The organism is Corallincola holothuriorum (assembly GCF_003336225.1).
GTDB lineage: Bacteria > Pseudomonadota > Gammaproteobacteria > Enterobacterales > Neiellaceae > Corallincola > Corallincola holothuriorum.
Window position 1 is genome coordinate 1 of record NZ_QPID01000008.1, and the last position, 56,730, is coordinate 56,730.

A 56,730-nucleotide genomic window follows, 5' to 3' on the forward strand; every position below is an offset into this window, starting at 1 on the left:
ATTAAGGATACGTTCGTATAGTGTTCGCTGATCCATGCACAACTTTAAGCTAAGAGATGAGGCCTTAAATGATGCACAGGTTCAAAGAGTTAAGAAAGGGTGACCCACCAAAAAACGCGAAGGGCCACAAATTTACAATGCTGTCTGAGATCTCAGGTGATCGATTTAACAAAATGTTATGCCCCTTATTTCAGAGGATTTTGTGACCTGACTGATAAAAGCAACAGGAACAGTGGGTTAAGATGTTAACTCTAAATTATTGAAAAGTAGGATAGGGGACAGGTAGGGATAGGTATACATGTACCCCTTATCCAGATAGGTTCCCCGTGTATATCTGCTTAGCGTTAGAATTTCAATCAAATATGAGTGTTTACCTATGACAAAAGCTGGCAAATTATTTGAACTATCAATCAAAGATGCAGAGGGATTACTGTCTCGTTTTGATAGTGAAAAAAACTCTGAAATAGAGCAGAACCCTGAAGCCTTGAAAAGAGCAGGGATAGTAATGGCATTAGCAGCTTGGGAAACATACGTAAAAGATCGATTCAAAGAAGAAATTAAAGTTTGGCTAATAAATATTAATGGCAGCCCTTTAGGAAACTTTGTGCAAAGACGAGTCGATGAAGATTTAAAGCGTTTCTTTAATCCTAATAGTGCAAGAATCAAACTGTTATTTAGGAGTTATTTTGAAGTTGATATTACGAGTTCTTGGAAATGGGATAATTACCATCCTCCACAAGCGAGACAAGCGCTTAATGAGCTAATATCAAAGCGTGGTGATGCTGCTCATCAAGCAAATACAGACCCAGAAAAGCCACACCTTATAAAAAGAGATGAATTAGAAAAAGCCATTCGTTTTATTAAAGGGCTTGTTCTGGCAACTGAAAAATTTAGCATCACTAAGTAAATTCTAACAAGAACTTCAAACGGAACAAAAACAGTTGGTTAGGTTCCGCTTCGCTACACATTTTAACCAACTGTTTTTGTCCGCTTAAGTGGGTGTTAGCCTAGGAGGATAAATTGAGAACAATTGAATTAGGGATTGTATATAAACCTTTTCCAGAAGAGCTTGATGAAATTACTTTAGCAGTCTCTAAGTTAACTGGTTTAACGCCTTCGGAAGAAAAGTTATTTGGCTTTGCTGGGCCAAATGATGTAGTTCAGATTATTCTTGATGCAGCTTCGTGGGCCTTAGTTTTGAAAGGCACTGTAGCATTCCTCGGAGGAAAGTTTTTATCTAGTTATATTTCAGAGCTAGGGAAACATGCAGCTTTAAAAACTATCGAAGTCTTTCAAGAAAAAGAATCAAACTCAGAGTCTAATATTGACGCCGATTCCTTTATGGAACTGGTTGTTGCAATTAAAAAATTACGAGAGAAAGGGCAGACTGTAACCATAGCTGTTAAGTTGCCAGATACTCCTAGAAACGCTGGATTTATTATAGAAACAGATAATCCTCGAGATATAGCAAGACAAATTTCGTTTATAGCTATCCATACCGAAGAAATTCAGAATAGCTATCAGGCTATTATAAACAAAGGCGGTAAAGTACCTCGTACCGGTAACAATCCAGACATGAGCCTTAAGATAGAGTTATTAGAGAATGGCGATGTGACGTTTTTAGGAGAAAAATTAAAATTAGACCGAGAGGCCTAGTATCAAGTTTGAAGTGCAACAGTAGCGGTTAGTGTTCATTGAATACCTCTTCAGGTGTTTTGTAGCCTAATCGTTTTCTCGGACGGTTGTTCAATCGCTTGGCGATAGATTCACAGTCTGCTTGCGTTACTGATGCCATCGATGTGCCTTTAGGCAGGTATTGCCGTATCAGGCCGTTGGTATTTTCATTAGTGTAAAAGATAAAAGGACACCCACTCTTGTAAAAGATCAAGAGACCAAGGACATCCACTCGACGTTGACAGTTCTAGGTTCGTTTTCTACGCTTTTTGAGTGATAAATAAGCAAGGAAGCTGTTATGACTCGCCCCCGCTCAGAGCTGGTATCGCCAGCCGATACGCCTTACTACCACTGTGTTTGCCGCTGCGTTCGCCGTGCTTTCTTGTGTGGCGAAGATAGATTTACCAACACGGACTACAGCCACCGTAAGGCTTGGGTGTTAGAGCGCTTAGCCCTGTTAGATGAAGTCTTTACCATCGAATTGTGTGCTTATGCGGTGATGTCTAATCACTACCATCTGGTGGTGCATCTCAACCCTAAAAAAGCCGAACAGCTTACTGACAGTGAAGTCTCTGAGCGCTGGGCCAAGTTGTTTACCTGGCCAATCATGGTCGGGCGTTACTTGGCGGGAAAACTCACTACGGATGCTGAAAAGCAGGTTGCCATCGACACCATTCAACAATGGCGTGAACGCCTTTCAGATATCTCTTGGTACATGCGTTGCCTGAACGAACATATCGCCCGAAAAGCCAATGAAGAAGACCAATGCAAGGGACGAAATAAAAGGACACCCACTTTTGTTTGACGAGTTTTTAATCCGCTTCTACGCTTTTGGCTAAGATATCTGAAAGCAAGGAAGCTGATATGACTCGTCCCCGCTCAGAGCTGGTTTCACCCGCTGATACGCCTTACTACCATTGTGTTTGTCGCTGCGTTCGCCGTGCTTTCTTGTGCGGTGAAGATAGATTTACCAACACCGACTACAGCCATCGTAAACAATGGGTATTAGAGCGTTTAGCCCTGTTAGGTGAAGTTTTTACCATTGAGCTTTGCGCTTATGCGGTGATGTCCAATCACTACCACCTGGTGGTACATCTCAACCCCAAGAGGGCTGAAAGCCTGAGTGATACTGAAGTAGCTGAGCGCTGGGCCAAGCTGTTTACCTGGCCAATAATGGTTGGGCGCTATTTAGCAGGAAAGCTCACTACGGATGCTGAAAAGCAGGTTGCCATCGACATCATCCAACAATGGCGTGAACGCTTGTCTGATATCTCTTGGTATATGCGTTGCTTAAACGAACACATTGCCCGTAAAGCCAATGAAGAAGACAAATGTAAGGGCAGATTCTGGGAAGGAAGATTTAAGTCCCAAGCCATTCTGGATGAAGCTGGGCTGTTGGCTTGTATGACTTATGTAGATTTGAATCCACTGAGAGCAGGAGTTGTCGATACACCGGAACAGTCCGTCGATGTGTCAATTCATTAGCGCTTAAAGCAATATCAACAAAGTAGTGAGAAACAGACGCAACAACATTCAAGCGAGAAAACTAGCAGCGACACACCTAAAACCCCTTTACTGCAAGATTTCTCAGGCAATCACCACCAAGATAGGACTGACGGTATTCCGTTTAGCTTCGCTGATTACCTTGAACTGGTTGATTGGACGGGTAGGGCACAACGAAAAGACAAACGCGGCAGTATCCCCAAAGACACACCACCTATTCTGGAACGCTTAGGTTTAGACGCAGAAACCTTCATTGCTGCCATTCAAAAGCAAAATCTGTCACGCGGCACCGTGATTGGTAATCCCACGAGTAGAAAACGCTATGCGCAAGCCAACGCGAGAAGCCGAGTATATGGCCCAGCGTTAACGCCACCGACCGGCTAAACCGAAACGCACCTCTTTCGTCAATGCATCATGCTTCATTCTCCCTGGGGAAGAGGCTGGTGTGTCTTGCTTTTTGTGGTTCAGCTTCAAATCGTAAAACACCCCTAAAAAATAGTCAGTTAACAAGTCTCAAGTCATATTTTTAGCTCAATGACTATTGAATTCTGATTGCTTAAAGGTGATTCTTCATACGTAGTAAGAAATGGCTGTCCTTTCTAGCTTTTTTTTGGGCGCGTTATAGGTCCTGTTATCAAAGGCGTTAACTCTACGGATAATTAATGCACCTGAATGAAGAAAATCACAAAGAAGCTGAGAATGCTTTAAAAGACGTACTATATATGTTCGTTGATGCAATAGTGCAGAGTGGTGATTTTTCAGAGCTGGAATTAGGTAAGTTCGACCCGTTTAGCTTCCTTGAAGTTGAAGGAAGTTCTGGTAAAACTATTTTCCTTACGGGCGGCGAATGCGACTTGCTAATGAAAGGTGCTGCTGTGGCCCTTCTCTCTTTGATAGCAGATGTGTATTTCGATGATGAGTGCCACGCCGTAAGTGAAAAAGACAAAGCTGAAAATGGAATTATGCCTAGCTTCATCACGAGCAAAGGGCAGCTAAAGCTTCCAGAACACTACGGCTATTTGATAGAAATTTACGACGTATATAAAAGCAAGAAGTTCATAATGGACCCTTATATTGAAAAAGCGTTTGATGCCGCGTTTTCAAATGAGATTGAATTTTACAGTGCCATGAGAGAAGTTTTGGAAAATGTCATTAAAACTTGTTTTACAACCCTCTCACGGTTCAAGAGTTAACAAGCGCAATCACGCGGACCAATTTTCCGCTGCGCTCCAAATTGTCCGGTGTTGCGGGCGTTAGAGCAAATATGCATCCATACACATTCATAATCTCTCTTCGAGCTAAGCATCCTAAGGATGATCTGGCATTTATGAGTGAATTGATTGAAAAGCAGCCTAGTGTTAGCTGGGTTGCTGGTGAAGAAAGAAAAACTCCTAAAGGCACCTCAATCGGCGGTACTCGACCAAATAGCTATTGGGTTACTCGGTTAACTGAAGAGGAAACGGACTCAGAAACGTGGCAGTTAGAAGATTATCTTGAAAAAATATACAAAGAACTCACGCCAAAATTTGCATCTTTCGCATCGTTCCATGAATCTGGTGGCAGACTAGAGTTATATGTCTCCCTTTACGGTGCGAGGAATTTCGGGCTTATCTTTAGTCCTGATTTGCTTTCTCGTTTTGGTGCGGCAAATATAGAGCTGCAATTAGATATTTATCCAGAGCAATGAAAAGCCCTAACAAAAAGTTCAACAACGCTCGTTCCTCGCTCGGACGCGCTAAAAATAAAAGACACCCATTCCACTATATTTTTAGCTCAATGACTATTGAACTCTGAGTGCTCAAAGGTAATTCTTCATACGTAGTAAAAGATGGCTGTCCTAGATGGCTGCTGATTGCAGTACCAAGCAAAAAGAATAAATACCATGGAAGATAAAATCGATCCAAAAGAGCATAGTGTTACGCCATCACTGTTTAAAGAGTGGCGCTCCCCGCGCTTTGGGAATTCAAATCCCCAGAAAATTGAGTCTACTGTGTGGGAGTGGTTAGTGCGTTCAAAATTGTGTGGTTATTCATCGACACAGAAGATGGATGGCCCTTCTCCTTTCGACGAGGGCCCGACATGGAGTTTTGACCGTTTTGGACAAACAAAAACTGAACTTCCCGATGGCCGCATCATTTACATAGGGGGAGAGCATGAAGATCATTATGATCCTGACTTCTATATCTATAACGATGTAATCGTCGAGCATCCAAATGGAGAGTTCGACTTCTATTGCTATCCAAAAACCGACTTTCCGCCGACAGATTTTCATACTGCAACATTAGTTAGCAACAAAATAGTGCTGATCGGTAGCCTTGGATATCCACAAGAAAGAGTAGAGGCTTCTACTCAGCTTTATCTACTTGATCTGGATGATTTTAAAATTAGTCCGATTAACAGTAGCGGTAAATCGCCCCGTTGGATTCACTGCCATGAAGCTACTCTCGATCCAAACCAAACTTTCATCACCATAACAAAGGGGTTGGTTGAAACTGGATTGGACTCGCCTCTGAGAGAAAACATCGATGACTGGAAGCTGGATATAGAAAGTTGGACTTGGCAAAGGCTGACTGATCGAAAATGGCCCCGCTGGGAGCTAACTAGAAAAGATAAAGCCAGAAACCATATTTATGATATTCGGCAAGCGCTATGGAGCCACGAAGTTAACTGGAAGGAACACCACGAAGAGGACATGGCGAGATTGGAGAAAGCCATGGGGTTCAGCGTTGACTTCAACCTGGTTAAGGCGCTTTACGATTTTGATTTTACTCATGAAAGCCTTGTTGAGGATGAAGAAGAACACAATGTTTATTGGATATACGTTGATGGTGTTCGAGTTCGATTTGTCGAAGAAAGATACTGTTTGAACGTCACAGTTGAAGGCTCGCTTAGTAACCAGACTCTAACCTCCATGAGAGAACAACTCATCTCGAGTCTTAATGAATTAGAAAGAGCAACATGGGTACTTAAAGAGTTAAAGGAAACCTAACCTATGGATCCAAAAACAACGGACTGATTAAAGCGATGCTTATTACGTTGTCCATTCTGTTCATCTACATCGTGCTGTTGGATCGCAACGTAGCTGAGGATTTTTTCACTCAGGTGAGCAACACTCATTAGAGGATGAGAACAGATTTATACGTCAGCAGCAGGATCTGCAAAGCGCTGAGTATCAGACTTACAACCTGAGATTTGACCAGTACCAAGATGAATTGGCGTATCAGGCATTCGCCAAAGATGGCAGGCAGTGACTAATCCTCTCTGCTCGTTTTGACACCGAATGGTCAACCTCTGTTGGAGTTCAGAGTTCTTTGTCAGCATTTGGGTTCTATGTGGCTCCATTAACGCCTTGTAACACGATCGCTTAAGGTGTTTGCTTAGCTCCTTTCGCTATGAAGTCTAAGCTTGCAAGCACTGGTCGCTAGCCGCTTCAGGGACGTTCTCGCCTCGCTGTGGTCTCGCTTAAAACCGCGCTAGCCCCGTTCGCACGGCACCACTACCCCTGACAACCTCTCCGCAAACCCATATGATGATTGGCTTACCGCATTATTGAGTATCATCATGTTTTCCTGGCTTTGGCAGTTTGTTAAGTTCTATAAAACCCGTTTGGCGATCGCCATTGTCGCCTTGGTTTTTACCTCGGCGTTGACTCTGTCTTTAGGGCAGGGCATTCGTTTGATGATTGATAATGGCTTTGGTGCTGAATCCTATGACGGTCTGGCTTCAGCGTTACAAGTCACTTTGCTGATTATTGTGGGCCTGGCCATTGGCGCTTATTTCCGATTTTTTATGGTGTCCTGGATCGGTGAACGGGTGGTCGCGGATATTCGTCGCCAGTTGTATGGCCGTTTACTGAAACTGCCACCGAGCTTTTTTGAAGATAATCTGGCGGGTGAAATTCAAAGCCGTGTCACCACGGATACCACCCTGCTGCAAACCGTGATTGGTTCCTCTTTCTCGTTTGCGCTGAGAAACACGCTCACTTTCTTGGGCGGCATCACCCTGATGTTTATCAGTAACGTTAAGCTCAGTCTGGTGGTGTTGGCGGTGGTGCCGTTTATTGTGTTCCCACTGATTGTGATTGGTCGCAAGGTAAAGCGTTTATCTAAAGACAGCCAAGACAAGGTAGCCACGGTAGGCGCTTGGGCCGGTGAAAGCTTGCAGCATATTAAGGTGGTGCAGGCATTTACCCGCGAAGCGTTAGTTAGCCAGCAATTTGCTGATGGTGCAGAAGGTGCCTTTCAAACGGCGTTACATCGTATTCGTTATCGCGCGTTTTTGATTGCCTTGGTAATGATTATGGTGATGGGGGCTGTCACCGTGATGTTGTATATCGGAGGGACCGATGTGCTGGCGGGAAACCTGTCTGCCGGTGATCTTTCGGCCTTTGTGTTTTACGCCATTATGGTGGCCGGTTCGCTTGCCGCCGTGACCGAAGTTTATGGTGATGTGCAGCGTGCCGCCGGTGCTGCCGAACGCATACGTGAATTGATCGCGACCGAGCCGGATATTCAAACCCCTGCACAGACTCAGCAAGTGGACTTCGCCAAATCTGGACCGTTGATTTCCATTCACGATTTGGCCTTTAGCTACCCATCGCGCCCAGATCAAAAAGCGTTGGATGCTTTTAATTTAGATATTCAGCAGGGTGAGCGTATCGCTTTGGTGGGGCCGTCAGGCTCGGGTAAATCGACACTGTTTGATTTGCTGCTGCGGTTTCGTGATCCGCAAGTCGGCGGTATCAAGATTCAGGATACAGACATCAGAGATATGGATCTGGAAAGTCTAAGGGATCTGTATGCATTGGTGCCTCAGCAGCCGGTGCTGTTTAGCGCCAATGTGGTGGATAATATTCGGTTTGGGAAACCGGATGCCTCACAACAAGAAGTAGAAGCGGCAGCGAAAGCCGCCCATGCCCACGATTTTATTTTGGAGCTGCCTGACGGCTATCACAGCTTTTTGGGTGAGCAGGGCGTGAAACTGTCCGGTGGGCAAAAGCAGCGTTTGGCCATTGCCCGCGCTATTTTGGCCGATCCTAAGATCTTGTTGTTGGATGAAGCCACCAGTGCGTTAGATGCCCAGTCAGAGCATCTGGTTCAGCAAGCGTTGAATGAGTTAATGAAAGAGCGTACTACGCTGATTATTGCCCATCGCTTGGCGACTGTGGCCCATGTCGACCGCATTGCGGTGTTGGAACATGGCAAACTGGTAGATGTGGGCAGTCATGACCGCTTGTTGCAGAGCTCGCCTTTGTATAAACGTTTGGCGGAGTTGCAGTTTAGATCTCATGAAACGGTGAAAAGCGCGATTTGACCCCACAACATGATGTTTGAGTGTCGTGGCGGTCATCTCTCTCTGTTTCATGCTTTTCGTTTCACGTTTTAGCATGTGAATGATTTAAAAAATTAAAACCATATAATCAGTTGGATTATTTTCTTTTTGCGCATATTGATATTAAGGGTTTTTAAATGGAGTTAATAGATACATACATATCTAAGTTTGAAGAATGCTTGAAAATTGTTGACTATGGTTCATCCGAAAAGAAGAGAGACACAGCATTCTTAATGACATTAACTATGGTTAATGCGAGTGGGCTAACTCGGGAGAAAAGAAATGCGATATTATTTGATTTGGCATATTACGCTGTAATAAAAGAAGAAATAATAACAAACCTCAAAGATGAGGTGTCGGAAAACACATCTTTATCAATAAACTACTCACCTTTTGAAGGTGTGATGGTCTTTCTAAGCTCTGAATCATACCTAAATATAGATACCATCAGCTATATATGTAATGAATTGAGTTCGGAATATAAGAAATATAGTGGTGGATCCTGCATGAACGATTGCGTACACAATGTTGCGTTCTATGGATTTAATTGCGCAACATTAGACAATTGCCTTAGTGCAGCGAAAAAAGCCAGAAAAAAGTAGTTTTGATGGCCAATCTTATCTGTTTAATTCATTGGTCTTTTTAGTGTACAGTCATAAAAATACCAGCGACTAACTCTTCACTTTTCTCCTCGCGGGTACAGGTGCCACGGTAAGGCGAGCCGCAGGATATTATCTGTGGTTTAGGTGTTAAATTTTAGGGAATATCATGCGTGTAGTTTTTATTCTGTTATTTGTATTGCATTTAAGTGGTTGCGTAGGGTTAGCGGTTGGCAGTTATGGAACTTTCGAAAATAAGAAAGAAGACTTTACGGTCTCCTCTGAACGTAACAAATTTGATTTTGGTGCACGTAAACAAGCGTACACCCAAGAGCAACTCATTGAGTTGTGGGGTAATCCTGATGATAGCTACACCGAAGGAAAATGCACTGTCCTGTCATACCATGATGGATATAACTGGTCTGGTGTGGGTGCTTTTGTATTTATTATCCCTATCCCGTTAGCGGTACCGAGCGGAAATAATGAAACCAAACTCTATTTCATTAACAATCAAAGTGTTGCAGCAACCACTGAGTATGGTGAAGTCATTGGAATGTTTGGCTACATGTGTGGCAGTAACGAGTGCGGTTTCAACGCTGGCCCCGTTGATTCTGATAAGGCGCGTAAAGTCTCCGTTGATTGGTGCAGTTAAGATCGAACATGCACAGGCGTTATTAGGTAAGGCGATGTTGAAATTACGTCATTTCGAAAATCAGGATCTAGAACTGCTTGTCGAGTACCTAAACTGCGATGACGTAGTGAGATACCTTAGCACTGTCATTCCTCAGCCATACACAGATGCTGATGCGAAGTGGTGGATTTGCGAAGGCAGCAAAGCTGACTTTGTTCGGGCTATTGAAGTTAATGGTGTTCTGGCTGGCTGTATTGGCGCACATCGAAAACAAGCTGAGTTCAGTAAGTCAGCTGAAGTTGGTTATTGGCTGGCTAAGCCCTTTTGGGGGCAAGGCTTTGCTACTGAGGCACTGAATCTGTTGGCTCGCGAAGTCAGCGAAACTACTGATATCGTTCGTTTACAGGCAATGGTGTTTGAGGGGAATGCCGCGTCACTGGCAGTACTTAAGAAATCAGGGTTTACTGCAGAGGGCTATCTTCAAAAAGCTGTCTACAAGAACCGTCGTTTTTACAATGCGCACCTGCTTGGCAAAGTTGTCTCATAACGAGCTAAGTCATCAATCTATCTATTTAAAAGCCAGGCGCGTAGGAATAGCAGATGAACGCGGTCTGAATGTTATTTTTGCCGTTTATCTTACTTAGTTGCCTCGCTGTTTTGTATAGATGTTTGGCTATTGGGCGTAAGTGCTCGGTATGACGTTCGCCCCTGAAAATTAGGCTAGTCTAATTAAGCGACTCGAAAGATAGCGCAAGCTTGTTGGCGTTTGGTCGTTGAGTGATTAGGCCAACGTGCTATCAGCGACCGCTGCTGGGAGAGAATGATGAAAGGCCATTTATACCGTTTCACCATTGAGCACATAGAAGACAAGCAAGGCAACTCGCTTGCGTTAAGCCCGTTAACCTTTGAGGCAAGAAATCACGACGATATTTTGAATATCGTTGAAGTGATGAAGGGCAAAATGGCCCTTGATGAAACAGATGCCACGGCGTTTGCCGTCGGATTAAAGCTATTTGGCGAGGTGATGCTAAAAAATAGTAAAAATGAACTGTTCAAACAGTTCCGGCCTCACCTTAATAACTTTATGAAAGAGCTGAAAAAAACATAACAGCGCTGTTTGCCAATTGAGCCGCTTAGCTATGCTGTTGCGCTAAAATAGCTTGCTGATTATTACCGCAGCAAAGGCGAACGATCTGGTGACCAAAAGCAGGTAGAGGCCATGCCAGCTTACACTGATGGAACACTGCTTTTTTGTGCTCTCTGACTTATGTTGTTATCAACATTCCACACTAAAACCGAGCTGAATTAGGGGGGCGTTCGACTAAAGTCTAATCCTCTATTCCTGCCTACTACGACCAAAGTCCAATACCGCAATCCTTGCTGCACGCCTAACTTTTGTTGCTATCAACGCGATAACTCCGAATTAACACAGGGAGCCGGGTATGGCAGATAAGCAGAATATGGCGCTGGTACACCCCAGCCAAGAGATCCTCGACAACGCGCTCGTTAAGAACTACGACGAGCTGTATCAGTACTCGATTGAAAACCGCGAAGCCTTCTGGGCTGAGCAGGCTGAAACATTGCGTTGGATCAAGCCGTGGGACAAGGTGTTAGATAATAGTAACAAACCTTTTTACAAATGGTTTACAGGTGGCGAAATCAACATTGTTGATAACGCCATCGACCGTCACTTGACGGGTGAAACGCGGAATAAACTGGCGATTATTTGGGAGAGCGAAGCGGGGCAAGTTCGTTCTTTTTCTTACTATGCGTTGAACCGTGAAGTGAGCCAGTTTGCCAACGTGCTGAAAAGCATGGGGGTGCAGAAGGGCGATATCGTCACTATCTACATGCCGCAGATCCCTGAACTGGTTTTTGCCATGCTGGCTTGCGCCAAGATAGGTGCGGCGCATTCAGTGGTGTATGGCGGCTTTAGTTATGAAGCGCTGGCGGCGCGGATCGAAGACGCAGAGAGCCGGGTGCTGATCACGGCTGATGGTGGTTTCCGTCGAGGTAAACCGATTGATCTAAAAGCGATCGCCAATGAAGCGATGAAGCGTTCGCCGACAATCGAAGTGTGTATCACGGTACGTAATAACGGTATTGACGCCGAGATGGAGTCGGAGCGGGATTTTTGGTACCACGATTTGCAAAGTTTGCCGATTGCGTCGCCCAAGTGTCCGACTGAGCCGATGGATGCCGAAGATCCGCTGTTTATTCTCTATACCTCTGGCACCACGGGCAAACCAAAAGGGATGTTACATACCCATGGTGGGTATGCCGTTTATACGGCGACAACACACCGGATGATGTTTGATATCAAGCCTGGTGATCGCTACTGGTGTGCGGCTGATCCCGGGTGGATCACCGGCCATAGCTATATCGTGTATGCGCCACTAATTAATGGCGCCACGGTGATGATGTATGAGGGGGCACCGAACTATCCCTACCCGAATCGCTGGTGGCAGATGGTGGAGAAATACGGCATCAATATTCTCTACACATCACCAACGGCACTGCGTGGACTGATGCGCTTTGGTGACCGCTGGCCGCAGCGTCATGACTTGTCCAGTTTGCGTTTATTGGGCTCGGTGGGTGAGCCGATTAACCCGGAAGCGTGGCGTTGGTATCACGAGGTAATTGGTGGCGGTCGTTGCCCGATCATTGATACCTGGTGGCAGACCGAAACCGGTGGCGCGATGATCTGCCCGCTGCCGATCACGCCACTGAAACCCGGATCGGCCACTAAGCCTTTCTTCGGCAATGAGATTGGGATTGTTGATGATGAGGGTAACGAGGTACCTGCTGGGGAAGAGGGCAAATTAGTTATTAAGAACCCATGGCCGGGGATGGCGCGCACCATCTATAAGGATGATGCCCGCTATGCCGAGCTGTATTGGGGCGATTACGGCGATAAGGATTACTACAAAGCAGGGGATTCCGCCAAGGTCGATGAGGATGGCTATCTATGGATCATCGGCCGCATGGATGAGGTGATTAAGGTATCAGGCTATCGCTTGGGTACGGCGGAAATCGAGAGTGCGTTGGTCAGTCATCACAGTGTTTCTGAGGCCGCAGCTATCGGTTTACCCCATGAGATCAAAGGTAATGTGATCCATACCTATGTGATCTTGAAAGAGGGCGTGACGGCAGACAAGCCGCTTGCGCAAGAGTTAAAGGAGCATGTCGCTTCTGAGATTGGCCGAATAGCCATGCCGGAAGAGGTGAGCTTTGTTGAGGCGCTACCCAAAACCCGTTCAGGCAAGATCATGCGTCGTGTTTTAAGGGCGCGGGCGCTGGGCCAGGATGAGGGTGACTTGAGCACCTTAGAAGAGTGAGTTTCAGCCGTGGGCGATGACCACGGCTTTTTATTATAAGAAAAGAAGCACTTACATGCTGGTTGAACAGGTGGTCCAGCCAGCAATATGACGAAATAGAAAGGAGCATATAATGAAAAATTCGTCTCTAGCCACAGCGGTGGCAATTGCCTTGTTAAGTGGCTCTGCCAGCGCGGCAGTCAAGCTGCAAACGCTCGGTGATGCGCTGGACCAAACTGAGTTTTCATTTGGTGGTTACATCAAACTGGATTCGTTCTGGAGTGATTATAGCGACGGCAAGTTGTCGTCAAACAATATTGGTCGTCAGTTTTATGTGGCGTCGACTATTCCTGTTTGTACTGATCCAAATGGTTGTGATGACGGTGACACCACCATGGACGCACATGCCAGAACCACCCGCTTTAATTTCAGTACTGCGACTAAAGTAGATGAGCACACCATTAAGACCTTCCTGGAGATGGACTTCATGGCGACGCCTGGCGGTAACGAGCGGGTTTCCAGCAGCTATGAGCCGCGTATACGTCACGCATTTTTCACCTATGATAATTGGTTATTTGGTCAGACTTGGACCACCTTCCAAAATACGGCGGTACTGCCGGAAGCAGTAGATTTCTTAGGGGTGTCAGAGAGTACCGTGTTCGCCCGTCAAGCGATGGTGCGTTACACCATGGATAACTGGCAGTTCTCGTTGGAAAACCCAGAAACCACCTATACACCTTATGCTGGTGGCTCAGATCAACCAGGTGGCGGTCGAATTGATAGCGACGATAGCATGCTGCCTGACGCTATCGTGCGTTATAACATGAGCACCGATTATGGCAGTTACTCGCTGTCTGGTTTAGTTCGCCAATTGAAATACGATACTGACGGGCAAGACGATACTGATGTCAGCTATGGGCTCTCGTTTGCCGGTAAAGTGCCATTGGGTAAGGATGATATTCGTTTCATGCTGACCGGCGGCGCTGGGTTAGGACGCTATGTGGGTTTGAACTTTATCAACGGTGGTTCGATTGATGACAGTGGTAATCTGGAGGCGATTGACAGTGTTGCAGGTTTTGTCTCCTACCGTCATTGGTGGAACGATCAGTGGCGCTCCAATTTCTACGGTGGTGCCATCTCGGCAGACAACGATGAGGACAATACCGGCATGTACGCGAATAAGTCGTCATACAGCGCCCATGCTAACTTGATGTACTCACCTGTGCCAAAACTCACCTTTGGCCTAGAGCTGATGTACGCCGAGCGTGAACTGGAATCCGGTGATAAGGGTGACATGACCCGCCTGCAATTTGGCGCTAAGTACGCGCTCTAAATGAGCTAACTATCTCTTAGTTGTATCAAAGCGATACCAAGCCCTGTGCTTCGTATCGCTTTTTCTTAGGCCAATTTTTGAGCCGTATTCACGTTTTCTTATATTGTTTAATTTACACTATGTGTCATGAAGTACAGAACTACCCAGAGCGCTGTTATAGCAAGGCAACCAGCTAAAGGCTTTACCTTGATAGAGTTGGTCGTGGTGATCATTATCCTCGGCGTACTCGCTGTGGTGGCACTGCCTAAATTTATCAATTTCTCTACCGACGCACGTATCGAAGTGCTGCGTCAGGTGAAAGTGGCAACCGAAACTGCCAACGATTTCGTGAATTTTAAGTCCAAAATGCCTAGCTTTGGTTCGGTGGATTCATCTTCTGATGGGCGCATTACGGATGTCGATGTTAATGGCGACGGTAGTTACGATCTGCGCTTGATCTGGCGCTACCTGGATAATGAAGACCTCGCCGAGATGGTCGATTTTTCTGATGAATTGTTATTGATGTGTCAGGGCACTTGTAAGAACGGCTCCGGAGTCAATTTGCCTGGCTCCGCAAACTCTTATCTCGGCTTTGATCTGGATAGCAACAATGACGTACGTGATGACAACTGTTACTTCCAATACACTCAGGCTGCATCAGATGGTGCACTGCCGCAATACCAATTAATTACGGCAGGCTGTTAGCGGCGACTCGTTGCGAGAGTTCATTGTAGCGGCTCTCTGCAACCGATTTTCGAGTTGAATATAGCCTGTTAAACACCATCGATGGTGTCTGTTGGCATAGCCTCTATTACGAGTTTTTTATCTAGTTTTAGCCACTCTTTAACCTCCTGTTCTAAGCGCTCTTCTAACAACGGATGTTCCGTTAACCAAAGGCCATCAAAGCTTAGATACAAAGTGTCATCCTTGGCGTGGATCTGCGGTGTGGATAGATCGTCGCTACGATGCAGATGAAGCAGCGTGGATAGCCGCAAAATGAGCACCAGCTTAAGCACATCGTCCTGTTCAAATAGGGTAAACATTGGCAGCTCATCCGAGAGCTTTTTCCTGTGTTTTAACACTAGGTTCGCGAGTAGCTGCTGCTCTTCGGCGTTAAAACCGGGTAGCTCGGTGTGCTCCAAAATATAAGCACCGTGACGGTGGAAGCCTTTAAAGTGAATAGAGATGCCAATCTCATGCAGCAGAGCCGCCCAGTTAAGCAGCGGCTTGAGCTTTTTCCCATTCAGTTGCCAATCGCTCTTTAGTGCTTGATAGAGGGTGACAGCGGTTGTTTGCACGCGCACGGCTTGTACTTGGTCTACTTGATAGCGCTCTATTAGACTCATTGCCGTACGCTCACGAATGTCGTGATGGCGCATTCGCTCTTCCATCTCATAGACTAAGCCTTCGCGCAGGGCTGCTTCAGAAAACTGCATGGCGTCAATGCTAAGCTCGTGAAACAGTGCGATCAGGATCGCCAGGCCACTGGGCAGTACATTGGCTCGTTCGCTGGCTATTTCTGTAAACGTCTTTAGATCCACCTTGCCATCGTCACAAAACTTTTGTTTCAGTTTCTGCAGGCTTGCATCAGAGATGTTTGCGCTGTCTAACGTCATGACTTCCAGACAATAGGCGATCGCTTTAATCGTGCCGGAACAACCCAAAGCCTGCTTCCAGGATACTTTCTTGTAGCTGCTGGCGATGGGGGCGATGAGTCTGCCTGCGGCGAATTCTGCTTGTTTGAACTGTTTGTTGGTGATTTTGCTGGCATCGAAAAATCGCTCGCTAAAGGTGACACAGCCGACATCCAGACTATTTAGCTTTAATGGAGTAAAACCTTGACCAATAATGCATTCGGTACTGCCTCCGCCTATGTCAACGACTAGCCGGTGCTCTTTACCCGGTTGGGTATGTGCCACGCCTTGATAGATCAGGCGCGCTTCTTCTGAGCCTGAGATAACTTCTATGGGGCAGGGCAGCAGAGCGCGTGCCTGGCGGAGAAACTCTCGTCGATTGCGTGCTTTGCGCAGCGTATAGGTGGCGACGATACGAATATCATCCGCAGCGATATCTTTGAGCCGCTCGCTAAACTGTTTGAGCGTATCTAGCCCTCGAACGATCGCCTCATCACTTAACTGGTCATTATCATCCAAGCCTTGTGCAAGCTGCACGCGTACCTTCTCTTTGCCAAGGATCTGAAAGTGGCCGCTAATAAAACGCCCGATCAATAGGTGAAAACTGTTGGAGCCTAAGTCAATGGCGGCGATCGGCGCTGGCTCTGTTTCATCATTCATTATCTGCTTTTCGCTCTGCTTTTAAATTCGCTTCTATGGATGGAGATCTCACCCTCATATTGGAAAGACAATAGTCGATCACTGTGGTTATCGCCTTGGCTATTCGCCTATTAATTGCTGGTGCTGTTGGTCATCAGCCGTGGTGCCCAGTGCTATTTTCCGTTATCAAAGAGAAATAAGTATTTGGCATATGCTAGATACTACGCTATAAATAGCATATGCCATTTAGGAGGCGATATGCCTAGACCCAGAATTCCTCGTGCCGTATGCGGTTACCCCGCTAACAGCTGCTTTAAGCCAAACGGTGTGCCTATGGCACAGCTCGAACAGATCACCCTCGCGTCTGATGAATATGAAGCGCTACGTTTAGTGGATCTGGAAGGGATGCAGCAACAGCAAGCTGCGGTACAGATGGAAGTATCGCGCCAAACTCTGGCCAATATTCTTAAATCTGCTCGTTTCAAAGTGGTGGATTGTCTGACTCAGGGTAAAGCGCTAATGATGCAAGCTAGTGATGATTAGGAGTACTTATGATTACCGCAATACCTATGGATAGTGACACCGTTGCTTCTCATTTTAGTAAGGCCACCAGTTTTGTCTTTTTCAACGAAGAGGGCAAAGCGATCGGCAGCAAACAAAATCCAGCCCTGAGAGCTAACTGCCAGGGCAAAGCTAAGCTGCTGCAGATGCTGGCTGAATATCGTGTTGAGCGACTCGTGGTGCGCAATATCGGTGAGAAGATGTTGCAACGTTTGTTGTCGTTATCTTTCTCCGTATTTCATTTAAGCAGTGGGCGCGTTGATCTATCTGAAGTGGTTAAACGGAATAGCCCATTAACGCCACTAACTCATTTTTCCCAAGGGCGTCCTTCGATAAATGTCCATGGCAAAAATAAAGAGGGGCATCAGTGCTGCGGCCATAAGCACGATGAACAGGACGTAACAACAGAATCCTGTTGTCAGGAAAACGCCGAGGCCGAGCAGTGCGGTTGTGGTAGCCACGGGCATCACCAAGGCAAAGGGAAGGGTAAAGGATGTGGTCATGGCCACAGTCATGAGCACCGTCACGATCATAGCCACGGGCATGGTGATGGCAAAGGCTGCAAAGGCGGGCGGAACAAAGGGGCTGGCAAATGCTGCCATTCTTGATCCGTTGGCTACCTCAGATGTTACTGAGTCTGGCTATCGTCGGTGCCAGCATGGCGCTACTTTGGTGGCGTTTGGCGAGCATCAAGCAACGCCCGTTAGCTGCTGCTGAGCAAAGTGATATCGCGTCAGTTGGGCGTGGTGCTGTATCGAGTAACGCCCTCTGTGGCTGCCAGCAGCGCTGCAGTGATCATCTTTATCAGATAAGTGAGCCGACGGATGTCTGAGTTAGTGCCAGCGGTTGCGGCGGCCAACCATCAGTCGTTAGCCGCTTCTCACCAGCAGTGTATTGCTTGCGGTGATCCACAAATGAACCCGCTGACGCTCGGTTTGGGGTTCTCTACCACGTCAGCATCGAGCGTTGCTGCAGATTGTCGGATCACTGCAGCGTGGCAAGGCTATTCGGGGATCATGCATGGTGGCGTGATCTCCACGCTGTTGGATGCAGCAATGACCCACTGTCTGTTTCATCACGGGGTAAAAGCACTGACGGCAGAGCTGAACGTGAAGTTTGTGCGGCCTGTGGCTGTCGGTTTACAACTGCATGTTTCAGCGGCGCTGGTTAAACAGCGCAGAGCCGTGTTCTGGCTTAATGCTGAGCTGGCTGACTCATCTGCTATCTACGCAACCGCTGCTGCGAAATTTGTGCGTGCGGAGTGCTAGCTGCATCAGCCTGCAAGCTCAAAGTTGTTGCGCTTAGGCTTATAATCACTCAATCGTTAGCCCAGCATCTTGTAATAGGGCTTTAAGTGGCTCGCATTGTGTTTTGTAGCGATGCCAGCGGCCGATTGAGTTGCTGTTCATCGGTTGGCGTACTTGTACTGCACTAGCTGTCGCGACGGGGGCGCTATTGAGGTGGAAATCGATACAGCCTTTTTCAAATGACAAACCACAAAATGTAAGTATGCGTTTGATCTCTTGCTCGGGTTCGGCGACTAACATTTCATAGTCAACACAGAGTAACTTATCACTCAGTTTTTTCTCCCAAAACTTCATTAGCTGGTCAAACATCAGGTAATAACGCCCAGTGTCTAGTAGATCATATGAGTAGTTGTAGTAGCTGAAGTTGAGGGCAAATAGCTGACGAAAGTTACTGAGGCAGGTATCCATTGGATTGCGCCGCAGGTAGATTAATTTGGCGTTGGGTAAGGCGCTATGGATAAAACCGAGGTAGAAAAAATTCAGCGGCATCTTGTCAGTGAAGTGACGATGCCCCTCTGTTTGCGGTCTCGTGCTATTGATGTAGGTTTGACCAAGCTCAGCGAAGTCAATATTCATTGCCTGAGCAATCGTTTCTGTGTCCAAGACCTGTTTTGAGGTTGTATTTGCGCTGCGCTTCATCGCTACGCCAAAATTTTGTAGCTCGCCAGCGGTGAATACCTTGCTGTGGCTTGAAATTATGCGATCAACCAAGGTGGTACCTGAGCGGGGCATACCAGTAATAAATATTGGCTGGTCATCGCTACACCCTTTTGCTGCATCAAACTGATAGTCAGCGAAAGCCCGCTCCATAGCGTCAAATAGCTGCTGGTCATGTTGAATGAGATAGTTGAGTTGTTTTTTTTTCGCTTGGTTGCCGCGGCTGAGGGCTTTGAAGGCTTTCTCATAGTCAGCCAACGCTTCGTACTCTTTTAGCAGGGCATGCCCTAGGTGTACCTGGCCATCAATACTCTTGCTTTGCTGCATCAATCGCTCAAGGCGTTGAATATGATTGTTGCTGGCATCGATACCCCCAAGATCGGCAAGCGATGAGTGGGCAGCATACAACTGCGGATTAATAGATATTACCTTTTCGTAGGCGTCGCGGGCTTGTTCGAAGTCGCCAGTGAAGCGTAACGAGGCCGCGAGGTTGTACCAGTAGCCTGCGTTTTTTGGTTTGAGTGCTGTGCAGCGTTGAAAATATTTCGCAGCTTGTTGATGCATGCCAATACGGCTGTAAACCACACCTATGGTGTCTAATGTCAAGGCGTCTGTTGGCTGAAGTGCAATCGCTTTTTCCAGAGTAGCTGATGCAGCTGTTGAGTTGTTGAGCATCGCCTGAACACGGGCCAGTTGTGCATAGTATTCAGCATTTGCGGGGGCAAGTTTGCTTGCGTGCTCTATTAAGCCTAACGCTTTGCTCATCTGTTGCATGGAGAAAGCGATCATACCTAGTAGAAAGTGGGCATCGGCATGATCTGGTTTTAATTTGAGCATAGCTAAGCAGTATTGATGTGCTTCGCGAAACGCCTGTTTGTTCAGAGCCTGTTGTGCAGCGAGATGAAGCTGTTGTAGCGAAGGATTCGGCAAAATATGACCTGTTTAAATCACAAAGTTTGAGCGCCTTGTTGTCATCGCTTCGACGAGGCGGTTAGGCGGTTGTAACATGAAAAGCGGCAGCGGGTAAACGCTGCCGCTTTACGAGTTGCTGAGCTAATCAGTCACCAAAGAAGTAGGTAACATTGAGACCTACAGTGCGTGGTTCATTGACGTAATGACCATAACGACGAAGGTCGAAGTCACCGACTTGACGGATCTTGCTATAGTCTTCACGTACTGATGTGAGTGCATATTTGTCAGTGAAGTTATCGGCATATAAGGTGACAACCCAATCATCGAAACTGAGTTTGGCTGATAGGTTATGGATGGCGTAACCGGCAAGGGATTCGCCAAAATCTCTTTCGCCAGTTTTTGTTAGTATGTCGCTTTGCGCCGTCATGGTGTAACCAATTTCAAGCTGTTTGCCATTCCACACTTCGGTTTTGTAGGTGGCACCAGCAGAGAATTGATGTTCTGGTGAGCCGGGTAAGCGATCACCGTCTTCGCCGATACCTGCAGCATCTTCGGTCAATTCAGCATTGGTGTAAGCGTAGGTACCGTAAACGATTACTTCATCGGTAAGCAGGTAACGGGCAGAGGTTTCCACACCACGGCTCATCGCTTCTGCGCCATTAATCGTAATCGGTAAGCCGCCATTCTCTGTACGTCCATCTACTTGAAGATCGTCCCACTCGATATAGTAGAGCGCTGCATTTAGCTCGAGCGTGTTATCCAATAGCGCACTGTGCAAGCCAATTTCGTAGTTATTGGTTTCATCAGGTAAGATCAGTACTTCATTAGGCAGAGCACAGAGGTTCTGCCCCTGATTTTGATCCGGTTGACATTCGGCGACCGCATTCACACCACCGATACGATAACCTTCGCTATACGTGGCATAGATAAGAACATCTTCATCGTATTGATAGGCCAAATTACCTTTCAGCAGGGTGCCGTCGTCCGTTGCATTGGCTGACACTAGATCTGGGTTTATATCATCTGGGCCAGCACCGTAGATGGTGTTAAGCAGCGGCAGGTCGAAGCCCTGAGTGACATCATCTTCGTAATCGTAATAGCGCCCACCCAAGGTCAGGCTTAATTGATCTGTCAGACCAAAAGTAACCTCACCAAATAGGGCCTTTTCGGTCAGCTCTTGATCTAGAACTGAGTAGTATTCGAGATTGTCTGGACGGTTCACATCCCAGAACTCTGGTAAACCGGGGACAAACTCTTCCGAGGTTGCATCGTTTTCGAACTTATTATAATAAGCGCCGACAATCCATGAGAATGGACCCTCGTCGGTAGAAACTAAGCGTAATTCCTGGGTTAAAGTCTTCTCTTCGCCGATCTCTCGGGTAAATGCGGCAAACGAAGGGAAATCTTCGTAACCGTATTCAAAGTCGAGTAGCAGATCTGTCTGGTCACGCTGTCCCTCTTCGTCATACTTGGAATAACCTGTTGCAGACACCAGTTCAGCAAAACCAAGGTCATAGCTTAGCTCTAAGCTAATAAGTTGGTTTTTAACTTCGTTAGGCTCTTCAAAGCGGTAGGCATTTTCATATTTTCCGGTATTAAATGCCGCGGTGTGAACTAATGAGCGCCCTTCCGGTTTCTCTTTCTGGTAGTAGTAATTAAGCGTGCTATCGAGTTCTGATATGGGACTCCAACGCAGAGAGGCGCGACCGTAAACGGTTTCGTTGCCATTGTTGTCCGCTTGCTTACGCAGATTCGTGCTGACATCTGTAGGGTTGCTGAAGTCTGGCTGTGGGTTAGATACGCCGGGCTCACGAACGATATAGTTGTAGTCTATAAAGCCAGACTCTTCGACGTAGCCCATTGAACCGCGGAAGGCGAAGTCCTCACCGAGGGGGAAATTAAATACGAAATGACTTTCGTAATTCATATCATCAGCGTGGCTGGTTTGTGAGACACCACCGGTGATGTTGGCTTCATACGCGTCAAATTGTGGTTTGACAGGTATATAACGGATCGCTCCAGCCAGTGTTCCTGCTCCGTAGAGCGTACCTTGTGGCCCAATCAATACTTCGACTCGTTCCATGTCATTGAGAAAAAGATCAACATAAACAGGGATCTCGCCGACGTAGGTACCGACTGTGCCGCCACCACTATTAGAGGTAGTTGGCCCTAGTGAACTGGTATTTAAGCCACGGACAATAATCTGATCGGGACCACGCCCACCTTGGTCAACCACATTCAGACCTGGCACCCATTTCGCGACGTCGACTAAGTCTGTGATCCGGTTGTCGGCCAGCTGATCGCCACCCAAAGCGGTGATATTTAGTGGTATCTCCTGCACGGTATTAACGCGACGAGAGGCGGTTACAGAGATCCGTTCCAACCCTTCGGTATCATCTAGATTAGGCTCGTCTTCAGCGTATACAGGGGTGTGTAGCACCCCAGCGATAGCGACGCAAACAGCGCTCCGTTTAAACTTGGCAATCGGCATATTGATCTTCCAATTATGTTTTTATTAGGTGTTTCTCTGGAGAGTGAGCTTCACTGGCGATATGTTAGTTAGGCATCTCGCGCTACGTTGGTGAGGCTCACTTAGGTAATGCTTCAAAAAAGTGCGAATTGATCTCTATTTGAATCAAAGAGCAACAAATTCGATACATTTACGTAACATTTATAGGGCTAGCATTAATCGTGCCTATTACTTTGGGAATAGGTTGTGCTATTTGGCTTGGCTATTTAGTGCGAGCTTTTGAGCGCCATTATTTTGAGCGCTACCGCAGCAGATCCAAAAGACGGGGCTTCTTTATTAGAATGGTGGAGCGTTCTTGTTGAAGCTCTGAGTGTTGGGTTTGCTGTGTGTTTAATGGGTGTAGAGATGGGAGATTGAGTGCAACTACGTGACTACCAACAGGCTGCCGTTGATGCGGTGTTGACGCACTTCCGCAGAACCGATGACGCGGCGGTCATTGTGTTGCCTACCGGTGCGGGGAAAAGTATCGTTATCGCCGAGTTGGCGAGACTGGCACGGTTTCCGATTTTGGTGCTGGCCCACGTGAAAGAACTGGTAGAGCAAAACCACGCAAAATTTCAGGCCTATGGCTTTGATGGTGGTATCTATTCTGCCGGTTTAGGGCGCAAAGAAAGCCAACATGCTGTGACCTTCGCCAGTGTGCAGTCGCTGAGTCGTAATCTGCAGCAGTTCAGCGGTTACTATTCACTGTTAATCGTTGATGAGTGCCATCGCATCAGCGAAGAGAGTGAAAGCCAATATCAGCAGGTGATTAGTCATCTGCGTCAGCAAAATCCGCAGCTAAAAGTGCTGGGCCTAACCGCCACCCCCTACCGTTTAGACAAAGGCTGGATCTATCAGCAACACCACCACGGTTATGTGCGTACAGACCAATCTGTGCCTTTTAAGAAATGTGTCTATGAACTGCCATTGCGCCACTTGATCTCACGGGGTTACCTGACACCGCCAACCGTGATTGATGCGCCTGCTGCGCGCTACCAGTTTGATGAGTTGCCCAAAGAGTACACGGAAGCCGAATTGGATCAGTTTCTGGCTCGTTGCCCGCGAGTTACCAAGGCGATCTGTGAGCAGTTGTTGGTGTTGGCTGAGCAGCGCCGAGGTGTGATGGTATTTGCCGCCAGTGTTAATCATGCCGCAGAGATTGCCCGTTATCTTCCTAATGCTGAAACAGCAGTGATTACTGGTGCCACACCGGGTAAACAGCGCGACCTGCTGATTGAACAGTTTAAACAGCAGCAGCTGAAATTTTTGATCAATGTTGCGGTACTGACGACCGGTTTTGATGCGCCCCATGTGGATTTGATTGCCATTTTGCGCCGTACCGCGTCGGTGAGTTTGTATCAGCAGATCGTTGGTCGTGGCCTACGTCTTTATGACGGCAAAGATGATTGTTTGGTGATTGACTATGCAGGTAATAATTATGACCTGCATCAGCCGGAAATCGGCATTGTGCGGCCAAACCCAAACAGTGAACTGGTGCAGGTGCTGTGCCCTGAGTGTGGTTATGGCAATCTGTTTTGGGGACTAAAGGATGCTGATGGTGATGTGATTGAGCATCATGGCCGTCGTTGTCAGGGCTTGGTGAATGATCCTGCCGATGCAGAGCAACAGATCCAGTGTGGTTTTCGTTATCAATATAAAGAGTGCCCGCAGTGCAATGCACAAAATGATATTGCGGCGCGACAGTGCCATGATTGCGGCGCGCAGCTGATTGATGCGGATAATTTGCTACGGCAGGCATTGCAGTTGAAAGATCGCAAAGTGCTGCGTTGTGCGGGAATATCCGCTCAGGCGGATGGCGAGTTGCTGACACTGATTTATCACGATGAGGATGGCGTAGAATTAAAAGAGCGCTTTGATTTTGCTAGCGCTGGGCAGCGGAAAAAGTTCAATGAGCTGTTTTGTCGTCGGGTGACGGCCAAGCCGCAGCCTTTGGCCGCGGCGGTAGAGGTGGTCGATCAAATTGCTGATCTGGTCGCGCCAGATTTTGTGATCGCCCGTCAGCAGAAAAAATTCTGGAAAATCGAGCACCGTATTTTTGATTATCAAGGGCCTTATCGCAAAGCTCATCAAGCTTAGTGATAAGGGCCACAGCTATTTGGGGGTGGCTGACTTAGATAGGCTGTTCAGGCTCATTGTTATCTGTATCAAGCATTAGCGATAGCGCCTCTTGTGATTCAATGTCATCACCACGAATTAGCCAAACTGAGCCTAGCGCTAAGACATAGAACAGAGCCATCAAACCTGCCAACGAGGCATGAATGCCGCTGACTTTATTGAGTGCTTCCGCTCGATCAATTTCGGCCACAATAGCCCAGCGAAAAGTGTCAAAGTCGATATAGTCATAGGCAGATAAAACCGGTATGCCGCGATAGTCTGGTATATGCATAACCCCGGCATTACCCGCCAAAGCATTCTCAATGGCCGGTGTTTTTACCTGTTTTTGGAGAACGGTAGAGGAGCTTTCAAAGCGAGAGTCGCTGCGCATGAGATAGTCTTGACCAACTAAATAGGTTTCACCTGACTCGCCCATTCCCGCTTTAAAATGCATGATCTGGCGTAATTCATCTGTGGGTAGCTGAAATACCAGTACTCCTAAAACCTGATCGTTTTTGTTACTCATCGTACGTGCGATAAATATCGTAGGCGCATCGCCACTCGGTTGGTAGTGGGCAATGTCACTGATAACTACTTTGCCAGGTGTTGCCATCGCTCGCTGAAAAGTGGTGGACAGTAAGGTATCTCGCCATGAATCATCCAGCAACGCCGCACCAAAATCGGCCTCTTTTTCGACGCTGTAAAGCGTATTTCCATTTGGGGTGATCAATAACGCATCGTAATAACCGCGTTCAGTCACAAAGCGGCGAGCCATAGGATGAAGCTCTACATGTATCTCGTTGTAACGGGAGTTTTTAATGCCGGTATCAACCAGCTCTCGGTATTGACCTTTCGGGTGCGGATTTTTTTCGACATACACTTCGCGCAACCTAGCGCCTGGGTCTCCCTGTGTCGCCGCATAATTATCCCACAGGGCGTTGAGTTCAGCTTGCTTACTGACCAATTTGGGGTTCAAACTCCAGAAGGTTAGCTCGGTACTGGCGGTTTCGAAATAGGTCAGCAGAGCCTGCTTGCGCAGGCTGTTAATCAGTTGCAGTCGTTGCGCTGATTCATCTAATTGGCGATTGGTGAGGAGGTGGGTAATAAAGATGCCACTGCTGATAAACAGCAGCGCCAGAATGAGAGCGGTGATTAGCCAAGATCGTAGTGATAAGTTCCGTACCATGTTGCTACTCCATCCCATTCGCGAAGGCTAAACGATCTCGAACCAGCGTGTTCACCGCCTGCCAGGTAAAGCTGAAATGTTCAAACTCCTCTTGGGTCACCTTATCTTTCGAGAGATCAGTGACTACGGTGTTGAGGATTTTGACCAGTTCATCTTTAAGCTCATGGAGCTGAGCATTTTCTTGTGTTTGTTGCGCTTGTTCCGCGATATTCATCAGCTGCAGTGTGTATTCACTAACCCGTACTTTTCGTCGGCGCATTACCCGTGAGCGGAGCGCTAGTCCCAATGATGAAACAAAAGCGCCTACGTAAATAAACGACGCCAGCATGCGAGTGTTCTTTTGTAGGAATCCTGGTTTTTCGCGATCGTAATAGCCTTGAGCACCGGGATGTAGCGGGATAGGAATATCAGAGTCATCAGTAATAGGTCTAATAAACCCGGCTAATTTACTGTGCGCTGCTAACTCAGAATGATGTTCAAATAACAGCGCTGTGAGTTCATTGACCACCTCATAGTCGAGGTCTTTGTGAGCCAGTAAAACTCGATCCAACACGGCTGTTGGTAGATCTCGTTCCGGTACGGGAGGCGATCCCCGATACGCGCCGGCAGGCACAACACCAGCGCTTAAAGAGGAGTGTCGTAGAGACAGCGCTTCAGCATGCTCGATTGGTACAATATGCATTTGCTGATTTCTCACCAGCGCACGGATAGCGCGGTTGCCTGGCGCCCGTACTCGATAAGCGGCGTCAACCTGTCCCATTACCATGGCGAAATTAGCGGCTTCTTCTGACATAGGCAAAGCCGTTAAATCATCTTGCGTGAGGCCATAATGGTCGGCCACAAACCAGAACGAATCGTGTTGGCCACTGATTAGTGGTGCCGTCACCACAAACTTGCCCTGTAATTCGTTGAAGCTATTTATGTTAGATGCATCGTTGACGATGAGCTGGTAGGCATCAACAAATAGCGAGGCCACTGCGGTACTCTTTTCATTGACCTGTGCATCCGCTTGTGTGGTTGCGAAGTCAACGTGACCGGCTTGCAATAAGCGGATGTTGTCTGATGAACCGCCAGTCTCAAAAACATCTATTTGGGAGAGCTCATTCTGCTGGTTATAGACTTTAGCAATGGCAGAGGCCAGCTCAAACGATTCGCTGTGACGTGGCCCTGCAGCGATTGTCAGCCGTGTTTCTTGCGTTGATATGAACCAGAGCACTGTGGCGCTTATTAGTGCCAGCCAAATTAGGCCCAAAATAAACAGACGTGTGCGAATGGCTCTATCTCCTAGGTCGTGCGGTTAATATTGGCGACTATTTAGCCGTGGTTATTGGTGCTTATTTCAGCATGATAGCACGATACAAAGCGACTGCTTTGGCTTGTTAAATATCGCTTATCAACGGCTGCTGGATTACTCGTAACGGTTAATCTAAGTCGCGTAGAGGATGATCTATTGAGACATAGCGCTTAAAACGATTATGAAACTTATAGCAGCCGTGAATAAACCTTGTCCTCCTGTTTAGGCGTTGGTGTAGACTGCGGAAAACTATTCATTATTGACATGCTTTCATGGCTATTTCAGCTATTGTCCGGGACAAAATACTGCAAGTAACGGGAGCCGAACGACTGGCAGAGGTTACCCCTATTCAAAGTTTATGGGGTGGATTAGGGGAGCTATTTAGGGTCTCATTGGTGCATGTTGACAGCATGAGCGACAATACCAACATTCCCCAACTTAGCTCCGTTGTTGTTAAGCATATCCTCTTTCGTGCGCCGGTAGACCATCCCAGAGGTTGGAATAGCGATCTCTCGTTTCAACGCAAAATGCACTCTTACGATGTGGAACAGCATTGGTATCAGATTTATGCTGATTCATGTTTGCCAACATGCAGAGTACCCCGCTGTTTATTTGTCGAACGCCATGCAGACGAAATGCTGTTGGTACTAGAAGATCTCGCTATCGATTTTCCTGAGTTGATTGAGCAGCCTAATGTCCTGCAGATAGAGGCCTGCATCTATTGGCTGGCCAATTTTCATGCCCGTTTTCTTGACCAAGCGGCGGATGAATTATGGCCGGTAGGCGGTTATTGGCATTTAGACACTCGGCCTGATGAATTAGCGGCGATGACAGATTTACGCTTACAGCAAGCGGCACCAGCGCTTGATGGCGCGATCAAACAATGCCGCTATCAGACGCTGATCCATGGTGATGCCAAGCTGGCGAATTTCTGCTTCTCGGCAGATGGTAAACGAGCCGCAGCGGTTGACTTTCAATATGTCGGCCAAGGCCCAGGTATCAAGGATCTGATGCTATTCATTAGTAGTGCGGTGCCGCCAGCGTTATGTGAAGAATGGCAAGAACCGTTGTTGGATACCTATTTCCGTTTTTTATTCGAAGCGTTGCAGCGACAGAGCAAGACAGCCGTTGTTGATTGGCCAGCGCTGGAGCAGGAGTGGCGCTTTATGTTTGCGATCACCTGGGCTGATTTTCAGCGCTTTGTTCAGGGCTGGTGCCCAGACCATTGGAAGATAAATGACTACAGCCGAAGCCTCACCGAGCAAGCATTGCTAGCGTTAGATCAAGTCGCAGCAGAGCCGGCTAGTGTGAACCCCATCGTGGCGTCGGATAATAAGGTCGATCATGACTGAGCAAGCTAACGCTGAATTGTCGATACAGGAGCTAAAACTATTGCTGGTTTATGCCAGTAAAGCCGCCACCGCTGCCGCCCGCTATATTCAGAGTTTTGACCGCTCAGCGCTGCAAGTACAGGACAAGGTTGGCGGTGACAGCTTGGCTTCACAAGTGGTGACGCAGGTGGATATTGCGTGTGAACAGCTGATTAAGCTGCACTTACAGCCGAGCTGCGAGCAATGGCAGATTGCTTTGCTTGGCGAAGAAAGTGCCGATGAGTATGGTCACGCTCAGCACCCCAGATTAACCAGGGATTACTTCTGGTGTATTGATCCGCTGGATGGCACTTTGCCTTTTATTGAAGGTGGCGCTGGTTACGCCGTTTCTATTGCTTTGGTATCTAAGCTAGGCCAGCCGTTACTGGGGGTGGTGGCGCATCCGTCCAGTAATAATTTATATCAAGGGGTTGTGTGCGGCAGTGAGCATCTGCTCTATAAGAATGGCTTGCCTTGGCAACCCAAGGGCATCGGAGGCAGCCAGGTTCACAACCTGTTTCCGGCGACTGAGCAAGATCATAGCCAACCCATATTGAGCTGTTTTTTTGACCGTAGTTTTGTTCAGCAAGCCAATTTCAAAATACTAATGTCTCGGCTTGAGCAACAGGTTCAGTTATTAGGATACTCGGCGATAGACATAGCCCATGATGCCGGTGCTGTGATGAACGCGATACAGGTGCTGGAACATCCGTCCGCCTGCTACTTTAAATTACCGAAGACCCATCCTGGCGGCGGTAGTTTGTGGGATTTTGCCGCCACCGCCGCTATTACAAGCGCCGCAGATGGCTGGGTTAGTGATATTTATGGTGCGCCGCTGGATCTTAATCGTTGTGATTCTACTTTCATGAATCATCGTGGTGTGTTGTATGCGACTGATAGCCGTATCGCCGAGATGATCATGGCGATAGCCAATAGAGGTCAGCTTTAATACTGCGATTGAGGTGAGATTGTAGAGGTGCAATCAATGACTCCATGAACGAACTGCGGGGGCGACCCAGATCACCTGAGCCGTCCCGTGTTGCATTGTGATCCACTCCTTAGATGCACAGCTAAGCGTCAGAACCTGCCATTTTTAGCCCAGAATACAGAATGTTGCTGTCAGTGCTGGCATACGTTTCTGCTACGTCATTGCCATAAAGGTTCATCTGCTGTTGCTCGCCTGGATTGCCAAAGAATGCATCTTTCCCAATAGCTTGCGGCAGCTCGACAGATCCGATGTTGTTTTCTTTAAATGCCTTATCGCCTAGCGTTGTTACGCTTTCAGGTATTGATAAACCACTTCATGAGGAAACTTTCTGTTCTATAAAGGGAGTGCGCTTGCGGCAAGTGCTAAGGTCACACTGGCACCGTTCGCACTGGCTAGCATAGTGCGTAGTTCTTGCGCGGAGATCAGGTGCTTGCGGATCTGCTCGCCTTCTTCCACCAGTCCGCCAATTTTATTGACATCTACTTGGCTGAGGTCTGCTTCGACAAGGAAAATGGTGGTTGTTTCGGTACTGATGCCGGGGCTTAGGTAAAAACGGCCGAGCTTGGTTAAGGCCGATCCGTCTAACGCGAGTTCAACTTCTTCTATCGTTTCTCTGAGTGCTGCTTGTTCCGCGGTTTCACCTTCATCAATCATGCCTGCCACCATTTCGATCAGGCTTGGTCCTTGGTCTATTGCGCCAGGGCGAAACTGAGAGACCACTAACACTGAGTCGGTGTTGCGATCATAAGGCAGCACTGCGACTGATTGACCGCGCTGAACACATTCAACGGTTTTTGTTTGGCCGTTTTGTGATACTTGCCATTGCTCTACTTTGGCGTAGCCGTTGTACATTTTCTTTTTCGAGATAATTTCGATATCCATATGTTTTCCTGTTTAGTCCTTTTTATGACCCTGCATCACGCGCTCGAAGGTCGTAATGCCTGTTTGTTGAATATGATAAAGCACGGTGGGTGAACCCCGCCCCTGGATCCGTTTTCCAGTATCTACCAGCAAATTGGTTGCCAATAATCTGTCTCTAAAGGCCTTCTTATGTAGCTTGTTTTGCAGTAGTTCTTCATAAATCCGCTGTAATTCGGGAAGTGAGCAGGTTGGCTCAGCGAGATACAGTGGTTGACTGGTATACAGTGCTTTACTGGAGAGGCGCTCGACGGCGAGTGTAACTAATTGGTTATGATCAAAAGGGAGCGCGTGATCATTATTTTGTTGATTTTTGTCCCCTTTGTTCTGCTCCTGCGCAGTACTGTTTGCATAGTGTCGCGCTGGTACCCAGCATTGTTCATCAGATACCAAGGCCGAACGAGAGAAGGGCACCAGTGCTAAGTGCAGCACTGTCATCGACCAACCTCTGGGGTCGCGTTTGGCATTACCGACAGTGCAAACCTGCTCGATATGCGCGGGTTCAACGCCGACCTTGTTGATGATCAGGCGGCTAACTGTATCTTGCAGTTGCTCGTCTGTGTTTTCAAAAACATATCCGCCAGGTAAGGCAAAGCAGTTTGGAAAGGTATCGCTGTCTGCCTTACGTCGCCAGAGCAGTAGTTCAAGTTGTCCTGTGCCAACGTCAGGGTTGATCCGAAACAGCGCGACATCAACGGTTGCAAACATCGTACTACCCTCCTTGGTAAAGCTGATGCTGGTGGATCACATCGCGTACGGCAGGAGTGACCCACTGGCTAATGTCCTCATCATTGGCGATTCGTGCTCTGACCAATGTGCTTCTGATTGGCGCGCGTTCGTTCACAACAACCAATGGCCAATTCGCTAAAAGCTCGTCGGAACGGTGGAAGCTAGAGAAATTATTTGCATTGTCAGGGCCTACTGCCAGAGCGAAAGATGCCGCAGGGTAGGCACGTTGCAGATGCTCCATTAGCGTCATACTGTAGATCGGTTTATCTGCTTGCTGTAACTGATCTTCAATGGCCATGAGTTGAACTGCGGGATTGTCCAAGTCACCTATAAATGCAGCCACCATCTCGCAGCGTACCTCATAGCTGGCCATCTCTTTTCCCCATGCATGCTTAAAGCTAGGTACAAGCCATACTTCGAAACCTTGTTCCGTTAGCTGGGAAATAGCATCTTGATGTCCGCGAGTAGGGGGGTTAAATGCGGATCCGAATACCGCAATTTTTTGTGTCGTCCTATCTGACATGTTGATCACAACCTGTTGCTGCTGTTGAAGAGACACAGAAAAGCGGATTAGCTAGCTTGTGTGTCATGGCTCAGAGTTATTGAGGCTCATCATAGTTGACAGAAAGGTATTTTTGCAATACCTTTCTGCTTAAAGGTGTTTTAGAGATACCAATAAGCGTGGCGATAAGGCTATGTATGGAGAACGGAATTATGAATAAACGGAACTTGATTGCATCGATAGATGTTGATCCGCAAAAGACATTCACGCCCTTGTGCCCCAATGAACTGCCTGTGCCTGGGGGCGATGAAATTGGTCCTGCACTTAATGCGATGGCGAGTTTTGCCGATCTCCGTGTCGTGACTAAGGACGCTCATAGCCCCAGCGCGCCTTGGGTGGTGAAAAGCCACGACGAAATGCTCCAGCCACTGGCTATGCCAAACGCGGATCTGACATGGGTGGCTCATGCGGTACCCGGTACAGTTGGTTTTGAACTGTTAGATGAATTGCCAGCGTTAGAAGCGTACGACTTTCATGTCTATAAGGGCATGGAGCCTGAGATGCACCCCTACGGAGCTTGCTACCACGATTTGAATGATCGTATGTCGACGGGACTGATCGAGTGGTTGCGCTGCAAGCAGGTCACCACAACGCTAGTGGCCGGTTTAGCACTCGACTACTGTGTTAAAACGACGGCTATTCAGCTCAAAAATGCAGGCTTTAATGTCATCGTGGTGATTGAAGCCTGCAGAGGTATTGCAGATGAAAGCATTCATGCGGCACGCCTTGAGCTTGAACAAGCAGGTGTGAAAATCTGTGAAAACGTGGTTGAGTTGCCCAGCTTCCTGGGTGATGCTGTCGCCCCTGCCAATGGTTAAAGGAGAAACCAATATGTTTGGCCGTACCAGTGTTCAGAGTATGTTAGACACCGATTTTTATAAGTTGACGATGGGGCAAGCTTATTTGCACCAAATCCCCGGTGCTGAAGCGGAATGGGAATTCAAATGTCGCACCGATGAAGATTTAACTCCTTATGTCAGCCTGCTGCGGGCGGAATTAGAAGGATTATCTGAGCTCTATCTGACGGATGATCAGTACAACTACCTTGCTAGCAACTTTTCTTTCTTGTCACCAGACTATCTGCGTTGGTTGCAGCTGTTCCGTTATGATCCCTCTTTGCTCTCCTTGAACGCCGTCAATGGCCAGTTACAAGTGACCGCAAGAGGCCCGCAATTGCATGTGTCGCCTTTTGAAATCCCTTTAATGGCGTGCCTTTCTGAGATCCGTAATCGGCAACGGTATCCTGAGGTCGACAGTGATCTGATTAGAAAGTCGACCTATACCAAGATAAAGCAGCTGGAAGCCCTTGGGGATAAGTGTGATTTATCCGATTTCCGATTTGCCGATTTCGGTACTCGTCGTCGTTTTTCTTTTTCGGCACAAAAACAGGTAGTGGATATGCTAACGCAACAGCTACCTCAGAATTTTGTGGGTACGTCTAACCCGTTGCTTGCAAGGGAGTTTGGCGTTAGCTGTATTGGTACGATGGCTCACGAATGGTTTCAAACCCACCAGCAGCTAAATTATCGTTTAGTCGACTCTCAACGTGCGGCATTGGATAATTGGGTGACGGAGTATCGCGGAGATTTGGGTGTTGCTTTGACGGATATTATTGGCGTCGATTCCTTCTGCAACGACTTGGACCTATATTTCGCTAAGTTATACGATGGCTATCGTCATGATTCCGGTGATCCCATTCTTTGGGGTGACAAGATCATCGCCCGTTTAGAAGCTTTGAAAGTCGACCCAAGCCAGAAGACGCTGGTATTTAGCGATGGGCTTAATTTTGAAAAGGCAGTGGCGATATATAGTCATTTTCAAGGCAGGATTAAAACCAGTTTTGGTATTGGGACCTGGCTGATGGGCGACTTTGGCGTGAACAAGCCGATGAACATGGTGATGAAGATGGTGCGTCTAAATGGTCATCCAGTGGCGAAGATCTCCGATAGCCCTGGAAAAACAATGTGTCGAGACCGCAGTTTTCTGGAATATTTAATGAATACGTTTGCGGTTGATATGGATGTGCGGACCAAAGTTCTGGCCAATATCTAAGAGAGAACAAATGAAAACAACACTGAGAATAGGTACCGCCAGCTTAAATACCGTTGCTTTGGACTTACAGCACAATGCCAGCCTTATTGAACAGGCCATGGCCGATGCTGCGCGACAAAATATTGAACTGCTGTTGATGCCTGAGTTGTGCCTGAGCGGCTACGGCTGTGAAGATATGTTTTTCTGTAGTGATTGGTTGGCGGATGTAGAGAAAGCACTGATTACTATTTGCGAGCAAGTGCCCGCAGGCTTGCTAGCTACCGTTGGTTTACCGCTGCGTTACCCGGGTGGCCAGGTGTTTAACGCTGTCGCGCTGATTGCTACCGGGCGCATTCTTGGCATCGTATGTAAGCAAACATTGGCCCGTTCCGGTATCCACTATGAGTCGCGCTGGTTTGCGCCTTGGCCGGTGGGGCAGTCCACTGAAATTATGATCGGTGGGCAGCAGGTACCGATTGGTGATCAGGCCTTTAGTATTGATGGCGTGCGGATAGGCTTCGAGATCTGTGAAGACAGCTGGGTGGCCGCCAGACCCGGGCGTCAGCTCTACCAACGCCAAGTCGATGTGATCCTTAACCCTTCTGCCAGTCATTTTGCGTTAGGCAAGCATCAGGTGCGCCGTCGATTCGTGCAGGAAGGCTCACGGGCTTTCGGTGTCGTCTATGCCTATGCCAACTTACAAGGCTGCGAAGCGGGTAGGGCGGTTTACGATGGCGGCAATATGATCGCTTCAAATGGCGAGTTGGTGGCGGAAGCTCAGCGCTTACAGTTTGATGATGTCGTGGTCACGATGGCGGATGTGGATCTGCATGCAAACCGTACGCAACGCATAATCTCCAGCCAGTTGCAGTCCGATGTGATGCAGATTGACCTGATTGAACATGCTGGGATCTTAAAGCAACAAGCGGATTATCAGATCAGCGGTGCCATTGACTCGTTGCCAGTGCTGAGTGAGCACGACATCGTACTGCGAACAGGTGCGCTGGGTATGTGGGATTGGATGCGCAAGACAACCACCGCGGGCTATGCCATTAGCCTCTCTGGCGGCGCAGATTCGGCGCTGTGTGCCTCGCTGGTGTATTACGCTCACGCATTGGCTGTTTCTGAATTGGCACCAGAAGATTACGCCAAAGCGATGGCTATTTGTGGGTTTCAGTTTGCAGTACCAAAGGCAACAGAACAACGCCTGACTTGGTTGACGGAAACCGTACTTCCTCAAGTATTGACCACTGTCTATCAGGGCTCAGATAACAGCAGTGAAACGACCTCTGGTGCTGCCGCCGCCGTGGCTGGCGCGATAGGTGCCAAGCACATTAACTGGTCGATCTCCTCACTGGTGGAGGAGTACAGCGCCCGCATTAACGGTATTGATGGTGCCAAGCCGCTGAACTGGCAAGATGATGATCTGACTCTGCAGAATATTCAGGCGCGGGTGCGCAGCCCCGGTATCTGGATGGTGGCGAACCGGGAAAACAAACTGCTGGTGGCGACCTCAAATATGAGTGAAGCATCCGTGGGCTATACCACCATGGATGGTGACACCAGTGGCGTGCTATCACCCATTGGCGGCATCAGTAAAACTCGTGTGCTGTTACTGAACGAGTTTGTTGAAAAGCAAGGGGTGACCGTCAGACCGATTGACGCTGATGAATTCAGTTTGACCATTGATGCGTTAGGCTTTGTTAACCGTCAGCGACCGACGGCAGAGCTACGTCCGGTTGAACAAACCGATGAAGCCGATCTGATGCCATTCCCAATACTCGATGAGATCCGCAAGCTGGGACAGGTGCAATACCTCAATCCACAGGGGGTGTTAAACCGTCTCGCTGATGGCCCGTTGGGACAACCTTATGAGCGCCAGCAGCTGATCGATTGGGTTAAACGCTATTACCAGCTGTATTGCCGCAACCAGTGGAAGCGTGAACGTTTGGCCGTTGGATTTCATATCGAATCAGACAGTGCCGATCCTAAGTCTTACCGACGCTTCCCCGTGCTTAACTCACAGTTAAAGCGTGAGTTGGCGGGGCTGAAGTGACCCTCTGTTTTAGTGGGTTTGGTTTGCGCTAAGCTCACAACGAAAGCCCTTTGATAAAACAAAGGGCTTTTTTACTGGAGTTACTAGCGACTAATTCTTCTTCATCAGTTCAGCAAATCGAGTTGAAGCGAAATTTAGCCCAGCACTGCCGCCGCCGAGTAAGCCGCCAGTGATCAGCACATCGGCGAACCTGACCAAGTTACCGTGAACGCCACTGATTTCAGAGATATTGGACAGGATATCCGCCAGTATACTGAGCCCAAGCGAGGCGAGCACGATGCCTGAAATAAAGACAAAGAAGGTGACATCCCGATTGCAGGTAGATTGATGCCTGGCAAGGGAGAACTCGTAACTGTGCTTCAGGCAGAGCAGGGCTGCTCGGTATTCGTCCGCGTTGTCATCCGGCGCGATCAGTAGGCCAAACATCCCTTTATCTAAGACCTTTCTGGCCACTTGTATCTCCCGTTCAAACACCATCTTCAGTACATTAACGTGTTGCTCATCGTCGGCGAGCGTCTCCTTAATTCGGGATATTCTGAGTGTCCAATCGGCGACTTTACGGTTGCGGTAGTTGCTTACAAATACTGCCGCAGCTCGTTCGACAGCCACCACAATAAATAGATACTTAAGAAAGATATCACCGCCTTTTTCAACTAACTCGGGATTAACGGACAGAAGTTCGACGTCGGAGTAACCCCAATGAAAAGCAGCGATGGCGCCGAGTACTATGATTGCCACTATGGTGTAGAGCCGCCATGGCAGCTCATTGCTATCAGAGAGGGGGGTGAGTTTATCTCTATTCCCATCAGCCATTAGATCTCCCTCCTATGTAACAGACGAGAATCCAACTTTCATCACGACGCTGGTTGCTGCAATTCCGCAGAGCGCCTCACTTAAAGTGTAGAAGTGAGTTGTATGTTTGTCGGTGTGTGATGGCCAAATTCAGCGGATCTGTTCGCCGGACTATGGCTTGTAGGTCATTATCCTGTCGCAGTTTCTGACGTCGAAGTGCAACCAGGATACATCCAGTTCGATGCTGCCTATTAGCTCGAATTCGTGTTGCCTCGGAGCGGCTAAGATCTGTTGGCGTATGCTTTCAGCATCATGATCCTGAAACAGGCAATCCGCTGCCCGACCAAAGCTGTGCTGACTAAAAGGGCTGTAATAGGGACTGTCACTGGTTCTTAAACCGCTCCATTCGCGGTCACCCTGCCAGTAGTAGTTGTTTACTGTCATCGAACCAAACTTCTCCCTGAGCCTATCAAGGGTAATTAAGAGCCTGTCATCCAGCAGCTGCCACGCTTTTTCACCGCGCTTTTTAAAAACCGATTTAGGCACTAATTCATGGATCTGAAAGTGTTTGCACTTGTACATGATCGACTCCGTTCCGCCGGAAAGTAGTTGTTGCTGTTTAGCCTAGTCGATGTGCAGAGAAGAAACGGTATAAAGTGACTCGGTGAAGTCTAGTCATATGAGAAGTTGGCTGGTGGGGCTATAAGTTCAGGCATCGGAAACAGTTTGACCTAGCTATATGGAGTACCGGGCAGCTTTGTGGGCGTAGCATTGGCAAACCTACTTTCACCGGCGATAAGATGCGACTAGATGTCATTGAGCGATCGCCTTTGCATAACTTGTTGAAGGGCAAAGTGACGGATATCTCCATCGCTGCACTCAGGTTTTATGCCAGATCCATAGATGCTAGTCAGTTGCGGATCATGCGGCCATTGAATGAAGAGTTGATTCGCTTTTATCAAAGTCACGACCTTACTCTGTATCGAGGGAAAGCCAGTAATGTTCCGACTCACTTATGGTTAGATCTGTAGAAGGTAGTGGAGAATAACAATGTCTAAAGATACTCGTCCTAGACCTGGCACACCGGAGTTTCGAAGCTGGTTGCTGGAAGATGGCAAAAAATTTGTCGATAAGCTATTCAGTGCTGAAAAACCTGAGGGCTTCGAGGAAGATGGCTACATAGCGGGGCCCACTAAAGGTGAAAAACTTACACCTGAAAAATCTGCAGCAGAAGATGCGGCTATCGACAAAGCGCAGAAGCGAGCCCACTTAAAAGTCGAGAAGTAAATAGCGCCTGCCGAAAACCAAGCAACAAAAGGGCCTCCTTATGGGGGCCTTTGTCGTTTCATCTGCGCACTAATGCGTTACGCGTATTTCGTGCTCTTCAACAAAACTCTCTGATTGGAAGCTACCTATCAGTGTGCCCAGGGATAATGAAAATGCTATGAGGAAGCAAAGAGCGCCTGCGTGTGGGATCGCAAATTGTGTGTGTTTCCATAAAGGATAACTGGCAGCAAGAAGAAAAGCGGCAATGCTGTACTTATTCCACATGAAAAAGAACAAGATTTCAAAAGCCCAAATGGACTCCTTGGATTTGAAGATTTGTAATCCTAACCATGAATAGCCGATGGCGAGCGCTGTACCCAACATAAGTGCCAGTAACGCATAAAGAATAGAATGCTCGGAGTAAGTTGCTGTATACCAAAGGTGAAGCGAGTATCCCGTGGCAATTAACCAGATCAGTAGTAACGGTAAAATGACGAGTCCCATATCTCTTCCTTGATTATGGTGTGTTCTATAGGGAGCTGGATCTTCTCAAATTCCTGCTTGAGTGCAAGAACTTTCCTCTACTCAGACCTCAGTACGAATAGTGTTGTATGAGTTTCAGTTGTTGTTGAGGAAGTGTGTCGCAGTCTTGTTAGCATTGATTCGCTGAGTTCACACTTGCTCCGTTAAAACTGTTTAACGAAGGAGTAAGCTAGATTGACTATGCTAGATGCGATTGGGGTGCATGGCTTAATGGTTTTGCTTTAAGGCGCGTATGTGACCTCAACGTATTGTCAACTTCGATACGCTAAGGGCTGAAGCATGCAAACTGATGAATCTTACGACTCTCTACTTCGACATGAAGCGGAGAAAGATATGGAAGCGATGGCCGGGGCCCATGATGTTTTCACTTCAGGCTGTTTCATGGTCTTTCTTTACACCACGTTGACAAGCATATTGATAGCGGCGGTTGTAGGGATCTTTCTTAGTACGTCTGAGTCGTGGCTTGAGAGTTTTTTCATAGAGCTGTCTGCCATCATGCTGTTTTTTATTGTTTCTCCGTTGTTCATATATGCTTCTACGCGACAAGGTTGGCTATTTGAGGTGTGCAGCGTTGCTGCAATGCTAATTTTCTTTGCGTTATCCTATTTTTCATCCGGTGCCTGGCAACCCGTCTTTCTGGAGCTAGCTATTGGTTTATTGGCGCTATTAGGTTTGGAAGCTGTTGCTGGCAGTATGCTCAAGAAGGCAGATCGAGAATTGAAACAGGCGGTTGCACGTTGTAAGGCTGCCGAGCCATCGAAAATGTTCGACAGAGACCGTGACCCGGAGTTGACTGGTGGTGAGCAGAAAGGCTAAGACGAGTTACAAAAAAGGGTAGCCACTCATGTTGCCCTAAACACGAGCTTATTTCTTGTATTCGAAAGTGAACTGTCCATAGCTTTGAATGCTACATTAGCTATTCCGAGGGGCGGGGAGATTGATTCGCGGCGTTGCCGCTGGCCTGCGGGCCGTCGTTGCAGGCTCCGACGTTATCTCACCACTAGTGGTTCGGTTGAGCCGAGTTCTTAGCTATTTGAAAATTCATACAATTCGTCTTTGCGAAACGCCGGTGTCTTGTGTTGCTAAAGTATACCTCTGCGAGGTTGAATGGTTTTGGATACGCTGAAAGACGCCTTAGATTCCTCTTTATTGGCGATTTAAAACCCGTTTTTGACAACCATTCAGAGCATCAGGGCTCCATCCCGCACAAGCAAAGGTGTTAAACCGGTTGTTCGATGGTGGCAAAAAAGGCTTTGAAAATGCCATTAATGCCAGCCAATATCCAAAAGTCGCGAAGGTCAGTAAAGCAACTGCAACGCGGCATCTGACCGAGTTGCTAGATAAAGGCGCGATTGAGAAGCTGGCTGGGGGCGGCCGCAGTACTCGATATCAAACTAAGCTGATTGATTAGTCTGTTATCAATACCAGTTTTTTACCAACTAATTTGAGCTCGAACTCGCCTGAAAACCTGCCGCCACCAGAAAGTTCGCCATTGATATTTTTGTAGAACAGCATGCCACTTACCTGATATTTCCCAGCTTCTAAAGCTTTAGGGGGAACGATGTCCGTAATGTTTTCAAGTTGCTGCCCATAACGAATGTTAGCTTCACTGTATGTATGAGGTAAATTGTCTTTTTCTACAGGGCGCAGAGCCTGCCAGTAAGTGCAATCAACTTCGCAATCCATTTTTCTAACTGTCATCGTGTCAAAAGCAACTTTAGTATTTGCAAAATTGTCTGCGGTAAAGAATATTTCTCCATCCTCCTGAATGGTCTTTAGCTCAGACCATTCAGAGCACCCAAATAGCAACAATAAAGTAAAGACCATTGGCAACTGGCTGTACTTCATTTTACTTCTCCGAACAGGTTAAAGGGCTACGAGATATGGCTAATTTGGAGCGACTACATTTCATATTGCTGTTGGCATACTTGGGGTTGGAGATAAAATTAATTAGAACACGCCGAAAGGCATTCATTCGTTCGTTCGGTGGCAACTGGTTCTGGATATTGCGGTGGCCATTCCTATTTCGAACTGGAGGTGCACCTAGGTACTGTGAGCGATAGTAATCTTCAATAATGGCAGCTTGTTGCTCTATACGATAATCCAGTAAGTCCTTTCCTTCTTCCAGCGTATATTGGTACGCCTTGTGATATTGGAACATGTGCCTCAACATTTCGATTGCTGCAGCAATAATCGGATTGAGCACGTTATTCTGATACTGCCATACATGTACCATCTCATGAATAAACAGGCTGTTGTAATCTGGAATGGTAGTTTGTGAAAAATCATTTTGATAATGATTAGGATGAGGAATGTAGATTTCGCCGTTAGGTGTTACTGCTGCAGTTTCGTCCTGTAAGGCGTTGTGTTTATCCCTGTGAATAGTGACTTTGTTGTAGTCGATAGAGTTTCTAAATATCTTTTTAGCGAGTGCGATTTCGCCTTGGGTTAGCTTCCTGCTACTCATTTATCTTCCCTGTGATTGTGCTGATGCACAGTGCTACATGTATATTTTTGAACATGATTATAGTGGTAGCATAACTATGGTTCAATTAGCCTGTCGGGCGCTGTTTGTGACGTCTGATAGATTTGCTATGGATTATCTCATTATCATCCTAGGCTGCTCACCGTACGTGTGCTGCGTTAGAAATGCGTTAGATTTGAGGTAGGCTTCAAACGGTATCTCTGTGGGGATGAAAATAAAAAAGCCCTGAAAATTCAGGGCTTTTTTACTACGTAGTTGGTGGAGCCGGGGGGATTTGAACCGAGCTCGTAGCTATCTGAAAACACATAGTATTTGTCCTTGTGAAACGTCCCTGTGTTGCTTCTTGTGTTGTTAAAAAATCTTGCTGGGGAGTTGCGTTTCGTCATTTACAGCTTAGCTTACGGCTATCTCATTTACTCTTAGATGTCTGTCCGATTTGCGAAATGAGCCGATTAGAGTCTATTATCGGCTCACTTAGTGATTCGAATATGATGTTTATTCGGCTCAACTCTGGTAACTCTTATCCTGAGGATCGAATGGCGCAGATGTGGATATGGCAAGCGGATGCTTGGCCTAACTTCTCCTGGCAAGCGGAAACTATCTTGCCAAAGATCAGGGCTGTCTATCGTAAGCAGGGGATCTTGTTGGGCAAAACTTCTGTTCAATCTGATCCGTCGGAGCATGCTCTAAACACATTGTTGTCAAACATACTCGCTTCTTCGGCGATCGAGAACGAGCAACTAAATGTTCAATCTGTTCGTTCATCGTTAGCCCGTCGCATGGGAATATTTGAAGAGTCACCTTATCCAACCTCGGATCGTTCTGAGGGTGTTACGGCAATGATGTTGGATGCTTTGGACAATCTTAAACAGCCACTATCGACGGCACGTTTGTTTCAGTGGCACCGTTGGTTGTTTCCAGCCAATGAATTATCAATGCAGCCTATCAGGGTAGGGCAATTGCGTGGCCCCGAGCCAATGCAGGTTGTTTCTGGTCGGTTAGAGAGTCCCGTCGTACACTTTGAGGCGCCGCCTCGGCAAGGGTTAGAGGGACAACTTCAGGATTTTGTCGAGTGGTTCAATCAAAGCCGTGATGATGAGTTGCTTGATCCTTTGTTACGCTCGGCACTTTGTCACCTCTGGTTTGTGACCCTGCATCCGTTCGATGACGGAAACGGACGTATTACGCGGGCATTAACAGATATGGCATTGGCGCAAGCTGATAGTCAAAGTATTCGCCTATATGCAATGTCAGTGGCTATTTTAAATGACCGTTCCGGCTACTACCGTATTTTGGAGCAGACTCAAAAAGGAGGCTTGGATATAACTGCTTGGCTTGAGTGGTTTTTGGACATGCTGAACGACGCCTTAGATTCCTCGTTACTGGCGATTGAGCGAACAATTGTCAAGACCCGCTTCTGGCAAAAGTTCAGAGAGTCTGGGTTCCATCCGGCGCAAGCAAAGGTGTTGAACCGGTTGTTGGATGGTGGCGAAAAGGGCTTTGAAAATGGCATTAATGCCAGCCAGTATCAAAAAGTGGCGAAGGTCAGTAAAGCGACAGCAACGCGGCATCTGACCGAATTGTTGGATAAAGGCGCGATTGAGAAGCTGGCTGGGGGCGGCCGCAGTACTCGATATCAAACTAAGCTGATTGAGTAGGGTGATTTTTTTCAGTTATCGGGTGAACCGTGGTAACAGCAGCTAATCTTTACTAACCCAAACTTGAGCTAGTAAAGATATAGTATTTACATGTTTATGGTGAGAACTGGCGATTTTCTATATTTTTTTGGGTAAGAAAATTTCGCTGGTTTTTCCTGACTTTGAAAGTGCATTCATTAGGCTGATAAACATCATGGGATCTGTTTCCATTAGCTTAATTCTGTCTATGTATTCTTCGAGATAACCTGAGACTAAAAACAGCATCATATCGATTCCTTTCAGGTCGTATCGCATCAGTCGCCATAGCCTTGGGCAGTCTTGTTGTAGTTTTCTGCTTGATTTGGCGGCGTATCCTAATGTTCCGTTACCTTTAAGAAGCAATAACAGCACTGTCGCCAGTTTTCCCTTGCCAGCCTTGCGTAAGCTGGAAAAAGTGCGTTTAACTTTTCGATTTAGGTCTGGAGATTTTAGAATCTTCACAGATATCTTGTAGACGATAATTGAGACAACCGCTTCAGTTACCTTTACTCCAATTCGTTTGCCAATAATCTTACCACTCGTTCCACTTAAAAGGCTTTGGGCTTGTGACAGAGTGGCTGGATTAGGAGGGCTGAGAATACCTAACTGTGCTGCTGACAAAATGAAGGTTGTATTAACTTCACCTGATATCCTAAGGGCTTCGGATCGGATGGCCTTTTCGAGGATCTCTTTGGGTATTAAGTTGATATATGAACTTACGACAGTTGAAACGCATTGCGCGATCGGGTTTATGATTGAAGCATAGTCGGTTTCCATCGCCTTCTTAAAAAGGGCTGCAACACCGTCAAATACGACAAGGTTTTCGGCACCAACCTGGTTGAAACTATCTTCCCCCAGTAAGCCAAGCCCTTCGGCAGTTCTTTCAATTCCTAATCCAATGTTTCGAGGTTGAGCAAACCCTTCTGTATATATTCCATCAATAAGACCGGCAAGAAGTTTGGACTTCTTTTCAACTTCGTTCAGCGCGACATCATATGAGCTTGATGGTCCTATTCGTCGGTACGATGGAGTGTGGCATCCAAACTGACATTGTTCCCACTTTGTATTATAGAAAGCATCATTTTCCATGTGCTTAATATTCGAAGTCGGGATGGCGTTAAAGCCCTCTACGTAGAGCTTAACTCCTAATGAGCTAACCAAATTTCCGTCATGGTTCATATTCAGATCCTTCTGATTTTGGGCTACTTATATGATGCTGTCTTTACTAGCCTATTAAAACTGTCTAAATGAGCAGATTTTTCATCCAAGGGGCAATGAAGCGTTATGAATGCACTCGCGGAACCAAGTGACACCTCTACGATTTCCGCGTAATACTCGTACTCTAGTGCTTGCGGCGATTTAACCTCAACATAGAGCCCAAACCCTTCTTTCCGTTGAACTTCACCTTGCGTTACGGTTAAGTCTTTTCGCTTAGATTCAGGCACGGCACTTTCCATGTGGTACTTCAGGAAGCCATAGATGTTGATACTCTCGGTTGATTTGACAAAAAGGTCTATTGTCACCAAGCTCGCATCTTCGGTGAGGTAAGTGATTCTTCGAGAATCTAATTCGGATGGTCCATCACCTATCAGCTCCCAATTAGGTGGAACTTCAGCAGAAAAACGCGTGTCGGGTGCGGCAATAGAATCGCCTTGATGGGGGGAGTCGCATCCTGCGTTGAAGATTACAACAACTGCTAATAGAAAAGGCGTGACGCAGCTTTTTAGTTTCATCTGTTTGTCCTCCATGACAGCAGAACTTTAGCTACTTTTTTATTTAGTTACAACGTAATTTTTCTAGTATTCATCAGTACATGAATAGCGAGATTTTTGAATCACCACCAGGAAGTTAGACACCTCCTCGCCGTTCTGGGGTAGCCCCTGAAGACGGCATGGCTCTAACTGCCCGTCAGGTTACCATTCCCATCAACAGTGAATGTCGCTGAGAACCGTGCGCCTCGTTTTCCGTTTAGTGAACTGGCATAGCCAATGTTGAAGGAGACATTGTAGCGGCCTTGCTTAAGGGCGCGGGGTGGCGTCGTTACCTGAATATGTTCAAACGATTGACCATACTTTATCTCGCCTTGGTTCTGGTAATTGATGGCGTTGTCATCGCCGGGGGTTAGCACTTCCCAATATATACAGTCGCTGTCGCAGTCGGATCTGCTGATGCCGCCGCTATGAACGTAGTAGTTGGTTTGGCTTAACGCTGGGGCGGTAAAGCAGATACTGTCATCGCAGGAAAACACCTCCAGCGTTTCAGACTCGCTGCAGCCTGCCACTGCCGTACAGGCCAATACAACACTTAAGAGTGTATGAGGTAAATACCTTGGATTCATATCAGCACCTACTTACAAACGATGGATGGGCGGGTTGCTGAGCGCTGCATTTTTAATGCAGTTCATCTTTAAGTTTATCGCTGGTCATTGGTAAAGGCTCATGGGGGGCTCATCCGCCGCGTTAGAAATGCGTTAGATTTGAGGTGGTCTTCAGGCGGTATCACTGTGGGGCTGAAAACAAAAAAGCCCTGAAAATTCAGGGCTTTTTACTACGTAGTTGGTGGAGCCGGGGGGATTTGAACCCCCGTCCGAAAATATTACGCCGTCGGTACTACATGCTTAGCCAGCTCATTTAGTAACCTGTTAGACGCCGAGTGGCAGGCTTCTACAGGCGTGCCTGATTAGTTTTAGCGCTTAATCCCCAGGCCGGGACGCCACGCGATCCTGTGTGGGGTGACCTTCCGGATCCAAAGTCCACAGGAGAACTAAGGGGGAAGGGCTCTATGCAGGTTATTAAGCTGCTAGTGCGTAGTTTTCGTCGTTTGCGACTATTTTTTTGCGGCTTTTTACGTGGCCAACCGCCCCACGACATGCACCTAGGGTTTCACAATTCCCGTCGAATCCTGAATCGGCCCCAGGCGGCTAGTGTAACATTGCCTGTGCGGCTGAGTCACCTGCTGTGTACAGGTAAATTTAATGTAACTCTATGTCTATTTTCGTCAGTAGTTTAGAATATAGCCTTGGTTGTATTTCTGATTTGAATGCCAATTTGACTAAGGACAGTAGAGTTCCTTTTGCTTCAATCAGTTAGGCTTTACGTCCGTATCGCATATACAGGGAGTAGGTAGTGGCGTTGCATTCAGGGCGAGATCTTTCTTTTCGCATATTTTTAAAAACCTTGCTGCTTAGCGGTGGACTTGCGTTTGCCATTTGGGCCGCTTATGTCGGTGAACTCGTACTGGCAGATTTCCAGCAGCAGGCGCACCAGTTATCGGGTGTCTCTTCGCTTCCGCAAGATATACAGCTCAACTATGGTTTGTCTGTCGTTTCTGCGTTTGATACGCCAGAGGGGCGGTTATCGGCGACGGAGTACGTTGATAAAGGGAGTGCCATCTTTTGGCAGGCTTGGCTAAATCATATCGTCGATTTTTATGCGCCCCCCTATTTTTCTGGCATCTATTGGACACCTGATGCAACCCTTTATGTTCCGTTGGCCAATGAGCCTGGTGCCGTGCTGTCGGGCGACCTTTCTATTCTGATTTCGCAACAGATCCCTGCGACGCATGGTGTGATCCGAAGTTTTGCGGTTATGGTGGTGCTACTGCCATTTTTTATTACCTTTGCTATGTATCGTCAGCGGAGCAAGCTGAGCAGGCAAGCCCGAGCTTTAGCATCGTTAGCAGCAAAACAAGCGGGGCTAAGCAGTCAGTTTCGTTTGAATAACGATACTGCTACCGTCATTGAGACTGCGGTAAAGAAATTATCTTCTAAGTTAGAGTTGCAAAATGAAGCGGTTAACGCCGCGCATCTTGCGGACAAGTTAACCGGGTTGGCTAACCGTCAGCAGTTTCAATTGGCATTGGAGAAAGCGATCCAGCAAGCCGACGAAGGTAAACAGAAGCTTGCATTGTTATTTATCGATCTTGATGGCTTTAAGCAGGTGAATGATACTTTCGGTCATAGCGTCGGGGATGGCTTGCTTGTTGAAGTCGCGAGCCGCCTTAATGCCGCAACCCGTAGCAGTGATACCATCTCGCTGACCGCGGGGGAAACACCTGCTTTCCAGCGGACATTAGCGCGCTTAGGGGGTGACGAATTTACCGTTATCCTCAGCAATATTCAGGTGTTGGAAGAAGCTGAGCAGGTGTCTGCGCGAATCATTGAGCTGCTTGAACAAGAGTTTCGCTTCGGCGAACATCGCGTCAATATCAGCGCCAGTATAGGCATTGCCGTTTACCCACAAGATGGGCAGTCACCTGAGAACTTACTGCAGATGGCTGATGTCGCCATGTATAAAGCAAAGAGTGATGGTAAGGGGACTTTTCGTGTCTATTTACCAGAGATGGGGCGCGAAGTAAGGCGCCAGCATTATCTCAGCAATGAGATCCGCCGGGCGGTGAATGACTCTGAATTTTCTCTAGAGTTTCAACCCATTATTGAAATAGCCAGTAACCAGATAGCTTACTTTGAAGCGCTATTGCGTTGGCATCACCCCCACGAAGGTCAAATATCTCCAGGTGAGTTTATTCCTATCGCTGAAGAGACTCGGCAGATCCTGCCTCTGGGCGATTACGTGCTTTATGAAGCGATGCAGCAGATGGAGCAGTGGAATCGCGCAGGCCTTAGGAAAGCGCGGGTTTCGGTTAACGTCTCGAGCGTACAACTGAAGCAGTTAGCTTTGCGAGAGTGGGTCGAGCAGGCGTTGCAGAAAACTAAGTTGCCACCCAGTTGTTTGATGATAGAGATCACCGAGTCTTATCTGATGGAAGCAACAGGGGATATTATTGCGCAGATTGACGCCTTGCGGCAGATGGGAGTCAAAGTCGCCATTGATGATTTTGGTACCGGCTATTCATCGCTGAGTTCGTTGGCGTCGTTGCCTATCGATGTACTGAAAATTGATCGTAGTTTTGTTAACAAAGCATCATCAGGCAAGAAATATCGGCGGATCCTCGCTTCCATTGTCGCGCTAGCTAAAGAGTTAGATCTGACGATTGTGGCGGAAGGGGTAGAGACTGCGGAAGAACTGGAACTGCTAAAATCGATGAAATGTCAGTATATTCAAGGCTTTTTAATCAGCCGCCCACAAACCTCGAAGCGGCTGAATCATACTCTTTTCAACAAGCGACTGAGCCAAGTAGCCAATAGTGGTACCGGCGTATGGTCTGAAAAAGAGGGGATGCTTTAGCGAGCGTTTTTCATGATCCGATCTTTTTGTCGTGACCAATCCTTATTCTTCACGTCCGCTCGCTTGTCATGTTGCTTCTTACCTTTACCTACACCGATCTCCAGTTTCACCCAAGCCTGTTTCCAGTATAGAGCGAGCGGTAGAATGGTGAAGCCTTCGCGGTTAACACGGCCGAACAAGTTGTCTAGTTGGCGGCGGTTAAGCAGTAATTTGCGAGTTCGCGTTGGATCCGCAATGACATGGGTCGATGCGGCCTGTAGTGGCGTGAATGTGGCGCCGGACAGAAAAGCCTCTCCATCTTTGAGATAGATATAGGCTTCAGCGATATTTGCTTTGCCCTGACGGAGGCTTTTCACTTCCCATCCCTGCAAACAAAGGCCGGCCTCTATCTTATCTTCAATAAAATAGTCATGACGGGCGCGTTTGTTTTGCGCGATGGTGGAACTAGTCTGTTTAGGTTTTTTCTTTGCCATAGCGGCGACATTATACGAATTAAGCCAGCGCTGTATATGGTGATTATCAGGAATAACAGACACTGCGCATTTTTGTTATGATTTACGCCATCGAAGTAAGTGAGTGATGTTATGCCACAGATCCAACGTTCAGCACTGGTTGGTTATAGCGCTGCACAGATGTATAGCTTGGTTAATGATGTTGAGTCTTATGCCAACTTTTTGCCGGGCTGCGGTGATGCCAAAGTGCATGAGGCTTCTGAGTTGCAGATGTTGGCCTCTGTTCAGATCGCGAAAGCGGGAGTGAATAAATGGTTTACTACACGTAATCAGCTTGCCCATGCCGAGCGTATCGAGATGCAACTGGTTGATGGTCCTTTTCGGCAACTGGTAGGAAACTGGTACTTTATGCCTTTGGATGAGGAGGCTTGTAAAATCAGTTTTTCTCTAGAATTTGAGTTCTCAGGTAAGTTGGTCGAATTGGCATTTGGTAAGTTATTTAATCAGATGGCATCAAATATGGTGGATGCATTTGTGGCTCGAGCGAAGGATGTTTATGGCAGTTGAACTTATTCGTGTTGAGGTTGTTTACGGGCTTCCTGACCGTCAATCGCTGATCGCACTTGATGTCGAAAGCTCTTGTAGCGTTGAAAGTGCTATTCGGCAGTCGGATATTATCAGTATCTATCCTGAAATTGATTTGCAGGAAAACAAAGTCGGGATCTGGAATAAGGCAGCAAAGCTAGGTGACACACTTAAAGAAGGCGATCGGATAGAAATATATCGCCCCTTGATCGCCGACCCGAAAGAGGTGCGTAAGCTACGAGCTGAGCGCGCTAAGCGCGAAGGGCGTGCTGATAAGGTGACTGGCGGACGTCCGCAGCCTAATCGGCGGCAAAAAAAAGAGGCTGAATAAGTCAGCCTCTTTCCTGATGCGATTGCTATCGCGCATTAAAACAGAGCTTAACTGTCAATTGGCGTTTCGAAATCTTCGCCCAGCTCGTAATCACCTTCGACTGCGATCAGTTTGTCTTCCGCGTCGAAGTTGGCGATCAGACGTTTGTTGTACTCCACGCCCTTACCTGTTTTTAGTCGATAGACATAATACCAAGTGGTGTCTCTGAAGCTGTTTTTCACCATTGGGGTGCCGAGTACAAAGCGCACTTGCTCTTTGGTCATACCCAAACGCAATTTTTCTACTTGCTGCTCGTCGATATAGTTGCCTTGAGGGATATCGACTTTGTAAACAAATTCGCTCAACCAGGCACAACCGGCCAGTGGCATGATTAACAGAGCAAACAACAGGTTCCTAAACCGCATGGAGTACTTTCTCTTATCAAAATCTGCTGGGCATGATAACCAAGCTGGCGACACAGGGAAAGTTAAACCCGTGTTTGCCTTGTCATGCTGTGAGCAATAACTCTTGTGCATTGGCCCGGGTGTGCTCAGTTATTGTGTCGCCGCCTAGCATTCTGGCTAGTTCGTTGATGCGTTGATCGTCGGCCAGCCAATGTATATTGGTATCTGTCATTTCGTCATCACTGAACTTAGCAACATTGAGCTGTTGGTGACCACATGCTGCCACTTGAGGGAGGTGCGTGACGCACATCACTTGGCACTCTTCGCCAAGCTTACGCAGAAGCTTGCCTACGATAGCTGCGGTTTGACCACTAATACCGACGTCGACTTCATCAAAAATCAAGGTGGGTGTGGCTTGCTGGTTTGAAGTGAGTACTTGCAGCGCTAAGCTTATTCTTGACAGTTCACCGCCAGAGGCGACTTTTGATAAAGGTTGTGGTTGTTGACCAGGGTTAGTACTGACTAGAAATTGGATCTCATCTCTACCATGAACCGCTGCTTTGTCGTTTTTCAAAGAGACACATTCGACACTAAACAATCCTTTGGGCATGTTTAGTTCCCGTATGGCCAGTGTCACTTGCTCCGACAGCTGTGCTGCAGCAGTTAAGCGAAGTTGATGCAATACGTCACTCTCATCACAATACTCTTGCCAGGCGATCTGCTGCTCCTGTTGGAGCGCTTCTAATTGGTCATCAGCGCCAGTTAGCTCGGCAAGCTCTTCAACTAACTCTTTATGCTGTTGCGGGAGGTGGTTGGGGTTGACTTGGTGCTTGCGTGCCAACTGCAGCGCGGCCGACAAGCGTTCGTCCAGTTGTTGCAGTTGCGACGGGTCCAGTTCGATGCTTTCACTGTAGGCATTAAGTTCATGACTTGCTTCCTCCAATTGTATTTGCGCGTCGTTTAGTAGACTCACTACCGGCGCTAATTTTTGATCTGTTTCACTGAGTTCAATGACTTGATTGAGAACTTGCCTGACTAATTGGCAGGCGTTGACCTGTTCATCTTCGCTTAACAGATGGGCTGCGTTGTTGGCGCCATCAAGTAAACTCTGGCCATTAAACAGGCGTTTATGATCCTGTTCGATCTGCTCGTACTCACCCTCTTCGAGCGCAAACTGATCCAATTCATCGACCTGGTACTGCAGAAGCTGGCGTCTTGATTCACGTTGTAGCTGTGATTCCTGCAACGTATGGATCTGCTTACCTAATTTTTTCCACAGTTGATAACTCGCTGCCACGGTATCCAATTTACTGTGATGGCCAGCAAATCTATCCAGAAGCAACCTTTGTTGGTCGCTTTTTAGCAAGGTTTGGTGGGCATGCTGGCCGTGGATGCTTACTAGCATAGGAGCGAGTTGTTTCAGCTGCTGTAGCGGCACCGGCTGACCATTTATGTAGCTACGAGAGCGGCCTTCTGCGCTGATGACGCGACGAATGATGCATTCGTTGTCATCGGCGTCTAGATCATGTTGTTCCAGCCATTCATGTACTGCCGCGTTCTTAGTCAACCCAAAGCGTGCCGAGATATCACTCTTTTTTGCACCAGGTCTAACGGCTGAGGCATCCGCTCTATCCCCTAGGCATAATCCCAGCGCGTCAATGGCGATAGATTTACCCGCTCCGGTTTCACCTGTGATGGTTGTCATACCTGACTTAAGTTCAACGTCGGTATGGCTGACAATGGCGAAATTGTTGATAGTAAGTTGCTGCAGCATAGAAACCTCAAAACATGTATACACATACAGTATGTGTATATGTATACAGTACTTTGGGTGGTTTGCAAACTTTTTGTATGAAAGGTGTGCGTTTGTTGCTGTTAAAACAGGCTGCTACTCCAGCCCAATTTGGTACGTAGCACTTCATAGTAGTCATAGCAGTTGGGGTGAAGCAGGGTCAGCGGCGCTTTGTGTTTACGCAGTTTTATTTCGTCTCCAGGCATCACTGATAGCGTCACGTGGCCATCACAGCTGACCTGCAGATTGTCCTCATTGCCGTCTGAAACCCGCAGCGTAATAACACTATCACCATCGACAACGATGGGGCGTGCCGAAAGTGTGTGGGGAAACATCGGCGTTAATACCAAGGCATCCAGTGATGGCATCATGATTGGACCTCCGCCGGATAACGAATAGGCGGTTGAACCCGTTGGGGTGGAGATAATTAGGCCATCAGAGCGCTGTTGGAAGACAAAATGGTCATTGATCAGCACCTCAAAATCGATCATGTGGGCGATCTTACCGGGGTGGAGTACCGCCTCATTCACTGCGGTGTTACTACTTTTTAGGCGGCCGTGGCGATACACCTCGGCTTCCAATAGGTAGCGTTGTTCGAGTTGATAGTCACCGCTGAGAATTTCGGTCAGGGGTTGTTCGTATTCGTCAGGACTGAGATCGGTTAGAAAGCCCAGGTTGCCACGGTTAACGCCAACAACACCCACATCAAAACGCGATAACACTCGTGCGGCGCCAAGCATATTACCGTCACCACCGACAACAATGGCCAAATCGCAGCGCTCGCCTAACTGAACCAGATCGACAGCGTCGACATCGGTTATCGCCAATTCCGTTGCAACACGCTCTTCTACGACGACATTCAAGCCACGTTGAGTGAGAAATTTATGCAATTGCAGAAGTGTCTGGTTCGCCCCTTCATGGTGGGGTTTACCTATTAATCCAACGGTTTGAAACGGCTTTTTCATTTGGCTACAGCCTCGGTAAGTACCTGCTCAGTATACTTGGGCGCCGATTAGCAGCAAGTCTTGCCTTGAAACAAAGCGATCAATCCCCATAATAGTCAGCAGCCTCAAGCCGAGGGTATGAAACGGCTTTTCTGGAGATTTTATGAGCGATAAGAACACCCCGTCAGATCAAGAAGTGGTTGAGCAGACGATTGAGCAAGTTGAACCCGCTGCTGAAGTAGAAGTAGAGGAAGGTCAATTGCTGAGTGCTGAAGAGCGTATAGCTGAGTTGGAAGCTGCTTTGGCTGCGTCTAACGCTAAGGTAGAAGAACAGCAAGAATCTGTATTGCGAGCGATGGCAGAAGCGGACAATGCGCGCCGTCGCGCCGCGCAAGACAGCGAGAAAGCCCGTAAGTTTGCTCTTGAGAAATTTGCTGGCGACATGTTAAGCGTCATCGACAACCTGGAAAGAGGCTTACAGCTCGCTGATGCCGAAAACGATGCCATCAAGCCGATGATTGAAGGTGTCGAGTTGACCATGAAAGGGTTGATGGATGCTGTTGCTAAGCATGGCGTTGTCCAGCTAGACCCTGTGGGTCAGACTTTCAATCCTGAACAGCATCAGGCGATGTCAATGCAAGAGAGCCCTGACCATGCGCCAAATACCGTGATGCTGGTGATGCAAAAAGGTTATGAGCTAAATGGACGCCTGTTACGTCCAGCCATGGTGATGGTTGCTAAAGCGCCGGCCAGCGGCATCGATACAGAAGCTTAATCGGCGATAAACCTTAAATTTCTGAAAAAAAAGTCGCATGGGCGGCTTTTTTTATGTTTGAAGCTTAATCAATAAACCTTGTTAACAAACTGTTTTGCTGTTGTTTTTTTTTGTTTCTGTAAGAAAGTGAAAAAAAATTTCACCCTACGCTTGAAAAGGGTTTCAACGACCCCACCTTTGTTAGCAATGAAATGTACAGGTTTTTGTTGGAGAACGTACAAATGGGTAAAATCATCGGGATTGACCTCGGCACCACAAACTCTTGTGTGGCTGTTTTAGACGGCGGCACACCACGAGTTATTGAAAATGCTGAAGGTGATCGTACAACCCCTTCTGTTATCGCTTATACCGGCGATGAGATTTTGGTTGGTCAGCCTGCAAAGCGTCAGTCTGTTACTAACCCACAGAACACTCTGTTTGCTATTAAGCGCCTGATCGGTCGTCGTTTTGAAGATGACGAAGTTCAACGCGATGTGGCTATCATGCCTTACAAGATTGTCAAAGCTGACAATGGTGATGCATGGGTTGAAGCGCATGGTGAAAAAATGGCTGCTCCTCAGGTATCTGCAGAAATTCTGAAAAAGATGAAGAAAACTGCAGAAGATTACCTTGGTGAAGCGGTAACTGAAGCGGTTATTACTGTTCCTGCTTACTTCAACGATTCTCAGCGTCAGGCAACCAAAGACGCCGGTCGTATTGCGGGTCTGGATGTTAAACGCATCATCAACGAACCAACTGCTGCCGCTTTGGCATACGGTATGGACAAAAAGCAGGGTGATAACATCATCGCTGTTTATGACTTAGGTGGTGGTACGTTCGATATCTCTATTATTGAGATTGATGAAGCTGATGGCGAGCACACGTTTGAAGTGTTGGCGACTAACGGTGACACCCACTTGGGTGGTGAAGATTTTGATAACCGTTTGATCAACTACCTGGTTGATGAGTTTAAGAAGGAGCAGGGCTTCGATCTGCGTCAGGACCCATTGGCTATGCAGCGCCTGAAGGAAGCTGCTGAAAAGGCCAAGATTGAATTGTCCTCTGCGCAGCAGACCGAAGTAAACTTGCCTTATATCACTGCTGATGCCTCTGGGCCTAAGCACCTCAATATCAAAGTGACCCGCGCCAAGCTGGAATCTTTGGTTGAAGATATGATTAAGCGTACTTTAGAGCCTTTGAAGATCGCTCTGAAAGATGCGGATCTGTCAGTGGGTGATGTGAATGACGTGATCATGGTTGGTGGTCAGACGCGTATGCCAGCGGTACAGAAAGCCGTGTCTGATTTCTTCGGTAAAGAGCCTCGTAAAGATGTGAACCCGGATGAAGCGGTTGCCGTAGGTGCTGCTATTCAGGGCGGTGTATTGGGCGGTGATGTAAAAGACATTCTCTTGCTTGATGTGACACCACTCTCTTTGGGTATCGAAACCATGGGTGGTGTAATGACACCACTGATCGAGAAGAACACGACCGTGCCAAGCAAGAAGTCACAGACTTTCTCAACGGCTGAAGACAACCAGTCTGCGGTGACAGTGCATGTTATCCAGGGTGAGCGTAAGCGTGCGGCTGATAACAAATCTCTCGGCCAGTTTAATCTGGAAGGTATTCGCCCAGCGATGCGCGGTACACCACAGATTGAAGTTTCATTTGACGTCGATGCTGACGGTATCTTGCATGTGTCTGCGAAAGATAAAGACACAGGTAAAGAGCAGAAGATCACCATCAAGGCTTCCTCTGGTTTGTCTGATGATGAGATCGAAAGCATGGTACGTGATGCTGAGGCCAATGCTGAAGCAGACAAGAAATTTGAAGAGCTGGTAGCTGCACGTAACCAAGCTGATGCTTTGGTTCACGCAACTCGTAAGCAGATCGAAGAGCTGGGTGAAGAATTGCCTGCCGACGAGAAAGAGAAAGTTGAAGCAGCGTTAACTGAATTGGAAGCGGCTATCAAGGGTGAAGATAAGGCTGATATTGAAGCCAAGTCTCAGGCTTTGATGGAAGCATCAAGCAAGTTGATGGAGCTGGCTCAGGCGAAAGCACAAGCGGAAGCACAATCTGCGGAAGGCGGTAGTGAAAACACTGCTGCGCAAGACGACGATGTTGTTGACGCTGAGTTTGAAGAAGTCAAAGACGACAAAAAGTAATTCGCCCTCACAGGTCATTACTTAAAAGGACACGGGCGTTGGGTAACTAACGCCCGTGTTTGTCTGTAACAAAGCCACATTGAATTAGCGGTCAAAGTATGTCTAAACGCGATTATTACGAAGTGCTCGGTGTCAGTAAAAACGCCACCGAACGCGAGATTAAAAAGGCCTACAAACGTCTGGCAATGAAGTTCCATCCAGATAAAAATCCGGGCGATAAAGCGGCTGAAGAGAAGTTCAAAGAAGCCAATGAAGCGGCGGAAGTGCTGACTGATGAGCAAAAACGTCAGGCCTATGATCAGTTTGGTCATGCAGGCGTAGATCCTAATCGTGGCGGCGGTCATGGTGGTGGTGCTGACTTCTCTGATATTTTCGGTGATGTGTTTGGTGATATCTTTGGTGGTGGCCGTCGTGGCGGTGGCCGTCAAGCCCAACGTGGTGCTGATTTGCGTTACACCATGGAGTTGACGCTGGAAGAGGCTGTTCGCGGTATCTCTCGCGAAATTCAAGTTCCGACCTGGGTAGGTTGTGAAACCTGCGATGGTTCGGGCGCTAAACCTGGCACCTCGCCGAAGACCTGTGGCACTTGTCATGGTCAAGGGCAAGTGCAGATGCGGCAGGGGTTCTTTGCTGTGCAGCAAACCTGCCCAACTTGTCGTGGCCGCGGTAAAGTCATCGATGAAGCTTGTGGCAGTTGTCACGGTGATGGCCGGGTACAGAAGACTAAGACCTTGTCTGTGAAGATCCCTGCCGGCGTAGACACTGGTGATCGCATTCGTCTTTCTGGCGAAGGTGAAGCCGGAGAACACGGCGCACCAGCGGGCGATCTTTATGTGCAGATGCATGTCAAAGATCACGAATTCTTTGTTCGTGATGGTAGCAACCTTTATTGCGAAGTGCCGATTAGCTTTGCTCAAGCCGCCTTGGGTGGCGAAATTGAAGTGCCGACCTTGGATGGTCGAGTGGTATTGAAGGTGCCATCTGAGACCCAAACTGGCCGTATGTTCCGTATGCGCGGTAAAGGCGTTAAGTCTGTCCGCGGTGGTGCTGTGGGTGATTTGATGTGTAAAGCCGTGGTGGAAACACCGGTGAAGCTGACATCTAAGCAAAAAGAGTTATTGTCAGAATTGGATGAGAGTTTTAAGGCATCAGATAAGCATAAGCCGAAAGAGACGGGCTTCTTTGAAGGGGTTAAGCGCTTCTTCGATGATCTGACGTCGTAAAGCCACCGTTACATATTTGACTTTCAAAGCCACGCATTGTCGTGGCTTTTGTTTTTTCTTCAGGGTTGCAAGTCGTTAGCACCAAGCGCATTCTTACTTCTCCACTAACGGGTTATTAGTCTTATGTTGAATCTTAGCTTTGTAAACGTCACCCAAGATATTTCGCTACACCGCTGTGTGTGGGCGAAACGCGCCTGTGCGGTCAAGGGTAGACGACGAAGCTAGTATCCAAATTCGTTAGTTATCAGGGGCCGCAGCTAAAAACTGCGGCCTTTTTTGTTTTTTGGACAAAAGGGAGTCAGTCATGTCAGTACAGGC

56 protein-coding genes, 1 other RNA gene and 2 pseudogenes (1 of these 59 only partly in view) are annotated in these 56,730 nt (G+C 47.5%); 37 read left to right on the forward strand and 22 right to left on the reverse strand.

All coding sequences use genetic code 11. From position 1 onward, the window contains the following. Positions 1–376 precede the first annotated feature (376 nt). Both DU002_RS13060 and DU002_RS13065 read left to right on the forward strand, forming a co-directional pair. Positions 377–907, forward strand: coding sequence for a HEPN domain-containing protein (locus DU002_RS13060; RefSeq protein ID WP_114338847.1), 531 nt, complete (start codon positions 377–379; stop codon positions 905–907). Positions 908–1,020: 113 nt separating this feature from the next. Next, positions 1,021–1,656, forward strand: coding sequence for a hypothetical protein (locus DU002_RS13065; protein ID WP_114338848.1), 636 nt, complete (start codon positions 1,021–1,023; stop codon positions 1,654–1,656). 28 nt (positions 1,657–1,684) lie between these two features. On the opposite strand, the pseudogene DU002_RS13070 reads toward DU002_RS13065, so the two are convergent. After that, a pseudogene (locus DU002_RS13070) lies at positions 1,685–1,849 on the reverse strand (transposase); the annotation flags it as partial. Between the two features lie 123 nt (positions 1,850–1,972). Here DU002_RS13070 and DU002_RS13075 point away from each other — a divergent pair. From DU002_RS13075 to DU002_RS19585, 13 genes are all read left to right on the forward strand, one after another. Further along, a complete protein-coding gene (locus tag DU002_RS13075; RefSeq protein WP_114338849.1) occupies positions 1,973–2,479 on the forward strand; it encodes a transposase in 507 nt (168 codons plus the stop codon). A gap of 59 nt (positions 2,480–2,538) precedes the next feature. Beyond that, positions 2,539–3,159, forward strand: a complete 621-nt coding sequence (locus tag DU002_RS19445; RefSeq protein ID WP_199405245.1) for a transposase — start codon at positions 2,539–2,541, stop codon at positions 3,157–3,159. A 680-nt stretch (positions 3,160–3,839) separates the two neighbouring features. Further along, positions 3,840–4,370, forward strand: a complete 531-nt coding sequence (locus DU002_RS13085) for a hypothetical protein (RefSeq protein ID WP_114338850.1) — start codon at positions 3,840–3,842, stop codon at positions 4,368–4,370. A gap of 134 nt (positions 4,371–4,504) precedes the next feature. Next, complete coding sequence (locus tag DU002_RS13090) at positions 4,505–4,864, forward strand: hypothetical protein (protein WP_158538058.1); 360 nt, start codon at positions 4,505–4,507, stop codon at positions 4,862–4,864. 195 nt (positions 4,865–5,059) lie between these two features. Beyond that, the gene (locus DU002_RS13095; protein WP_114338852.1) at positions 5,060–6,166 is read left to right on the forward strand and encodes a hypothetical protein; all 1,107 of its coding nucleotides are present in this window, start codon (positions 5,060–5,062) and stop codon (positions 6,164–6,166) included. Positions 6,167–6,738: 572 nt separating this feature from the next. After that, positions 6,739–8,490, forward strand: a complete 1,752-nt coding sequence (locus DU002_RS13100; protein WP_114338853.1) for an ABC transporter transmembrane domain-containing protein — start codon at positions 6,739–6,741, stop codon at positions 8,488–8,490. A 155-nt stretch (positions 8,491–8,645) separates the two neighbouring features. Next, the gene (locus DU002_RS13105) at positions 8,646–9,110 is read left to right on the forward strand and encodes a hypothetical protein (protein WP_114338854.1); all 465 of its coding nucleotides are present in this window, start codon (positions 8,646–8,648) and stop codon (positions 9,108–9,110) included. A 166-nt stretch (positions 9,111–9,276) separates the two neighbouring features. Further along, positions 9,277–9,759 (forward strand): hypothetical protein, encoded by a 483-nt coding sequence (locus DU002_RS13110; RefSeq protein WP_114338855.1) that lies wholly within the window; start codon positions 9,277–9,279, stop codon positions 9,757–9,759. Next, a complete protein-coding gene (locus DU002_RS13115; protein ID WP_233496498.1) occupies positions 9,743–10,285 on the forward strand; it encodes a GNAT family N-acetyltransferase in 543 nt (180 codons plus the stop codon). The genes DU002_RS13110 and DU002_RS13115 overlap by 17 nt, the downstream gene beginning before the upstream one ends. 276 nt (positions 10,286–10,561) lie before the next feature. Beyond that, a complete protein-coding gene (locus tag DU002_RS13120; protein ID WP_114338856.1) occupies positions 10,562–10,846 on the forward strand; it encodes a DUF3861 domain-containing protein in 285 nt (94 codons plus the stop codon). Between the two features lie 334 nt (positions 10,847–11,180). Beyond that, the gene (acs, locus tag DU002_RS13125) at positions 11,181–13,076 is read left to right on the forward strand and encodes an acetate--CoA ligase (RefSeq protein ID WP_114338857.1); all 1,896 of its coding nucleotides are present in this window, start codon (positions 11,181–11,183) and stop codon (positions 13,074–13,076) included. 112 nt (positions 13,077–13,188) lie between these two features. Next, positions 13,189–14,388: a DcaP family trimeric outer membrane transporter gene (locus DU002_RS13130; protein WP_114338858.1), complete on the forward strand. Its 1,200-nt coding sequence runs from the start codon at positions 13,189–13,191 to the stop codon at positions 14,386–14,388. 126 nt (positions 14,389–14,514) lie between these two features. Continuing rightward, positions 14,515–15,072 (forward strand): type II secretion system protein, encoded by a 558-nt coding sequence (locus tag DU002_RS19585; RefSeq protein ID WP_114338859.1) that lies wholly within the window; start codon positions 14,515–14,517, stop codon positions 15,070–15,072. A 68-nt stretch (positions 15,073–15,140) separates the two neighbouring features. On the opposite strand, the gene ppx is transcribed toward DU002_RS19585, so the two are convergent. Next, a complete protein-coding gene (gene ppx / locus DU002_RS13140) occupies positions 15,141–16,661 on the reverse strand; it encodes an exopolyphosphatase (protein ID WP_114338860.1) in 1,521 nt (506 codons plus the stop codon). A gap of 237 nt (positions 16,662–16,898) precedes the next feature. Between ppx and DU002_RS13145 the strand changes: the two genes are divergently transcribed. From DU002_RS13145 to DU002_RS13160, 4 genes are read left to right on the forward strand one after another with little or no spacing between them, the layout of a single operon-like run. Continuing rightward, the gene (locus DU002_RS13145) at positions 16,899–17,183 is read left to right on the forward strand and encodes a DUF134 domain-containing protein (protein ID WP_114338861.1); all 285 of its coding nucleotides are present in this window, start codon (positions 16,899–16,901) and stop codon (positions 17,181–17,183) included. A gap of 8 nt (positions 17,184–17,191) precedes the next feature. Then, positions 17,192–17,809: a NifB/NifX family molybdenum-iron cluster-binding protein gene (locus DU002_RS13150; protein ID WP_114338862.1), complete on the forward strand. Its 618-nt coding sequence runs from the start codon at positions 17,192–17,194 to the stop codon at positions 17,807–17,809. Then, a complete protein-coding gene (locus DU002_RS13155) occupies positions 17,794–18,033 on the forward strand; it encodes a hypothetical protein (protein ID WP_114338863.1) in 240 nt (79 codons plus the stop codon). The genes DU002_RS13150 and DU002_RS13155 overlap by 16 nt, the downstream gene beginning before the upstream one ends. After that, complete coding sequence (locus DU002_RS13160; RefSeq protein ID WP_199405246.1) at positions 18,026–18,469, forward strand: PaaI family thioesterase; 444 nt, start codon at positions 18,026–18,028, stop codon at positions 18,467–18,469. The genes DU002_RS13155 and DU002_RS13160 overlap by 8 nt, the downstream gene beginning before the upstream one ends. A gap of 45 nt (positions 18,470–18,514) precedes the next feature. On the opposite strand, the gene DU002_RS13165 is transcribed toward DU002_RS13160, so the two are convergent. Next, a complete protein-coding gene (locus DU002_RS13165) occupies positions 18,515–20,095 on the reverse strand; it encodes a tetratricopeptide repeat-containing sulfotransferase family protein (protein ID WP_114338864.1) in 1,581 nt (526 codons plus the stop codon). Between the two features lie 127 nt (positions 20,096–20,222). Further along, positions 20,223–22,568: a TonB-dependent receptor gene (locus DU002_RS13170; RefSeq protein WP_114338865.1), complete on the reverse strand. Its 2,346-nt coding sequence runs from the start codon at positions 22,566–22,568 to the stop codon at positions 20,223–20,225. Positions 22,569–22,964: 396 nt separating this feature from the next. On the opposite strand from DU002_RS13170, the gene DU002_RS13175 reads away from it, so the two are divergent. Continuing rightward, entirely contained in the window at positions 22,965–24,686 is a 1,722-nt protein-coding gene (locus DU002_RS13175) for a DEAD/DEAH box helicase (protein WP_114338866.1), read from the forward strand. A 34-nt stretch (positions 24,687–24,720) separates the two neighbouring features. Here the strand turns inward: DU002_RS13175 and DU002_RS13180 are convergent, their stop codons facing one another. Both DU002_RS13180 and DU002_RS13185 read right to left on the reverse strand, forming a co-directional pair. Continuing rightward, positions 24,721–25,890 carry a cache domain-containing protein gene (locus DU002_RS13180; protein WP_158538059.1) on the reverse strand — a complete coding sequence of 390 codons (1,170 nt, stop codon included), beginning with the start codon at positions 25,888–25,890 and terminating at the stop codon, positions 24,721–24,723. 4 nt (positions 25,891–25,894) lie between these two features. Further along, positions 25,895–27,163 (reverse strand): TAXI family TRAP transporter solute-binding subunit, encoded by a 1,269-nt coding sequence (locus DU002_RS13185; protein ID WP_114338868.1) that lies wholly within the window; start codon positions 27,161–27,163, stop codon positions 25,895–25,897. 293 nt (positions 27,164–27,456) lie between these two features. On the opposite strand from DU002_RS13185, the gene DU002_RS13190 reads away from it, so the two are divergent. Both DU002_RS13190 and DU002_RS13195 read left to right on the forward strand, forming a co-directional pair. Further along, a complete protein-coding gene (locus tag DU002_RS13190) occupies positions 27,457–28,536 on the forward strand; it encodes a phosphotransferase (protein WP_114338869.1) in 1,080 nt (359 codons plus the stop codon). After that, positions 28,529–29,503: an inositol monophosphatase family protein gene (locus tag DU002_RS13195; protein ID WP_114338870.1), complete on the forward strand. Its 975-nt coding sequence runs from the start codon at positions 28,529–28,531 to the stop codon at positions 29,501–29,503. Before DU002_RS13190 ends, DU002_RS13195 begins: the two co-directional genes overlap by 8 nt. 372 nt (positions 29,504–29,875) lie before the next feature. On the opposite strand, the gene DU002_RS13200 is transcribed toward DU002_RS13195, so the two are convergent. The 3 genes from DU002_RS13200 to DU002_RS13210 are packed head-to-tail and all read right to left on the reverse strand — an operon-like array spanning position 29,876 to position 31,712. Further along, entirely contained in the window at positions 29,876–30,424 is a 549-nt protein-coding gene (locus DU002_RS13200; RefSeq protein WP_114338871.1) for an NUDIX domain-containing protein, read from the reverse strand. 12 nt (positions 30,425–30,436) lie between these two features. Beyond that, positions 30,437–31,168 carry an NUDIX hydrolase gene (locus DU002_RS13205; protein WP_114338872.1) on the reverse strand — a complete coding sequence of 244 codons (732 nt, stop codon included), beginning with the start codon at positions 31,166–31,168 and terminating at the stop codon, positions 30,437–30,439. Between the two features lie 4 nt (positions 31,169–31,172). Beyond that, the gene (locus DU002_RS13210) at positions 31,173–31,712 is read right to left on the reverse strand and encodes a nicotinate-nicotinamide nucleotide adenylyltransferase (RefSeq protein WP_147271862.1); all 540 of its coding nucleotides are present in this window, start codon (positions 31,710–31,712) and stop codon (positions 31,173–31,175) included. Between the two features lie 191 nt (positions 31,713–31,903). Here DU002_RS13210 and DU002_RS13215 point away from each other — a divergent pair, with 191 nt between their 5' ends. Genes DU002_RS13215 through DU002_RS13225 form a run of 3 tightly spaced genes read left to right on the forward strand, consistent with a single transcriptional unit; the run spans position 31,904 to position 35,838 of the window. After that, the gene (locus DU002_RS13215) at positions 31,904–32,569 is read left to right on the forward strand and encodes a nicotinamidase (protein WP_114338874.1); all 666 of its coding nucleotides are present in this window, start codon (positions 31,904–31,906) and stop codon (positions 32,567–32,569) included. Positions 32,570–32,582: 13 nt separating this feature from the next. Then, positions 32,583–33,803, forward strand: a complete 1,221-nt coding sequence (pncB, locus tag DU002_RS13220; protein WP_114338875.1) for a nicotinate phosphoribosyltransferase — start codon at positions 32,583–32,585, stop codon at positions 33,801–33,803. 10 nt (positions 33,804–33,813) lie between these two features. Beyond that, positions 33,814–35,838 (forward strand): nitrilase-related carbon-nitrogen hydrolase, encoded by a 2,025-nt coding sequence (locus tag DU002_RS13225; protein WP_114338876.1) that lies wholly within the window; start codon positions 33,814–33,816, stop codon positions 35,836–35,838. A 90-nt stretch (positions 35,839–35,928) separates the two neighbouring features. On the opposite strand, the gene DU002_RS13230 is transcribed toward DU002_RS13225, so the two are convergent. Both DU002_RS13230 and DU002_RS13235 read right to left on the reverse strand, forming a co-directional pair. Continuing rightward, the gene (locus DU002_RS13230) at positions 35,929–36,651 is read right to left on the reverse strand and encodes a hypothetical protein (RefSeq protein ID WP_114338877.1); all 723 of its coding nucleotides are present in this window, start codon (positions 36,649–36,651) and stop codon (positions 35,929–35,931) included. A gap of 150 nt (positions 36,652–36,801) precedes the next feature. Then, on the reverse strand, positions 36,802–37,212 hold the full coding sequence (locus DU002_RS13235) for a hypothetical protein (RefSeq protein WP_114338878.1): 411 nt from the start codon (positions 37,210–37,212) through the stop codon (positions 36,802–36,804). A 218-nt stretch (positions 37,213–37,430) separates the two neighbouring features. On the opposite strand from DU002_RS13235, the gene DU002_RS19285 reads away from it, so the two are divergent. Both DU002_RS19285 and DU002_RS13240 read left to right on the forward strand, forming a co-directional pair. Further along, positions 37,431–37,661, forward strand: coding sequence for a hypothetical protein (locus DU002_RS19285; protein WP_147271863.1), 231 nt, complete (start codon positions 37,431–37,433; stop codon positions 37,659–37,661). 19 nt (positions 37,662–37,680) lie between these two features. Beyond that, complete coding sequence (locus DU002_RS13240) at positions 37,681–37,917, forward strand: hypothetical protein (protein ID WP_114338879.1); 237 nt, start codon at positions 37,681–37,683, stop codon at positions 37,915–37,917. A 69-nt stretch (positions 37,918–37,986) separates the two neighbouring features. On the opposite strand, the gene DU002_RS13245 is transcribed toward DU002_RS13240, so the two are convergent. Further along, entirely contained in the window at positions 37,987–38,400 is a 414-nt protein-coding gene (locus DU002_RS13245; protein WP_114338880.1) for a hypothetical protein, read from the reverse strand. A 318-nt stretch (positions 38,401–38,718) separates the two neighbouring features. Here DU002_RS13245 and DU002_RS13250 point away from each other — a divergent pair, with 318 nt between their 5' ends. Both DU002_RS13250 and DU002_RS13255 read left to right on the forward strand, forming a co-directional pair. Continuing rightward, positions 38,719–39,255 (forward strand): hypothetical protein, encoded by a 537-nt coding sequence (locus tag DU002_RS13250; RefSeq protein ID WP_114338881.1) that lies wholly within the window; start codon positions 38,719–38,721, stop codon positions 39,253–39,255. Positions 39,256–39,634: 379 nt separating this feature from the next. Beyond that, positions 39,635–39,850: pseudogene (locus DU002_RS13255) on the forward strand (DUF4172 domain-containing protein); the annotation flags it as partial. Here the strand turns inward: DU002_RS13255 and DU002_RS13260 are convergent. Then, complete coding sequence (locus DU002_RS13260) at positions 39,847–40,287, reverse strand: hypothetical protein (RefSeq protein ID WP_114338882.1); 441 nt, start codon at positions 40,285–40,287, stop codon at positions 39,847–39,849. The pseudogene DU002_RS13255 and the gene DU002_RS13260 overlap by 4 nt on opposite strands. Before the next feature lies 1 nt (position 40,288). Beyond that, the gene (locus DU002_RS13265; RefSeq protein ID WP_114338883.1) at positions 40,289–40,906 is read right to left on the reverse strand and encodes a hypothetical protein; all 618 of its coding nucleotides are present in this window, start codon (positions 40,904–40,906) and stop codon (positions 40,289–40,291) included. A gap of 563 nt (positions 40,907–41,469) precedes the next feature. Here DU002_RS13265 and DU002_RS13270 point away from each other — a divergent pair. Next, a complete protein-coding gene (locus tag DU002_RS13270) occupies positions 41,470–42,582 on the forward strand; it encodes a Fic family protein (protein ID WP_199405251.1) in 1,113 nt (370 codons plus the stop codon). 117 nt (positions 42,583–42,699) lie between these two features. On the opposite strand, the gene DU002_RS13275 is transcribed toward DU002_RS13270, so the two are convergent. The 4 genes from DU002_RS13275 to ssrA all read right to left on the reverse strand — a co-directional run bounded on the left by DU002_RS13275 (position 42,700) and on the right by ssrA (position 45,514). Further along, on the reverse strand, positions 42,700–43,779 hold the full coding sequence (locus tag DU002_RS13275; RefSeq protein ID WP_114338884.1) for a hypothetical protein: 1,080 nt from the start codon (positions 43,777–43,779) through the stop codon (positions 42,700–42,702). Between the two features lie 23 nt (positions 43,780–43,802). Continuing rightward, the gene (locus tag DU002_RS13280) at positions 43,803–44,333 is read right to left on the reverse strand and encodes a hypothetical protein (protein ID WP_114338885.1); all 531 of its coding nucleotides are present in this window, start codon (positions 44,331–44,333) and stop codon (positions 43,803–43,805) included. A 164-nt stretch (positions 44,334–44,497) separates the two neighbouring features. Next, entirely contained in the window at positions 44,498–44,938 is a 441-nt protein-coding gene (locus tag DU002_RS13285) for a hypothetical protein (RefSeq protein ID WP_114338886.1), read from the reverse strand. A 218-nt stretch (positions 44,939–45,156) separates the two neighbouring features. Then, positions 45,157–45,514, reverse strand: a transfer-messenger RNA (tmRNA) gene (gene ssrA / locus DU002_RS13290). Positions 45,515–45,725: 211 nt separating this feature from the next. Here ssrA and DU002_RS13295 point away from each other — a divergent pair. Further along, on the forward strand, positions 45,726–47,786 hold the full coding sequence (locus tag DU002_RS13295) for a putative bifunctional diguanylate cyclase/phosphodiesterase (protein WP_114338887.1): 2,061 nt from the start codon (positions 45,726–45,728) through the stop codon (positions 47,784–47,786). On the opposite strand, the gene smpB is transcribed toward DU002_RS13295, so the two are convergent. After that, positions 47,783–48,259: an SsrA-binding protein SmpB gene (gene smpB / locus DU002_RS13300; RefSeq protein WP_114339046.1), complete on the reverse strand. Its 477-nt coding sequence runs from the start codon at positions 48,257–48,259 to the stop codon at positions 47,783–47,785. The genes DU002_RS13295 and smpB overlap by 4 nt on opposite strands. 111 nt (positions 48,260–48,370) lie before the next feature. Between smpB and DU002_RS13305 the strand changes: the two genes are divergently transcribed. Both DU002_RS13305 and DU002_RS13310 read left to right on the forward strand, forming a co-directional pair. Beyond that, positions 48,371–48,805, forward strand: a complete 435-nt coding sequence (locus tag DU002_RS13305) for an SRPBCC family protein (RefSeq protein ID WP_114338888.1) — start codon at positions 48,371–48,373, stop codon at positions 48,803–48,805. Further along, entirely contained in the window at positions 48,795–49,154 is a 360-nt protein-coding gene (locus DU002_RS13310) for an RnfH family protein (protein ID WP_114338889.1), read from the forward strand. Before DU002_RS13305 ends, DU002_RS13310 begins: the two co-directional genes overlap by 11 nt. A 47-nt stretch (positions 49,155–49,201) precedes the next feature. Here DU002_RS13310 and bamE read toward each other — a convergent pair whose 3' ends face one another. The 3 genes from bamE to nadK form a co-directional block, all read right to left on the reverse strand. Continuing rightward, on the reverse strand, positions 49,202–49,558 hold the full coding sequence (gene bamE / locus DU002_RS13315; protein WP_114338890.1) for an outer membrane protein assembly factor BamE: 357 nt from the start codon (positions 49,556–49,558) through the stop codon (positions 49,202–49,204). Between the two features lie 82 nt (positions 49,559–49,640). Next, the gene (gene recN, locus DU002_RS13320; protein ID WP_114338891.1) at positions 49,641–51,311 is read right to left on the reverse strand and encodes a DNA repair protein RecN; all 1,671 of its coding nucleotides are present in this window, start codon (positions 51,309–51,311) and stop codon (positions 49,641–49,643) included. A gap of 101 nt (positions 51,312–51,412) precedes the next feature. After that, on the reverse strand, positions 51,413–52,294 hold the full coding sequence (gene nadK / locus DU002_RS13325; RefSeq protein WP_114338892.1) for an NAD(+) kinase: 882 nt from the start codon (positions 52,292–52,294) through the stop codon (positions 51,413–51,415). A 142-nt stretch (positions 52,295–52,436) separates the two neighbouring features. Here nadK and grpE point away from each other — a divergent pair, with 142 nt between their 5' ends. From grpE to DU002_RS13345, 4 genes are all read left to right on the forward strand, one after another. Continuing rightward, the gene (gene grpE / locus DU002_RS13330) at positions 52,437–53,048 is read left to right on the forward strand and encodes a nucleotide exchange factor GrpE (protein ID WP_114338893.1); all 612 of its coding nucleotides are present in this window, start codon (positions 52,437–52,439) and stop codon (positions 53,046–53,048) included. A gap of 221 nt (positions 53,049–53,269) precedes the next feature. Continuing rightward, a complete protein-coding gene (dnaK, locus tag DU002_RS13335; RefSeq protein WP_114338894.1) occupies positions 53,270–55,189 on the forward strand; it encodes a molecular chaperone DnaK in 1,920 nt (639 codons plus the stop codon). Between the two features lie 98 nt (positions 55,190–55,287). Further along, entirely contained in the window at positions 55,288–56,412 is a 1,125-nt protein-coding gene (dnaJ, locus tag DU002_RS13340; protein ID WP_114338895.1) for a molecular chaperone DnaJ, read from the forward strand. A 304-nt stretch (positions 56,413–56,716) separates the two neighbouring features. Continuing rightward, on the forward strand, positions 56,717–56,730 hold the start of the coding sequence (locus tag DU002_RS13345; RefSeq protein ID WP_114338896.1) for a DMT family transporter. It continues 901 nt past the right edge of the window; 14 of the gene's 915 nt are visible here — the first part of the coding sequence; its start codon is at positions 56,717–56,719; the stop codon falls past the right edge of the window.

Excerpts from the sequence above, each read along its gene's own strand:
- DU002_RS13250 (WP_114338881.1), top strand. The coding sequence starts at position 38,719 with ATGCAAACTGATGAATCTTACGACTCTCTACTTCGACATGAAGCGGAG.
- DU002_RS13160 (WP_199405246.1), top strand. The coding sequence starts at position 18,026 with ATGTCTGAGTTAGTGCCAGCGGTTGCGGCGGCCAACCATCAGTCGTTA.
- DU002_RS19285 (WP_147271863.1), top strand. The coding sequence starts at position 37,431 with ATGCGACTAGATGTCATTGAGCGATCGCCTTTGCATAACTTGTTGAAG.
- DU002_RS13260 (WP_114338882.1), bottom strand. The coding sequence starts at position 40,287 with ATGAAGTACAGCCAGTTGCCAATGGTCTTTACTTTATTGTTGCTATTT.
- DU002_RS13310 (WP_114338889.1), top strand. The coding sequence starts at position 48,795 with ATGGCAGTTGAACTTATTCGTGTTGAGGTTGTTTACGGGCTTCCTGAC.
- DU002_RS13095 (WP_114338852.1), top strand. The coding sequence starts at position 5,060 with ATGGAAGATAAAATCGATCCAAAAGAGCATAGTGTTACGCCATCACTG.
- ppx (WP_114338860.1), bottom strand. The coding sequence starts at position 16,661 with ATGAATGATGAAACAGAGCCAGCGCCGATCGCCGCCATTGACTTAGGC.
- DU002_RS13230 (WP_114338877.1), bottom strand. The coding sequence starts at position 36,651 with ATGGCTGATGGGAATAGAGATAAACTCACCCCCCTCTCTGATAGCAAT.
- DU002_RS13145 (WP_114338861.1), top strand. The coding sequence starts at position 16,899 with ATGCCTAGACCCAGAATTCCTCGTGCCGTATGCGGTTACCCCGCTAAC.
- DU002_RS19585 (WP_114338859.1), top strand. The coding sequence starts at position 14,515 with ATGAAGTACAGAACTACCCAGAGCGCTGTTATAGCAAGGCAACCAGCT.
- DU002_RS13110 (WP_114338855.1), top strand. The coding sequence starts at position 9,277 with ATGCGTGTAGTTTTTATTCTGTTATTTGTATTGCATTTAAGTGGTTGC.
- DU002_RS13210 (WP_147271862.1), bottom strand. The coding sequence starts at position 31,712 with ATGTCAGATAGGACGACACAAAAAATTGCGGTATTCGGATCCGCATTT.
- DU002_RS13170 (WP_114338865.1), bottom strand. The coding sequence starts at position 22,568 with ATGCCGATTGCCAAGTTTAAACGGAGCGCTGTTTGCGTCGCTATCGCT.
- DU002_RS13285 (WP_114338886.1), bottom strand. The coding sequence starts at position 44,938 with ATGAATCCAAGGTATTTACCTCATACACTCTTAAGTGTTGTATTGGCC.
- recN (WP_114338891.1), bottom strand. The coding sequence starts at position 51,311 with ATGCTGCAGCAACTTACTATCAACAATTTCGCCATTGTCAGCCATACC.
- DU002_RS13270 (WP_199405251.1), top strand. The coding sequence starts at position 41,470 with ATGTGGATATGGCAAGCGGATGCTTGGCCTAACTTCTCCTGGCAAGCG.
- DU002_RS13190 (WP_114338869.1), top strand. The coding sequence starts at position 27,457 with ATGGCTATTTCAGCTATTGTCCGGGACAAAATACTGCAAGTAACGGGA.
- DU002_RS13305 (WP_114338888.1), top strand. The coding sequence starts at position 48,371 with ATGCCACAGATCCAACGTTCAGCACTGGTTGGTTATAGCGCTGCACAG.
- DU002_RS13280 (WP_114338885.1), bottom strand. The coding sequence starts at position 44,333 with ATGAAACTAAAAAGCTGCGTCACGCCTTTTCTATTAGCAGTTGTTGTA.
- DU002_RS13240 (WP_114338879.1), top strand. The coding sequence starts at position 37,681 with ATGTCTAAAGATACTCGTCCTAGACCTGGCACACCGGAGTTTCGAAGC.
- pncB (WP_114338875.1), top strand. The coding sequence starts at position 32,583 with ATGTTTGGCCGTACCAGTGTTCAGAGTATGTTAGACACCGATTTTTAT.
- DU002_RS19445 (WP_199405245.1), top strand. The coding sequence starts at position 2,539 with ATGACTCGTCCCCGCTCAGAGCTGGTTTCACCCGCTGATACGCCTTAC.
- DU002_RS13130 (WP_114338858.1), top strand. The coding sequence starts at position 13,189 with ATGAAAAATTCGTCTCTAGCCACAGCGGTGGCAATTGCCTTGTTAAGT.
- bamE (WP_114338890.1), bottom strand. The coding sequence starts at position 49,558 with ATGCGGTTTAGGAACCTGTTGTTTGCTCTGTTAATCATGCCACTGGCC.
- DU002_RS13155 (WP_114338863.1), top strand. The coding sequence starts at position 17,794 with ATGCTGCCATTCTTGATCCGTTGGCTACCTCAGATGTTACTGAGTCTG.
- DU002_RS13235 (WP_114338878.1), bottom strand. The coding sequence starts at position 37,212 with ATGTACAAGTGCAAACACTTTCAGATCCATGAATTAGTGCCTAAATCG.
- DU002_RS13150 (WP_114338862.1), top strand. The coding sequence starts at position 17,192 with ATGATTACCGCAATACCTATGGATAGTGACACCGTTGCTTCTCATTTT.
- grpE (WP_114338893.1), top strand. The coding sequence starts at position 52,437 with ATGAGCGATAAGAACACCCCGTCAGATCAAGAAGTGGTTGAGCAGACG.
- DU002_RS13085 (WP_114338850.1), top strand. The coding sequence starts at position 3,840 with ATGCACCTGAATGAAGAAAATCACAAAGAAGCTGAGAATGCTTTAAAA.
- nadK (WP_114338892.1), bottom strand. The coding sequence starts at position 52,294 with ATGAAAAAGCCGTTTCAAACCGTTGGATTAATAGGTAAACCCCACCAT.
- DU002_RS13245 (WP_114338880.1), bottom strand. The coding sequence starts at position 38,400 with ATGGGACTCGTCATTTTACCGTTACTACTGATCTGGTTAATTGCCACG.
- DU002_RS13275 (WP_114338884.1), bottom strand. The coding sequence starts at position 43,779 with ATGAACCATGACGGAAATTTGGTTAGCTCATTAGGAGTTAAGCTCTAC.
- DU002_RS13195 (WP_114338870.1), top strand. The coding sequence starts at position 28,529 with ATGACTGAGCAAGCTAACGCTGAATTGTCGATACAGGAGCTAAAACTA.
- DU002_RS13180 (WP_158538059.1), bottom strand. The coding sequence starts at position 25,890 with ATGGTACGGAACTTATCACTACGATCTTGGCTAATCACCGCTCTCATT.
- DU002_RS13225 (WP_114338876.1), top strand. The coding sequence starts at position 33,814 with ATGAAAACAACACTGAGAATAGGTACCGCCAGCTTAAATACCGTTGCT.
- DU002_RS13120 (WP_114338856.1), top strand. The coding sequence starts at position 10,562 with ATGAAAGGCCATTTATACCGTTTCACCATTGAGCACATAGAAGACAAG.
- DU002_RS13200 (WP_114338871.1), bottom strand. The coding sequence starts at position 30,424 with ATGGATATCGAAATTATCTCGAAAAAGAAAATGTACAACGGCTACGCC.
- DU002_RS13215 (WP_114338874.1), top strand. The coding sequence starts at position 31,904 with ATGAATAAACGGAACTTGATTGCATCGATAGATGTTGATCCGCAAAAG.
- DU002_RS13205 (WP_114338872.1), bottom strand. The coding sequence starts at position 31,168 with ATGTTTGCAACCGTTGATGTCGCGCTGTTTCGGATCAACCCTGACGTT.
- DU002_RS13100 (WP_114338853.1), top strand. The coding sequence starts at position 6,739 with ATGTTTTCCTGGCTTTGGCAGTTTGTTAAGTTCTATAAAACCCGTTTG.
- DU002_RS13265 (WP_114338883.1), bottom strand. The coding sequence starts at position 40,906 with ATGAGTAGCAGGAAGCTAACCCAAGGCGAAATCGCACTCGCTAAAAAG.
- smpB (WP_114339046.1), bottom strand. The coding sequence starts at position 48,259 with ATGGCAAAGAAAAAACCTAAACAGACTAGTTCCACCATCGCGCAAAAC.
- acs (WP_114338857.1), top strand. The coding sequence starts at position 11,181 with ATGGCAGATAAGCAGAATATGGCGCTGGTACACCCCAGCCAAGAGATC.
- DU002_RS13090 (WP_158538058.1), top strand. The coding sequence starts at position 4,505 with ATGAGTGAATTGATTGAAAAGCAGCCTAGTGTTAGCTGGGTTGCTGGT.
- DU002_RS13105 (WP_114338854.1), top strand. The coding sequence starts at position 8,646 with ATGGAGTTAATAGATACATACATATCTAAGTTTGAAGAATGCTTGAAA.
- DU002_RS13060 (WP_114338847.1), top strand. The coding sequence starts at position 377 with ATGACAAAAGCTGGCAAATTATTTGAACTATCAATCAAAGATGCAGAG.
- dnaJ (WP_114338895.1), top strand. The coding sequence starts at position 55,288 with ATGTCTAAACGCGATTATTACGAAGTGCTCGGTGTCAGTAAAAACGCC.
- DU002_RS13075 (WP_114338849.1), top strand. The coding sequence starts at position 1,973 with ATGACTCGCCCCCGCTCAGAGCTGGTATCGCCAGCCGATACGCCTTAC.
- dnaK (WP_114338894.1), top strand. The coding sequence starts at position 53,270 with ATGGGTAAAATCATCGGGATTGACCTCGGCACCACAAACTCTTGTGTG.